Genomic DNA, 57671 nt, shown 5'->3' on the forward strand with positions numbered 1-57671 from the left:
TATTATTCCAACGCATTGTGATTATTAGAATCAATATCAAATTGAGTTGATACTAGATAATTTACTTTCTTTGTTATTTTTTTTTGCTTTACCATCACTAATTTCAAATAAGCGTGATCCAGCCTTAAGAGCTAGAGTTATAACCCTTTTACTATAATTAGCAGAATGTTCATCTGGTTTTACTGAAACATTAACATCATTAAGAGTAAGAACAGTTCCATTTAACAAATTAATAGTTTTTTAACATAATTTACCATCTTTTACCAAATTGCCTTCCTAAAAAACAAGATTTTTACTATTATACAAAAAAACAATAGAATAAGTTTGAGAAATTATTTAATTTCTCAAACTTATTCCTATTTTTAAAAGCTTATAATTTTAATAAATTTAATTATAGTTAAAAATAGTTAGAATCTAATTAATCATTTTTCAAAATAAAAGTTATATTTTTAAAATATAACTTTTTTTATTTTAACGCATCGGATTCAAAAACAAGAACTGGCAAAAATTATTCAGTCCCTTTTTATTCCTCCTTATTTTACTAATCCTAAGAAAGTTTGTGGTTCTAAACTAGCTCCCCCAACTAAAGCACCATCAATATCAGGTTGTGCTAATAATTCCTTAATATTATCTGGTTTAACACTACCACCATATTGAATTCGAATTACACTTGCTACTACCTCATCATAAAGCGCAGCAATTTTAGTACGAATTATCGCACAAACTTTTTGAGCAATTTCAGCAGTTGCTGTTTTTCCAGTTCCAATTGCTCAAATTGGTTCATAAGCAATAACAACTGTTTTTGCATCTTCCAAATCAATTCCCTGAAAAGCTTTTGCAATTTGATTTTCAACAATTTGTTGAGTTTCATTATTTTCATATTGTTGTAATGTTTCACCACAACAAATAATTGGAATCATTCCCTTTGCTAATAATTTTTTTGCTTTTAAATTAACAGTTTCATCGGTTTCATTAAACATTTGACGACGCTCAGAATGCCCAATAATAATATGTGTTATTTTTAAATCTTCTAACATATCAACTGAAATTTCACCAGTAAAGGCCCCAAAATCTTCATAATGACAGTTTTGCGCCGCAATAATTAAATTTTTGGCATGTTGTTTTGCAACAGCTAAATTAACATATGGTACTGCTACTCCTGCTTCTAATGTCAGATTAGCACAAGCAGCATCAACTTGTTTTAAAAATTCAATTGTTTCACTCGTTGTCTTATGCATTTTTCAGTTTCCAATAATAATTGGTTTTCGCATTTTTTTCCCTCGTTTCTTTTCTATAATAACATTTTAATTATATACTTAAATTTTATAGATTTCCTAGTAAAATAATAACTTTCTTAATGTTATAATATATTACAAAGAGGTGAAAAGATGTTTTTTTCAGCATTTCAAATGAAATACAATACAAAATCAATTAAAAAATTACCAAAAATTAATAATTCTGAAAAATGATTAATTATAGATGTTCGCCCAAAAGAAGAATGACTTGAAAGTCATATTACTAATAGTATTAATATTCCTCATCATTTGTTCCGTTTAATTTATTCAAAAAAAGTTATTAAAGATAAAAAAATCCTTTTTATTTCAAGTGCAGGTCATTCACATCTTGACTTATATCGTTTGCTAAAAAAACATAATTTTAAAGTTTATATTTTGATGGGCGGCTGAAAAAAAGTTCACCACACTGATGAACTTGATAAAATCTTAACTTATAACCCTATTGATTAATTTTATTAATCATTGGAGTTTTTATTTGGTATGGAACTGGAGGCGCTGTTTTGCTTAATAATAATTCATTAATTCCTCACAAAATTAAACTTCCTCCAACAATAATTATTAAACTATATAAGGTATTGTGATTACTTTTAAAAGCAACAAAACTATAAATAATATAGCAAATTGAAACTACTAACAAGAAGATCGCAAAACCAGCATAGTAATACATTCCTTTTACTTTTGTTACTTCAACCCGCTTTGTATAACGATTTACTCATACTGCAACAATTAAACTAATATAACAAATAAAAGCAACAAAACTAACAGCATTTGAAGAGATATCTAACAAATAAAGCGGATCATCTTTGACTGCTAAACTAGTTTCCATAATAATTAAGTTAAAACTAACTGTAATTGTCATTTGAATTAAACCAATTTGTTGATAACTTAGTTCTCTTTTACCAATGTAGACAAGACGTTCATCTTGAACAGTTTGTCCCAATGCTGGTGAAACAAATGTTAAACCGTTAATACTCATTAATGCGGTAATAACAATAAATCAAGTTAAAATACGAGCAATTGGTCCACTAATAATGTTATTAAATAAACTAAAAACACTTCCATCATTTGTTCCTAAAAATAATGAAATAACTTGAATCAAGTAAAAAACCGTAATAAAAACCATTGCCACAAATAATGCTTTTGGGACAACATTTTTGTTAGAAACTTCTTTTTGTAATCCGGCGGCATAAATAAAGCCATCAAAAGAAAATAACACCGGCAAAAGACCCATAAAGAAATTCCCAAATTTTAATTCTTTAAAAGTATCAAACACGTTACCACTCATTGGAATAATAAATCCAAGAATTAAACTTACCACTAGTGGAATAAATTTAACAAAAGTCCCGATTGTTTGTACTCATTTTCCAACATTTCGTAAAAAAATATTTAATAAGTAAAACAAAATTAAAAGAATACTACCCACACTAATTGCAATTGCATTTTGTGTTCCCTTCGTAATACTCGTTACTTCTAACGCATCAAACATTGCATTAATACTAAAAATTGGAAAAATTCCTAGTAAGATTGGAAAATAAAAAAATATATAAAAAATTGAAAACAAACTTCCAACCTTACGACCAATTAAGACATTGGCTCATGATGCTAATGTTCCATTACCACTCTTTGTGTTAATGGAAGCAATTTCAATAAAAACCATAATCATCGCAATTCCTAAAATTCCAACTAAAATTCATAGGGCAATTGCTAAATATGGATTTTGAGTAAAATATAAAACATGGCCCTCAGAAGTATCATTTTTTAAATAAATCCCAATTCCGATTGTAATTCCAACAGCCGTTGAAAAAACAGTTAAAAATTCAAAGAACTTAACATATTTTTTCGTTTTTCCCATAATTTTTTTCCTCCATTTTCAAATACATAACCTTCAATAAACATATCTTATAAAAAAAGATAAGTAAATTATAGCATATCTTATTTTTGGTTTTCATAATATTTTTTCTTAATTTCACGGAACAAATGATTAACTCCCGACTTTGAAATTTCTAAATTATGTTCACTTTCTAATAATAGTGAAAGGTCTTGTAATGATGCATCAGGATAAGCAACCCGTAATAATGCAACTTTTCGAGTATTATCATTTAGTTCATCAAATAAATTATGATCCAACAAATAATTAATCATAACGGCCTGTTCTTCTCCAGCTTTCATTGCCTTCTGTTGATTTGAAATCTCAACATTATTTAACCGATTAATACTGTTTACCATATCGCGCGAAATGCGGGTATTTTCAAATACTAAAACACTATTAATTGCATCAATTAATTTTAGAAAATCAGAAACTAAAATTGATTTCTTAAGATAACAAACATATTTATCATGTCGCATAATTATTTTAAAAGGAAAATGAAATTTATGTAATAATTTACGAAAAGTTTGTGCGGAAATTTCATCAATAAACTGTACCTCTAAGTGATAGTTACTTGTTTCAGGGGAATTAACACTACCACACGCAACAAAAATCCCCGCAATATAAGCACGTTGTTGACGTTCACTTCAATCAACTGGAATTGTAATAATCTTTTCGTTAGTGTCAGCGTCAAAAATATTTAAGTCTTTTAAAATTTCAGCTGCCCGTTCTTTAATCCGCAGAATAAACGTTTTATGTTTCTTTAATTTTGTTGTTTGCATAATAATAATGTCAATTTCAACGTGGTATAAGTTTTTAAGAAACATATAAATTGTTCGAATAATTGCGTTACTAATTGAACTAACTTCAAAATTAAAATAATGGTTACTAATATTTAATGTCATATTATATTTAACAAAACCACATAGAAAAGCTTTTTGACAAATTAGGTCAAATTCTTTTTTAACAATTTCCTCTTTAACTTCTAACGCAAAACTCATTTTTATCCCTCTTTTAATTCTCGTTTAATAGTACAGAAAAAACCACTAGCTTGGCATAGTGGTTTGGACAATTAACCTTTTTGTTTAAATTCGCGAACCTCTTGTTCAGAATCTTGTATTGGTTCAATTCCCCCATCCTCAACTTTTCGGATTACAACATTTGCTAATTTAATAACAACTTCATGGGCAATTGATAATTGCATATGTTCAAATAATTTTGCCGCTTCTTCAACATAAGCATGAAGCGGATTAGTTTGGGCATAACTACGTAAATAAATCCCACTTCGTAATTTACTTGCTTGATCAATGTGCTTTGTTCAATATTCATCAAACGAAGAAATAATCGCATTTCGTTCAATTTGGTTCATCACATCAACAGGAACATCTTCTGTTCGCGCCCGATAAAAGCCATTCATTTTTTCAGCAAGATATTTTGCAACTTCCTCTCGCGTCATTTTTTCCATTACTGTTTTATCTAACACATTATTTGCAACAACTTTATCATTAACACCTTTAATTAATTCATCATAATAAATAAATCACTCACCATGTGATTGATTTCCAAACATTTTTGTTAAATCATATGCTGCTGAATACTGCATCTTTTTAATAATTGGTTTTAAATCAGTAGCTGTTAAGATTTGATCACGACGAGCATACATTGCTTCACGGTGTTGTGCTAAAACATTATCATAATCTAAAATGTGTTTTCGTTGATCAAAATTCATTCCTTCAACTTTTTTTTGTGCATTTGAAATTGCTCTTGTTAACATTCGTGATTGGATAAAGTCTGATCCTAATCTTGCAAAAATGCGGCGTAGGCAATCACCACCAAAACGCATCATTAACTCATCATCCATTGCAACATAAAAACGCGAAAATCCGGGATCACCTTGTCGTCCTGAACGTCCTCGTAACTGATTATCAATCCGACGAGCTTCATTTCGTTCAACACCAAACACGGCCAAGCCACCAAGTTCTGTTACTCCTGCACCTAATTTAATGTCCGTTCCCCGACCAGCCATATTTGTTGCTAAGGTAATTACCCCCTTTTCTCCAGCTTCCGCAATAATATCCGCTTCTCGTTCATGGCTCTTAGCATTTAACATTTCAAATTTTAAATTAGCATTTCGTAAATAATGCGAAACAATTTCTGATGATTCAACCGAAGTTGTCCCAATTAGAATTGGTTGTCCTTTTTCATGTAAAGTCAGAATTTCTTTCATCATTGCTTGCATTTTTGCATCACGATTTGCAAACATATAGTCTGCTTCATCACGACGAATTAAGGGGCGATTAGTTGGAATCTGAATTACTCGCATATTATAAATTTTAACAAACTCTTCTTCTTCTGTTTTTGCCGTTCCGGTCATTCCACTTAATTTATTATATAAACAGAAAAAGTTTTGATAAGTGATTGTTGCCATTGTTACTGTTTCTTGTTCAATTTCAACATGTTCTTTTGCTTGTAATGATTGTTGTAAACCATCACTATATGCCCGTCCAGGCATTAACCGTCCAGTAAACTGGTCAATTAAAATAATTTCATTATTTTGAACAACATACTCAACTCCATTTTTAAAAACAAAGTTAGCTTTTAAAGCATTTAAAATTAAATGATATAATTCGGTATTTTTAATATCAAATAATGAATTAATTGAAAAAATCTTTTCTGCTTTTGAAATTCCCTCTGGCGTTAAATACACTTGTTTTGTTTCTAAATCAATTTCAAGATCATTTTTGCGTGCCAATGATTTTGCAAAATGATCAGTTGCTTGATATTGTGGAATTCGATTTTGGTGACCTCCCGAAATAATTAATGGTGTTCTTGATTCGTCAATTAAAATTGAATCAGCCTCATCAATAATAGCATAGTTTAATCCGTGTTGTACTTTATCACTAAAGTTTTTAACCATATTATCACGTAAATAATCAAACCCTAATTCAGCGTTAGTTGTATAAGTAATATCACAACTATAGGCTTTTCTCTTTTCATCTTTATTTCCACTACGAGTATTTAACCCTACTGTTAAACCTAAAAATGAAAACACTTGACCATTAATCTCGGAATCCCGTTTTGATAAATATTCATTAACAGTAACAACATGGACTCCTTTCCCAGTTAAACCATTTAAATATGTTGGCATTAAGGCAGTTAAGGTTTTCCCTTCCCCGGTTTTCATTTCCGCAACATCACCTTCATGTAGAACAATTCCCCCAATTAATTGAACACGATAAGCATGCAAACCTAAAATACGACGCGCTGCTTCCCGTGCCACCGCAAAGGCCTCAACTAAAATGTCATCTAATGTTGCACCTTGTGCTAATTTCTCTTTAAATTCAGCTGTTTTTGCTTTTAATGCTTCATCAGACAATGCTTGCATTGCTCCATCTAAGGCTATAATCTTATCTGCTATTTTTCCATGTTTTTTTACAATATTACGGTCGCTAACTGCCATGCAACTATCTCCTCTATTCTACACAATTATAAATAATCATTTTTATTCTATCATAAAAAATAATGTTCGCATAATTATTGCACAATGTTAATTAGCGATAATTCTTATCCTCTGGTTTTCATGAATAAGAATCTCATAAAATCTCACTTATTAAATAATACTTAACATCTAAAACACCAGGATAACTCTCTAATTCACTAATAAAATTAATCATTTCTTTTCCTGACTGAAACCAACATTGAATTGCAAAGTCTTGGTCGTGTCAATGACGTGATGAGTATGAAACATAAATTTTATTATGTAATCATTCTTGTAAAACTTTAATATCAACATCATGCTCAATTTTAAAAAAAATATCAACAAAATTAACATAACCAAAAGCATTTGGGTTAACAATACAAATAGGTTTAATAATATTTTGCCCCATTAGCTTATTAATTCGCATACGAATTGTTTTTTCAGAAATATTAATTGTTTTACTAATTTTGCGTATTGAAATGCGACTATCTTTTTGCAACTGCCCAATAATATCCCATTCTATTTCATCCAATCTAATTATACTATTACCTCTCAATTTTAATTAAAAAAACAAAATAACCTGATTTCATTCCAATAGGTCCTTATTTTAACCATTATTTTATAATTAAAATGTTAATGCTACTGATTAAAATCCTTTAATGTCCTTTTTTATGCCTTAATATTAACTTATTTCCGAAAAAAAATCCATTTTTTCCTAATTAATTATAAAATAATTGGAATCTTAATTTGTAAAATGTTGCGAGAAAAATATAATAAAAGCAAAGAAAGGAGAATTACAATGAATCAATTACGACATTTTATTGATACACAAGATTTTAGTAAGAATGAAATCTTGGATTTATTAACGCTAATGAAAAAACTAAAAACTGCTCGTTATAATGGTGCAATTCCACCCTTATTACAAAATAAAACATTAGCAATGATTTTTGAAGAACCTTCAACAAGAACAAGGGTTTCTTTTGAAGCAGCAATGACATTATTGGGCGGACATACACAATATTTAAAACCTAGAGAAATTCATCTTGGCCAAAAAGAGTCTCTTTATGACACAATTAAAGTTTTATCACATATGACTGATGGAATTTTAATTCGGGCTTGAAAACACGAAACAGTAACGGCAATTGCCAAAAATGCTGATGTTCCTGTTTTTAACGGCCTAAGTGATTATAATCATTCGACACAAGCCTTATGTGATTTATTTACGATCTTAGAACACACTGACCCAACCTTGTATTTGAATAATGACTTTAGCAAATTAAAAATTGTTTTTATTGGTGATCGAACTAATGTTTGTAGTTCGTTAATGCACATTACGACAAAAATGGGAATGAACTTTGTTTATATTGCCCCGAAAAAATATCAATCACCACCAGAGTGAATTGATATTGCCAAAGCAAACATTAAAGAAAACAATAGCGGTAGTATTTTAATTACGGAAGATTTAAATTATGTTAAAGATGCCAATATTATTTATACCGATTTATGATAATGAGTTGACCAAGAAGATGAAGCAGACGAACGTGTAAAAGCCTTTAAACCAACTTATCAAATTACTAATGCCCTAATGGCAAAATCGGGATTACAAGCAAGATTTATGCACTGTTTGCCAGCTTCACGAAACATTGAAGTTATGGATGAAGTTATTGATGGAACTCAATCAATTGTTTTTCAACAAGCTGAAAACCGTTTAACTGCCCAACTGGTCTTGTTAGTTTACTTTATCTATCCACGCCTCGATATTGCCACAGAATCTACAAAAATTTATCATAGTGGTGATATTACTAGTTGATTAGATAATATTCAGTGTCCGTGAAAACAACGTTATACTTTTAATCATCAAGAATAATCTTTATGAAAACAAAGAAATTAAAAATAACTGATATTATCCTTTTTACCTTTAGTGCCATTTTTGTCCTTGACTCATTTGCTGCTGCTGCAAAAATTGGATGATCATCAATTATTTATTGATTTTTACTCGCAATCTTTTATTTTCTTCCCTATGGTTTTATTAGTGCTGAATTAAGTTCTACCTTTGGTGCTGAAGGTGGAATGTATGTTTGAGTGAAAAAAGCGTTTGGACGAAAATGAGCTGCACGAACAAATTGGTTATATTGAATTAACGTTGGACTATGAATGTCATCTGTTTACTTAGCTTTTTCAAGTACCTTATCATTTGCCTTTTTTAATAATACGCTAAACTTTTGAATTCAAATTGGAATTGCCTTATTGCTAACTTGAATTATAATCGTATTAAATTTTATTCGATTAGAGAAACTAAAATGAATTCCAAATTTAACATCAGTCGCAAAATTAATTGTAACTGTTGCCTTAATTGTGGGTGCAATTTACTGATTAGCAAATGGGCATCCAGTTTCAACTCTAATTAATGATGCAAAATTTGGTTTTTTACCTTCCTGATCAACAGGTGTTATCTTTCTGCCAGTTATTATTTATAATTTTTCTGGCTTTGAATTACAAAGTAATGCTACTGATAAAATTGATAATCCCCAAAAAACAATTCCAAAAAGTATTTTAATTAGTGGAATTATTATCATTATTTGTTATTTAATTGGAACCGCCGCTGTTAACATTATTGTTAATGTTAACCACCTTGATGAAGCAAATGGAATTATCCAATCAATTGGTGCTGCTTTTAAAGCACCATGAATCACAATGATTGTTGCTATTTTTATCTTGTTTACTTTCTTTGGAACAATGCTTACTTGAACATCTGGCGCAAACTTAGCAATTAAAGAGGCGGCTGAAGACGGTGAATTTCCAAGCATCTTTGCTTCTAAATTAAAAAATGATACACCATTATGAGCATCAATTATTACCGGTATTATTTCAACTATTGTTATTTTAATTGGCGGAGCAATGCTATCAGCAACACCAAATGTTGCAAACCTATTTTGAACCTTATATGCTTTTTCATCGCTGATGTTTTTAGCCCCTTACTTTTTAATCTTTCCTGCCTATATTAAATTACGGCTTAGCAAGCCTAATATTGAACGGTCATTTAAAATTAAAGGACCCCTATGAGTTCAATGAATTATTGTTTTACTTCCAACCATTATTATTATTTCTGTTATTTTGTTTATTTTTGGTAGTATTATTGTTAAGAATGACACCTGAGCTTTCAATAGTGGCGGACAACACGTTACCTTTTGTATTGTTGGGAGCATTATCGTCATTATTGTTGGAGAAATCTTAATTAGTTACAACAAATGAAAACATAAAAAAGGAGGAACACAACAACATGAATAAGTTATTAAAAACAATACCGCAAGATGATGAATATTATATGCCCGGAGAATTCGAACCACACCAAGGCTGTTGAATGGTTTTCCCGGAACGAATTGATAATTGACGAAAAAATGCTGAGCCCGCACAAATTGTATATGCAAAAGTTGCTAATACAATTAATAAATATGAGCCTGTAAGAATGATTACTTCGCCACGAACAAAAGAAATTGCCAAAAAATTATTGAATCCAACCATTAAAATTTTAATCTTCGAAAACGACGATGCCTGAATGCGTGATATTGGTCCAGCCTTTTTAAAAAACAAAAGTGGTAATGTCCGTGCCGTTGATTGAGTCTTTAATGCGTGAGGAGGTTTAAATGGTGGCTTATACTTTCCATGGGATAATGATGATAAAATTGCCGCTGAAGTATGTGCTTATTTAAGCATTGATCGTTATCGTACTTCGTTTGTTTTAGAAGGAGGTAGTATTCATGTTGATGGTGAAGGAACCTTATATACGACAGAAGAATGTTTATTAAATCCTAATCGTAATCCAGATTTATCAAAAGCAGAAATTGAAGCAGCTTTAAAACAATACTTAAATATTAAAAAAGTAATTTGATTACCCTACGGAATTTTCAATGATGAAACAAGTGGCCACATTGATAATATGTGCTGTGTTGTTAAACCAGGAACCGTTCTCTTGGCCTGAACTGATGATCAAAATGATCCCCAATATGAACGTAGTCTTGCTGCCCTCAAAGTGCTAGAAACAACAACTGATGCAATGGGTCGTAAAATTAAAGTAATTAAATTGCCAATTCCAACACCAATGTATACAACAAGAGAAGATACTAGTGATATTGTTGACAAAGAACATGTTAAAGCACGATTAGAAAATACCCGCTTAGCTGGTAGTTATGTTAATTTCTACATCACTAATGGTGCAATCATTTTACCAATCTTTAATTTAGCAACCGATCAACAAACAATTGATATTATTAGTACTGCTTTCCCACATCATAAGATTGAAATAATTTATGCTTATGAAATTTTATTGGGTGGTGGAAACATTCACTGTATTACACAACAACAACTTTAACAAAGAAAAAAACGACAATGTTGTCGTTTTTTATGTCCTATTTATTTTGAACAGCTTCAATTCCCGGTAACGGTTTACCTTCCATATATTCTAGGCTTGCCCCACCACCAGTTGAAATATGGGTGAATTTATCTTTATAACCCAACTGAATTGCAGCAGCCGCTGAATCACCACCACCAATTAGGGTAAAAGCATCTTTTAATTTGGCAATTGATTCACAAACAGCTTTTGTTCCAATACTATAGTTACTAAATTCGAACACTCCCATTGGTCCGTTTCAAGCAACTGTTTTAGCACCAGCTAACTCTTTTTTAAACAACTCAATTGTTTTTGGCCCAATATCTAAGCCCATATAACCTTCATCAATCTCAACTCCGTTAGTAACTTTTGCTGGAACATCAGCAAATTCTGGTGCTTCTAACGCATCAATTGGTAAAATAATTTTCCCATTAGCTTTTGCTAAAAACTCTTTTGCAATATCAATTTTATCAGCTTCTAATAATGAATTTCCAATGTTATGACCTTGGGCGGCAAAAAAAGTATATGCCATTCCCCCACCAATTAAAATCTTATCCGCTTTTGTTAATAAATGTTCAATTACACCAATTTTATCTGAAACTTTAGCCCCACCAATAATTGCAACAAATGGTTTAACTGAATTATCAACTCCTTGTGATAACATTTTTACTTCTTTTTCAACTAGAAATCCTAAGCATGATTCCTTAATATTTGAAGCAATCCCGACATTTGAAGCATGAGCACGATGCGCTGTTCCAAAAGCATCATTAACAAAAACATCACCTAAACTCGCTCAATATTTTCCTAATGCTGTATCATTTTTACTTTCACGTTTTGCAGTTGCATTGCCATTATCATCAACACTAACTTGCCCATCTTTATCAAGAATGTCAGCAAATCTGGTATTTTGAAATAAAATAACATCTTGTTCTTGCATTTCATTAATTGCTGCTTCTAATTCTTTTCCTTCAAAAGCATCAACAAATTTAACTGGTCGTCCTAACTTTTGTTCCAAAACTTTAGCAACCGGCGCCATGTCACATTTTTCTAAATCAGCTACTGTTTTTACTTTTCCCAAATGTGAAAATAAAATAACTTTTGCCTGATGCTCTAGCAAATATTTAATTGTTGGTAATGCTGCTGTGATTCGATTATCATTTGTTACTTGCCCATCTTTCATTGGCACATTAAAATCAACTCTAACTAAAACTTTTTTCCCATTAATTTGAACATCTTTTAATTCTTTTTTATTCATAATAACTACTTTCTCACTTTCTTTTGTGCTTTATCTAATATATATCTTATCGTAAATTTTTCCTTTTAACAGCAATTATCAAGATATTCTAAGGCAAATTGCGCTGCTTTTGCCCCGTCACTAACAGCTGTTGCAATTTGACGCAATGTTGTATTCGTCACATCACCAGCTGCATATAACCCCGGCACTTTTGTTAAACATTTATTATCAACAATAAAGTATCCATTTTCATCTAAGACATCTAAATTTTTTGCAAAATCACTAATTGGAATTGCACCAATATATGGAAAGACTGCGCTAACTTCTAATTCTGTTATTTCATCAGTTTTAACATTTTTGACAACAATTGCTGTTACCCGATTTGCATCAACATCTTTAATTTCTGTTACAATGCTATCAACAATAAAATCAATTTTAGGGTTAGCCTTTGCTTTATTAACAATGTTCATATCCGCACGGAATTGGTCACGACGATGAATCAAATAAACTTTATTAACAAACCGTGCTAAATACATTGCTTCTTCAATTGCAGCATAACCACCACCAACAACAACGACATCTTTTCCTCGATATAAAGCACCATCACAAACAGCACAGTACGAAACACCACGACTATTTAATTCAATTTCCCCAGGAATTCCCAATTTTCGTTCAACAGTTCCAGTTGCCACAATTACTACTTTTGCAAATAATTTTTTACCTGATAATAAATCTAATTCAAATAAATTATCTTTTTTAGTAATATTTGTTACGCGTTCTGCTAAATAGGGAATATTTAATTTTTGGGTTTGTTCAAACATTTTTAATGCTAAATCTGGGCCTTGAATACTATCAAACCCCGGATAATTTTCAATTTCACTGGTTTTTGTTATTTTTCCTCCTGGAGCCCCTTTTTCAATCATTGCAATCTTAGCCATTGCCCGTGCCCCATAAATTGCAGCAGTTATCCCCCCTGGTCCTGCACCAATGATTAATATATCATATATTTCATTAGTATTGTTTTTCATACAATCATCCGCCTTTTCTTCATTTCATAACAGCTATTCACTGTGCAAATAATATTAAAATTAAACCAATCCCAATCATTAAACTAAGAATAACATAATCAAGGATCCGCATATTTTTAATAAATAAATCATGATCATCACGTTGTGTTTCTAAAATTATCCGAATAATATTATAACCAGCAAGGTACATTCCTGTTTGGATCCCACAACGGAAAATCTTTAATCGATGGGGATTTTCTACTTTTTCTAACTCTCGTTTATCAGCTTTTAAAATTTGTTTTAAACGTGCACCGTGATATTTAAAGTAAGTTTTCATTACTTGTTTTTTTGTCATTTTATGTTTATTTTTAAAATAAACTTTTTTTAAATTTACCTCCTGTGATAGGTTATTGACTATCATTGGGTCAGGTTTAATATCATAATATCATTTTGCTCAAATCCCTTTTCACGATAGTTTCGTAAAATCGGGTTCTTCTTTTTTAAACCGTCAATAATAACTATAACGAAATATTAATGGTAATGCAATCACAATTAAAATTCATAATAAAATATTAGCAAATGATTCATATAAAAAAATTGGTTGAAAATATTGCACATTATTAAAATCAGTTGGATCAACAGGACCACCACCAATTCCGACCGCTTGTGTTGGGTAAAAATTATTTGGGATTGGATCAGGAACATATCATTTAAACAAATTGTCGCGAATAAAACTTGGTAGTCACATTAATTGCTCTCGTGCAACAGCTGCTCCCAATAACTCATGATTAAAAAAATTACCTCAACGCCCAATTGCTTGTGCTAATAAAATATTTGGAACAATTAAATCAGCATAAACTCAAATGGAAATATTATGTTTCCGTGATTCAAATCCAAATCAAATTCACCCGGTTATTAAACCAAAAATTAAACCACCATGAATACTCATTCCTGGTTGTCAAAACGCAAATAACGTAAAAAAGAAAATTGGATTCTTAGCATCGTATTTTCCAAAAAAACTAGCTCCTAATAAAGCAATTGGTGAAATAACAAAGATTCCTAAATATAATCCTTGGGTGGGAATATGGCGTTTACGAAAATTAACTCACAACAAAATAATTGTAATTGCAAAGCCACAAAAAATTAAAAATCAATATGGTCGAAATCAATTCCCATACGTATCATGGGCAATTCATGTTCCTAAATTCACCAGCCCTACTCCTTTTTCTATTTTGAATATTTTTTAAAACGATCTTGTAATGTTTTCATTGAAGAGATACCAGCTGCTTCTAATTTTAATTTTGAAACAGCTGTTTCAACTAATTCACTAACATTTCGTCCATACGTAACGGGAATTGTTACAATTGGAACTTGTGTATCTAAAATTTTAATATATTTATATTCTGAGCCAAGACGGTCGATTGATTTATATTGCTCATCCTCAAGATGAATCAATTCAATTACTAAATCAATTGTTGTTTCATCTAATAAAACTTGTAAGCCATAAATTTTGCTTAAATCTAAAATCCCTAAACCACGAACCTCAATTAAATTTTTTAACATTTCATGTGATTGCCCATACAACTTATTATTTCGTTGTTGAATAATAATCCGATCATCACCAACAAATAAATGATTTTTTTTAACTAATTCTAATGTCATCTCAGATTTTCCGATGCCAGATTTTCCTTTTAATAAAATTCCTTTCCCAAAAATATTAATTAATGACGCATGTTCTTCCACTATTGGAGCAAAGTGTTCATCAAAAAATTCTAGGACAACTTGATACAAACGACTTGTGGTAATATTTTTTGCTAAAACAACCGGACAATCATGCTTGTCGGCAATTGTTAATAATACTTTATCCGTAAACTTTTCTGTCAAAATAATCATTGGAATGTTTTCATTTAAAATATATTCATAACGTTCTTTTTTTATCTCATCAGTTAATGTATTAACAAATAATTGCTCTTTATTTGATAATAAAACTACCCGACGGTTACTATTATTTTTTTCAAAATCAAATCCTGCTAACTCTAACCCCGGACAATTAAGACCATAAACTTTAACTTCACGGTTAAGTCCTTTTGCTCCTGCTAAAACTTCATATTCAAATCTATCAACAATATCTTTTACAATAAACTTTTCCACCCTAAGTTCCTCCTCGTAGTTTAATACTATCACAAATTTTTATTCTGCCTCAATTTCAATAATAATATCGCGTAATTCTGCTGCTCGTTCAAAGTCAAGTTTCTCACTGGCTTCATACATTTCTTTTCGCAAATCGTGAAGCAATGCTTCTTTTGTTGTTTTATATTCTTTTGATTTTTTATTTTTAATTTTTTGTAATTTATCATCCTGACGTTTAATATTAGTATAATCACGAATGCTTTTAATAATTGTCGTTGGTGTAATATGATATTTTTGATTATACTCGTCTTGAATTCGACGACGACGCGCTGTTTCTGCCATTGCTTTTTCCATTGCATCAGAAACATTATCTGCATATAAAATAACATGCCCACTAGCATTTCGTGCTGCGCGTCCAATTGTTTGAATTAAACTACGTTCATTACGTAAGAAACCTTGTTTATCAGCATCTAAAATACAAATTAGTGATACTTCTGGGATATCAATTCCTTCCCGAATCAAGTTAACACCAACAATACAATCATAAACACCCTTTCGTAAGTCTAATAAAATTTGACTCCGTTCTAATGTTTTTAATTCACTATGTAAATAAGCAACTTTAACATTTTGTTCTTGTAAATAACTTGTTAAATCTTCTGACATTCGAATTGTTAAAGTTGTAATAAATACCCGTTCATTTTTTTCACGGCGACTTTTAACTTGGGCAATAATATCATCGATTTGCCCAACTGTTCCTTTTACCTCAACAGTTGGGTCTAATAAACCAGTTGGTCGAATAATTTGTTCAACTACTTTTTGATTAACTAATGCTAATTCATAATCACTTGGTGTTGCCGAAACATAAATAACATTCTTTAATTTTTGATTAAATTCATCAAAATTTAGCGGGCGATTATCTAGCGCACTTTTTAATCGAAACCCATAATTAACTAGTGTTTCTTTCCGACTGCGATCAGTATTATACATTGCCCGAATTTGGGGTAATGACATATGTGATTCATCAATAATTGTTAAAAAATCATCACCAAAAAAATCAATTAAAGTATATGGAGCTTCCCCTTCACTTCGTAAATCTAAATGCCGTGAGTAATTTTCAATCCCAGAACAAATTCCACTTTCTCGTAACGAATCTAAATCATATTCTGTCCGTTGTTTTAATCGTTGTGTTTCAACAATTTTTCCTTCCTGTTCTAATTCTGCTAGGCGAACTTTTAATTCTGCTTCAATCCGTTTGATTGCTTCTGCTAATCGTTCTGGTGAAGTAATATAATCTTGTGCCGGGAAAATTGTTAAGGTTGATAACCGTTGTGTTACATCACCAGTTAACCCATCAATATATGCTAAGTCTTCAATCTCATCACCAAATAAATCAATCCGAATAAAAGTTTTAATATTTCATCCCGGAACAATTTTAATGACATCTCCTTTTGCACTGAAACTACCTGGAATTAATTCAATATCATTTCGGACATATCCTGAAGATACTAAAAAATTTGCTAACGCTTTTTTACTAATTTTCTGGTTACGATCAACTTGAAAAAAAGATTTTTTATATTCGTTGGGATCTTGGGCCCCATAAATTGCAGCAACCGAAGCAACAACAATTACATCCTTACGCGTTGTTAAAGCATTAAAAGCACTTAGACGCATCATATCTAATTCCATATTTTGACGAGCATCCTTGTCAACATATAAATCCTTGCTAGGAACATATGCTTCTGGTTGATAAAAGTCAAAGTTTGAAACAAAATATTCCACCCGATTTTCCGGAAACATTTCTTTTAATTCAACATATAATTGCATTGCCAATGTTTTGTTATGAGCCATTACTAATGTTGGTTTTTGATAATTTTCAATAACATTTGCCATCGTAAAGGTTTTTCCAGTCCCAGTCGCTCCCAGTAAAACTTGATGTTTTTTACTCGCAAATAAATTTGTTGTTAATTGTTCAATTGCTAATGGTTGGTCACCAGCTGGCAAATAATTAGCGATTAGTTTAAACATTATGACACTCCCCTTATACTGCTCTCTTTTTATTCTACTTTAATTATATCAATCTTCGCTTTAAATATTTTAAAAATAAAAAAAGTAAAATTAATTTTACTTTTTATCCATTCGTAATGTTGGCAACTGGAATATCAACTCCTGCTCAATAAATATCAATTGTTTCATTAGTTGTAAATTTCATAACTTGAATATTCATTTTATAAGTTCCTGTAACTTTACCACCAATTGGCGTGATTGTTACAGCATACTTTCCTTCAACTAAATTACCACCAGCACTACCACCAGCTGGTCGTGCATCAATTGTTGTATTCAAAGTAACACCATTGCAATATTCTCGTGGCATTCATTTTAAAACCGCTGCTTTAACTGCTGTTTCTAAGTCATTTTCTTTATAATTACTATTTAAAAATGATGGTGCTGGAATTTTATTTGAAAACTTTGTTAAGTCTAAGTCAACAACTGGTTTATTTAAAACTCCAACTATAATTTCTAATTTTTTATCCACTGTTGTAGCCGCGCTTTTTGCTGACACAATAACTTTATATGGTTTTACTGTTAATGCTTTTGTATCATCAGTTTCATTTTCAACAGTATATTCAATTTCGGTTTTATCAACTGCTGGAGCAACAAATGATTCAACATAATTTTTAACCGCTGCTTTTAAATCGCTAACCTTGTTACCAACAGTTAAATCAACTGAAAAATATTTTGTTGGAATTGTTTCTAAATTAAACTTAAAGTTAGCTTTATCAACAACATCAACTTTAAAATTACCTAATCCCTGAATTGTTTTAGCGTTTTTTTTGCTTCCAAAGTAAGTTCGTAAGTTCCAACCACTAATTTCCCACCGGCAGTTCCACCACTTGGTCTTGTTTTAACAACTAATTCAACTTCAGCAGGATCAATTTTAATGTTACTTTCTTTATCTAATTCAGCAATAACAACTTTTGTAATATCTGCTTCACTATCATTGGTTGTGAAAAAATCTTTTTTAAGTCACCCAAAATCAACAGCACTTAAATTAGGTAACATTGAATAACCATACTCATGAATTTTTGCTTTGCCACTAATTTGGTAGTAACCCATCAACATTTTTTTTGCAGCAGGACTAACTTTTGCTTTTTTATACATTAGACTTCTTGCGATACCCTTTTTTATTAAAATATTATTATAAAATATAATTTATGAGGACATAAAAATATGAACAATAATAAATTTAATACTCTTAATGATAGAGAATGGTTAAGATTAACAGGAATAAAAAAATCCACTTTTAATAAAATGTTAGATATTTTAAAAGTTGCTGAAATAGAAAAATTTAAAAAAGGTGGTAAAACTAATAAATTATCATTAGAAAATAGATTATTGATGACTTTATTATATTGACGAGAATATCAGACTTATTTTCATCTTGGTAAAAGTTTTGATATTAGTGAGGCTAATTGTTATCGTAATATTAAGTGAATTGAAGATATTTTAATTAAAAACTCTGATTTTCAACAACTTGCTGGTAAAAAAGCACTAATAAATGATTATTTTAATGATAAAACTATTATTATTGATGCTACCGAAACTCCAATCCAACGCCCAAAAAAAGACAAAAACAATCTTATTCTGGTAAAAAGAAAAAACACACGATCAAAACACAAGTAATTATCGAACAAGAAACCAAAAAAATTATTGCAACAAGTTTTTCGCTCGGAAAAAAACATGATTATGCTTTATTTAAAGAATCAAAAATCCCAATTTTAAAAAATACCAAATTAATAGTTGATAGTGGTTATCAAGGAATACAAAAAAATCACAATAATGTTCTAATACCTACAAAGAAAACAAAGAAAAACCCTTTAAACAAAGAACAAAAGCAATATAATAGACTAGTTTCAAAAATGAGAATTATTATTGAAAATATTTTTGCTATTCTTAAAAAATTTAAAATTATTACAGAAAAATATCGTAATCGAAGAAAAAGATTTGGTTTAAGATTTAATTTAATTGCCTCAATTTATAATTTACAATTATTATATTTAACATAAAATATTTATTTAAAATTAAATAATTTAAATAATAAATTAATTTTTCGTTGTGGAAAAATATTAAATTTTTAAATAAAAAACATAATTAATTAAAATTATATTTTTCTATTAGTATCTTTTTTACAAATATTTGCAATTTTTTAACAAGTAATGCAAGAAGTCTATTGTATCATCAATAAAATCTGATGTTGGCACCAAACTTTGTGCGGTCTGAAATAATGTTCCGTTTTTATTGGGCATAATTCTCGCAACAGTACCATTAACTCCCGAAGGTTTATCCTTACTATTTCCTAATAAAGTAACAGTATATAACACCACCGCTAGTGAATTAACGGCTGTTGTTCCTTGGTCATTGTTTATTCATGGATTTAATGAAGGATCCTCTAACGAAGGATAACGCTCTCATTGGTTCTGTAAAATATCTTGATAATTATAATAAAACTTACTGTCAGCAGCAGAAGTACCTTTAATATATAAAACATTATACATTAAAAAGTTATTAACAGCATTGATAACTGCTGGTGCCGCTGTCTTCGCAACTTGATTATTACCAGGAAAATCACCAAGATTGTTTGTCTTGCAACCAACAACATTAACTCCAACTGCTGCTGACAATGAAAAAGTTGTTAGTAATGATAATAATTTTTTCATTTATTGGTCCTCCTTAATCAATTGAATTTCGTTCCATTTTTTTAATTTGTCTTTTACTTAATTTTGTATAAGAATATTTTTCACTAATATTTGTAAACAATATTTCATTAACTTTTGCCTTGATTTCTTTTTTCTGCTCTTTTGTTAAAATCAATAACACACTTCTTTTATGAGCATACTCTGCTGTACTTTCAACTTGTGTCATTGCTTTATAAATAACACTCATTCGACGTGTTCCATAATGAGCACGCAAGAACCGAACATGTAATGTCGCTAATGTTATAACAATCATAATAATAGCCATTGCTAATAAGACTAAACAGTTTTTAATAATATCTGCTTGATAGTATCATAATTGTCCCGCCCCTGATGCAATTCCATAAAAAATATTTCCCATATTATGCATTGCATAAGTGAGTGGCATAATATTTGATAATGCATTGTAGAATGAATTTGACATAAATGCTGGGAATAAAATTCATCCACAAGCAAAATTAAACATTAGAACAACCATATTTAATACCCGTGAAGAAACTTCATCAGGAATGGATAACCATATCCCACCAACAATAAAGGTAAAGATAAACCCAACATAAAGTGAGAATAAATATAGTAACCAAAATGCTGATCCTAACTGTCAAAATCCAATTGGCAATAACATTAATAATAAAATTTAGACTTGAATAAACATATTAACTTGTAAAATTAGCATTTTAGATAAATAATGTTGATAAAATCTAGTATTAGGTGTCCGTGACCGGCGATTATAAATAATTGTTGAAGCAAAGATTCCAATGAAAGTTGCAATTAAAATAAATGCTTCTCCTAACCCAATTCCATATTGACTATATTGTTTTCCAACTAAAGTATATGGCATTTTAAAAATATTTATTAAATTAGAACCTGTTTCAGTAAAGCTTTTTGATGCTGCTGAAAATTCAGTATAATTCATTTCCTTACGATTAAATTTAACTTGATGGGTTATAAGATCAATGTCAAATGCCGAATTTGGTTTTGGATTGTTAATTTGAAATAAGTCATTAACAATTGGCATTAATGAAATTGGTTGAATTCCCGTTAAGAAGCGATAAATTTCATCAGCAATTTTTGAACTAATATAGTTTCCTGAAATTGCAACATCTAAAATATTTTTTAAAGCAATTGCTCTTTTTTGGACTGGGATATAATCACTTAATTTAACTGGGCGTCCAGCAATAACCATTGGTGGAACCAATGATGGATCAATGAATTCAAATAGAAAGCGATTAATATCAGCTTCTTGAATTGTTCGATCATTAGGATTTGTTGAATTTGGTGGATAATAACTAAACATTGTAAACAAAGTTGTAGCCATTAACTGTGGTAAAATTTGAGCACTTAATGCTTTTGTTAAATTTCCATAAAAATTACTAATCATCCCACTTGCAAAATTCTGGCGAAATGTTCCTCAAAAAGTAATTCTGTTTTGAACAAATCAACGTAATTCCTTAATAATAATACCATTTAATTCTGTTGCTGGTAAAACATGTGTTGGGTCACCGTCTTTGCAAACATTGTTACTATCAAAACCATCAGAGCAAGCATAATTTGCTTTATTCATGTTGGCAATTAATGAAGCTAAATATTGTGTAAATCCTTGTGGAATTCGGATTTGAACTCAATATTTACTATCTAATTCACTAACATTTTGCCCTGAATAGCGAACATAATCTCCTTCAACTTTTCCAACTTTTAATTCATAAGTAAAACGATTAGTGTCAGCATTGTAAAAATTTAATTTTGTTACAGCTTCATCAGAAATACTTGTATAATAACCTATTTTCCCAACCATTTTTGCTTGTGAAGTACAATCTGCTTGATTATTAACAGTATAATCAAATGAAATTCCTTCTGCATTTAATAATGAATCAGTCCCATCAGCTGATGGTGGCAAGTTTTTATCATCTTTATAAATCATACAAACATTAGCATCTTGATTAACAATTGCCATTGGTATTCTTTGCAAATTTTGATACGGATTAAAGAAGGCTCAAATATAGAAAAATCCATAAATAAAGGTCATAAAACAACCAACAATTGCGATTACTTTATTAAATGGCTTTTCAACAAAAAAGGCACGTAATTCGTTTTTTAAAATATCACTGAATTTTGGTTTAATATCCGTGTTATTCTTTTTATTTATTTTGTACTCGTCGTTTTTCATCACTAAGCCTCCTAATCTATTCCTTCGCGGTTATCATCATAAACATAATTTGTTTTTAATTTAACTAATTCCGCATTATATTTTGCAAATTTAAATTTATTAGTAATTTTATCTTTTTGCTGTTCAATAATTGAACGTAATTCATCTTCTAGATTTTCAATTTGGTGATTAATATCTTCAATCTTAGTATTAATCTTATGAATTCTAATATTAGACTTCTTGCATTACTTGTTAAAAAATTGCAAATATTTGTAAAAAAGATACTAATAGAAAAATATAATTTTAATTAATTATGTTTTTTATTTAAAAATTTAATATTTTTCCACAACGAAAAATTAATTTATTATTTAAATTATTTAATTTTAAATAAATATTTTATGTTAAATATAATAATTGTAAATTATAAATTGAGGCAATTAAATTAAATCTTAAACCAAATCTTTTTCTTCGATTACGATATTTTTCTGTAATAATTTTAAATTTTTTAAGAATAGCAAAAATATTTTCAATAATAATTCTCATTTTTGAAACTAGTCTATTATATTGCTTTTGTTCTTTGTTTAAAGGGTTTTTCTTTGTTTTCTTTGTAGGTATTAGAACATTATTGTGATTTTTTTGTATTCCTTGATAACCACTATCAACTATTAATTTGGTATTTTTTAAAATTGGGATTTTTGATTCTTTAAATAAAGCATAATCATGTTTTTTTCCGAGCGAAAAACTTGTTGCAATAATTTTTTTGGTTTCTTGTTCGATAATTACTTGTGTTTTGATCGTGTGTTTTTTCTTTTTACCAGAATAAGATTGTTTTTGTCTTTTTTTGGGCGTTGGATTGGAGTTTCGGTAGCATCAATAATAATAGTTTTATCATTAAAATAATCATTTATTAGTGCTTTTTTACCAGCAAGTTGTTGAAAATCAGAGTTTTTAATTAAAATATCTTCAATTCACTTAATATTACGATAACAATTAGCCTCACTAATATCAAAACTTTTACCAAGATGAAAATAAGTCTGATATTCTCGTCAATATAATAAAGTCATCAATAATCTATTTTCTAATGATAATTTATTAGTTTTACCACCTTTTTTAAATTTTTCTATTTCAGCAACTTTTAAAATATCTAACATTTTATTAAAAGTGGATTTTTTTATTCCTGTTAATCTTAACCATTCTCTATCATTAAGAGTATTAAATTTATTATTGTTCATATTTTTATGTCCTCATAAATTATATTTTATAATAATATTTTAATAAAAAAGGGTATCGCAAGAAGTCTAATATAATCTAGAAAAAGAACATTTAAATCATTTAAAACAAACAAAACCAGAATCAAGAATAGTTGCAATTTGCCAAGAAAAATTATTAATATTGGCAAATGATATTAAAGATTTAGAGGCAAATAAAACCCAAGTTAATCATCATATTGAAGACCGTATTGCTAAATTAAAACGTCAATTAGAAGAATTAAATGCTGAAAAAGATAAAAATTATAAGTTATCGAAAATTACAAAAGATGAAATATACAATAGACTTCTTGCGATACCCTTTTTTATTAAAATATTATTATAAAATATAATTTATGAGGACATAAAAATATGAACAATAATAAATTTAATACTCTTAATGATAGAGAATGGTTAAGATTAACAGGAATAAAAAAATCCACTTTTAATAAAATGTTAGATATTTTAAAAGTTGCTGAAATAGAAAAATTTAAAAAAGGTGGTAAAACTAATAAATTATCATTAGAAAATAGATTATTGATGACTTTATTATATTGACGAGAATATCAGACTTATTTTCATCTTGGTAAAAGTTTTGATATTAGTGAGGCTAATTGTTATCGTAATATTAAGTGAATTGAAGATATTTTAATTAAAAACTCTGATTTTCAACAACTTGCTGGTAAAAAAGCACTAATAAATGATTATTTTAATGATAAAACTATTATTATTGATGCTACCGAAACTCCAATCCAACGCCCAAAAAAAGACAAAAACAATCTTATTCTGGTAAAAAGAAAAAACACACGATCAAAACACAAGTAATTATCGAACAAGAAACCAAAAAAATTATTGCAACAAGTTTTTCGCTCGGAAAAAACATGATTATGCTTTATTTAAAGAATCAAAAATCCCAATTTTAAAAAATACCAAATTAATAGTTGATAGTGGTTATCAAGGAATACAAAAAAATCACAATAATGTTCTAATACCTACAAAGAAAACAAAGAAAAACCCTTTAAACAAAGAACAAAAGCAATATAATAGACTAGTTTCAAAAATGAGAATTATTATTGAAAATATTTTTGCTATTCTTAAAAAATTTAAAATTATTACAGAAAAATATCGTAATCGAAGAAAAAGATTTGGTTTAAGATTTAATTTAATTGCCTCAATTTATAATTTACAATTATTATATTTAACATAAAATATTTATTTAAAATTAAATAATTTAAATAATAAATTAATTTTTCGTTGTGGAAAAATATTAAATTTTTAAATAAAAAACATAATTAATTAAAATTATATTTTTCTATTAGTATCTTTTTTACAAATATTTGCAATTTTTTAACAAGTAATGCAAGAAGTCTATTGAANAATTAATTTATTATTTTTTTTATCACGTGGGTTATCAAAAACTGTTTTCTTTGTATTACTGTTTAACTCATCAATTTTATTTTGAATATATGTTAATTGTTGTCGTAAAGTATATACTTTTCGTAATTTTAGCTTTGAACTATTGTCATTAATTGTTCGTGTTGCAAAATTATATTCGTCTTTTAAATTATCAAATTGTTCACGTAATTTTAGAATACGTTCATAATTTGGATTAGTTTTCAGCATTTCAATTTCTTTTCGTGCTGCCTTAATTTTTTCGCCTAAAGTTTCTAATTTTTCTTTTAATCTTTGTGATTTACGAATATCATAACTATCATTTGTAATTTCAGCTTTTTGAACTAAAATAACATATTTTTGCTTAATTATTTCAAAACGGTTTCGATACATTTCAATCATTGCTTCTAATTTTTTAATTCGAACAACAACAGGATCTTTATACAATGAATTAATTTTATCTTCTAAATCTTTAATTTTTTGTTCACGATGTTTTTCATCAATATATTTTTTAATTAATAAAGCATATTCAACACTTAAATTGTTAATAACACGACGACTTCTAACAAATTCTTTTGTTGCATCAATATTATCCATTGTTTCATAAATTTCTTTTAAGCTAAATGTTCCAAACATTTCAATTCGACGATAAATATATGCCGTTCCTAAACCAATTCCTAAAAAGACTGCTAGAAAAATTAGTAATGCTCCAAAACACCCTAAAATTTCATTGTTATACATGCTAATAATTCCCTCGTTAGATGCAATTCCATAGACAATATTACTCATTCCAAAAATCGTATATTTAAATGGCACAATATAACTAATTGCTTGGAAAAAGCCATTTTGTAAAATAACTGGGAAACTTCCTCCCCCGGCCGTTAAATTAAAGACAGTATAGATAATAGATAAGAATCGTCCGACATTATCATCTGGCATTGAGTACCAGAGCGCCTGGGTTATTGTTGTTAAGACGGTCGCGGTGACAATCATCCACATCAGCATATAAACAATTGGTGATCCTAATTTTCCATAACCAACAGCTAATAATCCTAAGAATAACAATAGCGTTTGGGCATAGGAAGTTATCAACATTGTAAATCATTTTGAAAAATAGTGTTGATATCATTTTGCATTAGGCGTATAACTTTTTTACGATAAATAAATGTTTGCGTAATAGCTCCAATTCACAATGAAATTGAAATAAAATATAATCCTAATCCATATCCATAAGTTCCAAATTCATAACCTTGGATATGTTTATTAACACTAGTTGATTTTGATACATTATTTAAAAAATATTGAGTTACAGATAATAATTTTGTTTTATAATCTGAAAAGTAAACACGTTGTTCTCATCTTGGGTCATTATCTTTTGGGCTTCCTAAATCAGGAAACATAATTTGAAAAGCAAGCGGTAAAATATCCGCCATTTTTAATTCAATAATCCCACCAACAGAAATCATAACATCGTTTTTAATATGACCAAACATTTTGTTAACGGATTCATATAATTTAGGGTTATTTTGTTTTAGATGTTGTAACGCTTTATATAAGTTTGATGGCTCATTTGGTTTTGGTCCCTGACATACTTTCCCATCACAATCATATGTGCTAATGTTTTGAACAACAGCCATGATAAAATTATACATATTTTTGGGGATAATATAATACTCACCAAAATGAGAGCTCCCACCACCATTTGAACTTTCACCATGATCTTGTCGTGATGCTAATCAAAACATTGTTTCTGGTGCTAATGTTGCTAGAATACTACTAGCTAAACTTCCAAAACCCGCTTGTAACATATTCATCATATTACCAATCATAAAACTATGTTCATATGTCGCTCAAAATTTCATTTTATTAGCACTGAAATAATCCATTGTTTTAAAGAAATCGTTTTCATCATCATCAGTAAAATTTGGTTCACCAATTTGAGCTAATCCACGCATTAATTTATAAGTATTTAAAGAATAATCAGTTGGAATTTTTAGTTGCACTCAGTATTTACTATTTGGAGTAAAACTAGTTTCTGTCTCTTTTAAATATTTAATTGTTGTTGCAATATCACCAATTGATGTTGTTAAAGTTTTTGAATTTTCATCATATTTGTTATTATTAGTAATAACACTATCAACCAATGAAGAATAACGATAATTAAGTTCATACTTATTTGGATCAAATCCTTCACTTTGGTATCATTTGCTTGCTTGCCCATTACATTCTTCTGAGCTTTTTGCTTCTAAATAACCAACTTTAACTGCATTGTCAATAAATTCAGTTCCACCTTTACTATTAACATAAGCAACACAAGTTGCATCATCACGGTTTACAATTGCCATTGGTACTTTTGAAATATTAGCAACTGGATCTCAAACTCCAGTAATACAAATAATTCCATACAAAAAAGACATAAAACAAATTAATAAAAATCGCAGCAAATGTTTTTTATCACGGGCAATAGAATTATATAATTCTGTTTTAAAAATTCCCCCAAATGTTGCACGTCCATATTTAATGTTATCCGTAGTTTGTTTTTTCTCAGATTTAGGATTAACAATTTCATTTTGATCAGGCGAAGCGTTTGGATCAATATCTTCACTAAGATCTTTTTCAGTATCTTTATTCATGTTAAAATAACCCCTCTTAAATAATTACACTCATTTATTAATATTAACATAAAAGGAGGTATTAATCAATATAAAAAATTGACTAAAATAATACACGATGTAAAAATAAATTGCAAGAAATTTTTCTTTTATTTTTTAAAATTTGTAAATAAATTTTAATTTTTTGGCATTGTTAAATGTAACAACATTTAAAAAACAATTTTAAAAAATTCTTATAAAGCATACCAGATTGTTAAAAAATATGGTATCGTAAAAATATATGTAAAAAATGAGGAACAAAATGAGTACAAACAAATTAACAACAACTTCAACCCTATCACAACAAAAAAAATATACTGTAGAAAATCAAAAGATTTTAAATGAACTATTAGCAATGCGCTTAAATGCACCAACGATTGAAAGATTATTACGTTTTAAAAAAGGACTAACACAAGATCAAAAACAACTCCTTTTATCAATTACAAAAAATTTAACTCCCGGTCAAACTTTGGAATTGCCAAAAACACCAAAACAAATTACAATCAAAAAAACTAATAATAAAAAAGAAGGAAAAATTGTTGCAATTAAACCACAGCAAGTTAAACCGCCTTCACAATTAGAGTATATTAATGAACAGAAACATAAACGAATTACACAAAAAATTAAAAAAACTAACTATGCCGGTCGTACAATTTCAAAGCAAGAAAGTATTCATCAAGCACCAACTAAAAAGGAAGCAAAACAACCAAACAAAACAGAAACTAACAAAGCAAAAAGCATTAATTTGAAAAAGAAGGAAGTAAAAATAAAACAACCAAACAATAGTAAAAAATATCAAATCACAAATAATGGCCCCTTCTTTGATTATGATCCAGGTTATGTGCGACAATATAGTCGTACAACATTATCATTTTTAGTTAGAGCAAATTACAAAACTTGAAATAAAGTAAAATAACAAAATATAGTAGGTTTTAGAAAACTACTATATTAAAATTAAAAAGTTTAAGGTCTATTTTTTAATTAACCTTAAACTTTTTTAATAACTATTTTAGTATCTTATTTTTATTTAATATATTAAATGACTGTTATTTTATTCCTTTAATTTTTTCTACTAATTTTTTAATTTTTTCATTACATTGTAGATAAACATCAGATAAACTACGTTTTTCAATCATTGCTTTAATCATTTGTGAAATTAAGCTAGCAATTGAAATAACTTCTAACCCATCAAAGAGACGGTCACTATTAATATCAATTGTATTCGTAACAATAACTTTTTTGACAGTTCCATTATTGATGATTTCAGTTAATCGTTCTTTTGCTGGTGGTGAAAAAACACCATGACAAGCTAATAAGTATACTTCTTTTGCACAATTTTCTTTTAAAGCTTTAGCGGCATTGCAAATTGTTCCTGCTGTATCAATCATATCATCAACAATAAAACAAATTCGATCTTTAACATCTCCCAACACAAATTGAACTTCACTAACATTTGGTTTTGGGCGACGTTTATCAATTACCGCAATATTCCCGGCCAAACTCCCTAACCGATTAGCAACGTCACGAGCACGAACTAATCCACCATGGTCTGGTGAAACAATTGTTACTTCTTCAGTAATATGATCTTCTTCGAATTTACGAATAATTGTTGTTGCTAATTCTTGTGTTGAACGTAAATCGTCAACAGGAACATCAAAAAATCCCATTGATTGTGGTGAATGTAAATCAACAGTCATCACTCTTGTTGCCCCTGCTGTTGTTAACATATTAGCAACTAACTTACAAGTAATTGGTTGACGGCCACGCGCTTTACGGTCTTGTCGCGCATAACCAAAATAAGGAATAATCACATTAATGCTTTGTGCACTTCCGCGTTTTAAAGCATCAATTGCAATTAATAACTCCATCAAATTTTCATTAACTGGCCATGATGTTGATTGAATAATGTAAACATCTTTGCCACGAACTGAATTCATTGCTCGTACTAGAATTTCTCCATCAGCAAAACGAATAGTTTCCATTTCTTCTCTTTTAACACCTAACATATTACAAATTTCATCTGCTAACTTAACTCCAGCAGACAGGCCATATATACTAAAACTCTTTTCTTCCATTAGTCCTCCTATAAAATTTTGGTATGAGATAAAAATTCAAATTGAATCCTTACTTAATTATATACTTATCCATAATAAATTAAACAATCTTTTATTAGAAAATAATAATGATATAATAAATAATGAAGGTGATAAAATGACACAAACAAGTCAAGCAAAAGATATTATCGATAATCTTCGCCCCTATATTAACCAAGATGGTGGGGACATTGAATTTGTCGAAGTTAAAGATAATGTTGTTTATGTTCGAATAGCTGGGGCATGTGTTGGCTGCGAATTAATTGATTCAACAATTAAAGATGGCGTTGAACAAATTGTTAAACAAGAAATGCCTGACATTAAAGCAGTGGAAGTTATTATGTAACTTCTTTTTTTGTTTGTAAATATTCTTGTAAGACAATTTTTTGATCAACCCGTTCTGGAACAACCATTCCTACTAATTCCGCTAATTTTACTTCCACTTGTTTTGGATAATAATACTCACCACTAATAAATTTAGCAGTAAAATAAACAAGAATAATTAATCCAAAACAACTAAGGGCACATCCTAAATATAAAAATAAAATAACAGTTTTTAGTGTTTTTAAAAATGCATCGTTTTCAACAAATGGTAAATTTCAATTTATCGCTAAATTATTAAAAATACCAAAATGATTGTCAGCAAAAACACGAATTAAAAACTGAACTAAAAAAGTCATCAAAGAATTTAGTGCCGAAAAACAACCAGTTACCGGTCGGTTTCGAATCCGATAATTCCACATAATTGCTAAGGAAAACAAAACCCCAAATAATACTCCTAAAGCAAAACCATTTAAAACTTGCAATCCCAACAAAACTTCTGGCACTGAAATTGTTGCGGCTAAAATGAAATATACTCCTCAAATAGCAAATGCTAATATTAGTGAATTTTTAATTCCAACCTTTTTAACAAAAAAAATGATATATTAATGCGGCACCAACAATTTGTGCAATTCACCAAATTTCTTGCACAGAATGAAGATATTGTTCGACAATTATTTTGTTATGGTACTTAACCCAAGCTTCTTGAGCTAATAATAAGTTTAAAAAATCACCTTGACTTAGTTCTCTTAATATTGCGACAAAAAATAACAAAACAAAAATAATAACAACTTTTCATTATGAAAACGGCGGAAGTTGTTTTAATACTGGTGGCTGAAATGCACCAATATTACTCTTAATTTCTGGCAAATAAAAACAAAAGATCATCGCAAATATTAACAAACCAAAAATAGTTCCAAAAATAACATAATGTAATGTTAAAGGATTTTGATTAAAATTTTTTACAAACATTAAAAAATTTGCTCCTGCCATATTAGCTAAAAATACAACTGGTAAGTTTAAAGCAATTGTTAAAAACGGATTAGTTTGATATAAATAAACTTCATTAAAACTTAAATATCATATTGAATTGGTTGAAACACCAAATCCAAACGCAATGGTACAAATAATCATTGCCCCTCAATTATGTGGCAAAATTAAAACTAATAAAATTCCAAAAAGCATTAACCCATATGAAATCCACAATCACAGTTTCCGGCTACGAACCAAAGCAGTAATTCATGCTCCTGGAATAAAAAAGATGGCAGCATAAAACGAAGTACTAACGGCAAATAAAATTGCAATTGAAGTAATGTTTTTTGCAAAATCAAAAATAATAAAATTATAGTTTAAAGTTAATGTACATGATAATGCTAATCAAAAACAAAAATGCTGAACAATAAAAACTCATTGCCAAAAAGATTTTGCTCCTTTTTTAACCAAACCAATAACATAAGCAATCATTACTAATATTGTTAAAAAAGGATACAAAATTAAACTATCTCAATTATTCATAACAATAATTACAGTTTATTAAGTTTATCAATACGTAACGCATGACGTCCCGCATCAAAACTAGTATTTAAAAATGTTTCAACAATTCAAATTGCATTTTGAATAGCAATAACACGGGCCCCTAATGCCAAAACATTTGCATTATTGTGTTCACGTGCTAATTTAGCTAAATTTGTTTCATTGCACAACGTTGCTCTTACTCCTTTTACTTTGTTGGCTGCAATTGAAATTCCAATTCCCGTTCCACAAATGACAATGCCAAGACTATCTTTTTCTTGCATCACTTTTTCACCAACTGCTTGACCCAAGTCTGGATAATCCACTGCCGCATCACTATTTGTCCCTAAATTAATAACTTGATGTTTTTGATCTGTTAAATATTTAACAATTGCGTTTTTCATCTCAACACCAGTATGATCGTTCCCTATAATCACTTTCATAGTTTCTTTTCTCCTTTGCCTATATTTTAACTATAACACATCTTCCTCATGAAAACACTTAGACCCTAATTTTGGGTAATTACATCAAGTAATTTTTTTGGACTTATTTGTGTTACAGTCACAATTAAACGCTGTTGTTTTTCAACAACAACATATAAATTACCCTCTAAATCATCTAATTTAATATATAAATTACTCCTTGTTTCAATCCGATCAGAAGAGTTGTCAATCATTTTAATAATTTTATCTTTAATGATTCAATCATTTTCATTCTTAAAAAGTGGAATTCGTTCCCGAATCCGTTGTAAACCATGAAAAGAAAATCCTAACTTATGTTGATAATAATAACTCATGCCCGTAGCTCCTATTACCTTTATTATACATATAATCAAGAAAAAAGTTATAAATTATCGAGAAAAAGTACTACTTTTCTTTACACCTTTTTATCTATTTGCTATAATTCCTTTGTGTCTTAAAAAATGAAAGGAGACCTAACATGGCTAATATTAAATCACAAATTAAAAGAGTTGCAACAAATGCAAAAGCTAATTTAGCAAATAAATCTTTTAAATCTTCAATAAAAACTGCAATTAAAAAAGCAGAATTTGCAATCAATGCAAATGATGCAAATGCAACAGAACTAGTTAGCACAGCAATTAGTTTAGTGGATAAAGCAGTTACTAAAGGAATTTATCATGCTAATAAAGCTGCTCGTGTTAAAAGTAAATTAATGCTTAAAGCAAATTAATTACGCATCCTTTTTCAAAATAGACAACAGTATTAAAATAAAAAGTTTTCATAATTAATTTATGAAAACTTTTTATTTTAATTATCTTTCTTACGATCTGAGTCATCTTTTTCAAAAACATTGTCATCTTTAAATTCATCATCAAACAGCGTTGGGTCCATTTCGTATTTTTGACCACTCATCATTGCTGTCACTGCTTTTTGATATTCTGTATTAGCACGAATCAATTTATTGCGATCTACTTTAGGTGCTAAAACAGCTAAAATAACAACCATAATTCCAGCAATTAGACCAATAATCATTGAAATAATTGTAAAAATTCGTAAAACTTGATAAGTTGTATTATTATATACTTCATTTATTAAACTTTTAATTGTTTCAGCCAAATCAGAATCTGGCAATAATAACCCACCAGTAATGTCTAATCCGGGGTCGTTTTTAATAATTACTCCATTGTTAGGAACTGAGCTTTTATTAAAATATTTCTCAACCATATTTGGTAGTAAAACTTGAATTAATGATAACGCAGAATATAATAAAATCACAATTGACAACACAACTGGTCAAAAACGAACAACATAGTTATCTCGTTTAAAACGTTTTTTCCCTAATAACTCATAGCTCAAGAAAATTCCCGGTAAGATTGATAGAATCCCAGAAAATGTTTGTAAACCAGCGGACAACATTAATGAGAAGTTATACTGCGAACCAAAAGCAAATGCTTCTTTACTAAAATTATTATTCCCATTATGTAAGGCAGAATCTGCTCCTCCACCAACAATAATCGATAATTTTGTTTCCGGAATTGTATAAACAATTACTTTTGTATCTAAGCGGATATTTAAATAAGAAGTTAAAAATCATAGAATTACTAATAAAACCGACGCCAGAATTACAATACCAGCAACAATTTTTTTCAAAAGCGGCATATATTTTGGTTTTGAAGTATAAAAGTAAAAACGAGGATCCAATCGCGGTGGAACTGGCATATTAGCCATTTGTTGCATCATCTGCGACATATCAAAATTATTTGGATCAGGAAAGTTAGGTCCCATCCCGCCCATAGCAGCACCCGCACTAGCAATTGTTGGTCCTGTTTGGTCCCGTAATTCATCTAATTCTTTTTCGTTAGTTTTAATTTTTAATTTATCTTGTGCATTTTCAACTGCTTTTTTATCAGTAAAATCAGCTGTTGCATCAATTAATTCATTTGTAATCACATTTTCTCTCGTAATATAACTTTTTTCAACTTCAAAATTTTGAACAATATATTGTACAAATTCAACATATTCTTCATCTAACGAGTTAAAAGTAGCCCCATCAACTTTTTCAATTGTTTCTGATTCATTGGTAATATCGGCTAAGACTTGTGCAAATGAAAGAGTAAACTTATTATCATTTAAATTTGCATTAAATTCTTTTTCTAATGTCAATAGGTTACAAATTTGCTGAATTACTAATTTTTTAAACTCTGGATTAACGATTACTTGTGCCTTTATATTGTCATCATTAAATGTATTGTATAATGTATAAACTATATGAGCATATAATTTATTTTCTTTCATTTGTTTCCCTCGTCTTTCTTTGCTATAGTTTAATTTATATCAAATAATTTAATTAAATACAAATCACTACTAATTTCTTTCCTTATTATACCCTTTTTTATATTATAATCAATTCAAAATAATTCCTTAATAATATTATTTGCTTTTTTGATACTAAAATTATGCATATGTTCAGCAATTTTTTTAACCCGAAAAGGATGAATTTGTAGAATTTCAGCAATTTGGGATGGTGTTTTCTTTAAAGCAGATAATACAATAATATCTCTTGTAAAAATAACACTATTAGTAATTAAAGCTAACAAAGCAATACTACTTAATCCCCGTTCTTGCAAATAATGATAATTAATTAGAAAATTATTTAAATCATTTTTTAATAGGTCATCAACCAATTTAAAAATATCCGTATCCAAATATTTTGTCATATTATTTTCAATTAAATCATCGGTTATCACTTTATCAATTAAAAGTAATTTTTTTAGTTCATTTTTAATAATATATAAATTATTTGGTAAATATTCAACAATTTTATTAATTAAATTTTGCTTAATTGTTCCATTATTTTTAACAATATAATTATCAATAAATTTTGTTAATTCATTGTATGATAAATTAGTTGCTTTTAAAACACTAGTTAATTCCAACATTTTTTTTGTTATTTTTAAACGATTACTAATATTATTTACTGGGCAAATAAAAATAATGAAAGTACTTGGATTGGGAGTTAACAAATATTCCATTAAATGGGTTAAATATTCTTTATTATCAACTTTTGTTTTAATTTTTTCTTCGGTAATAAAGTAACTATCATTAATAATGATAATTCTTTTTTCAGAAAATAATGGTATCGTATTAGCATCATTTAAAATTGTTAAAAGAGAATCTTCTAAATAACTATACTCTTGCAAATCATATTCATTATCTGGATTAATTTTCTTTAGAATTTTATTTTTTTGCATTTTAATTAAAAAAGCATCTTCCCCATATATTAAAAACATCTTTTAAAACTCCTTTAAACTGTGCTAAAAACTATGTTAAAGTAATCTTATCATAAAAGCAAATAATTAAAATGTTAACTTAAAATAATTTGAGAACTGTTTTTTTATCAATAATATGAAACTGAAGATTTCTTTTACCACCAGTAAAATAAATTTGGCAATTAACAGCTTGCAAATTTTGTAAAACTGTTGCAGCAGGATACTTTTGTTGTTTTGTTTTTTCACCAGAAATAAAACAAAACATTGGTTTTATTCTTTGCAAAAAAAGTAGATTAGAACTTGTCACCGAGCCATGATGAGCAACTTGCAATAAAGTAGCTGTTGTCAAATCTTGTTCTAATAAATTAAGTTCAATTTTTTGAGTAATATCTCCTGTTAATAAAATTTTAGTATTATTAATTTCAACTAAAACAACTAAACTATTATTATTTTCATCAGAGTCATTAATCCACCGATGTAAAACCGTAAATTTCATTCCTCCAAATCTAATTCTTGTTAACTTAGTATTATTATAAATAATTTGTTTAACTAAAAAATAATTTTGCACTCCTAATAAATTATTATAATGATCATCATGTTGATGTGAAATAAAAACAGCATCAACTCAATTAACTCCTGCTCATCGTAAATAATTACTTACTAATTGTTTTGACCGACCCCTATCCACACCAGCATCATACAGAACAGTTCTTAAAGTTCGGTTATCTTGAAAAACAATTGTTTGACCATTACCAACATTTAGCATTGTCATAGAATAATTAGCATTAAACAAAGTATTTTGAAAACTACTACAAAGTAAAAAAGTATTAACCCAAAAGCAAGGATCTTTTTTCATAACCCAATACTATTAATAACACTTAATAAAATAAGATAATAGACTTCTTGCATTACTTGTTAAAAAATTGCAAATATTTGTAAAAAAGATACTAATAGAAAAATATAATTTTAATTAATTATGTTTTTTATTTAAAAATTTAATATTTTTCCACAACGAAAAATTAATTTATTATTTAAATTATTTAATTTTAAATAAATATTTTATGTTAAATATAATAATTGTAAATTATAAATTGAGGCAATTAAATTAAATCTTAAACCAAATCTTTTTCTTCGATTACGATATTTTTCTGTAATAATTTTAAATTTTTTAAGAATAGCAAAAATATTTTCAATAATAATTCTCATTTTTGAAACTAGTCTATTATATTGCTTTTGTTCTTTGTTTAAAGGGTTTTTCTTTGTTTTCTTTGTAGGTATTAGAACATTATTGTGATTTTTTTGTATTCCTTGATAACCACTATCAACTATTAATTTGGTATTTTTTAAAATTGGGATTTTTGATTCTTTAAATAAAGCATAATCATGTTTTTTTCCGAGCGAAAAACTTGTTGCAATAATTTTTTTGGTTTCTTGTTCGATAATTACTTGTGTTTTGATCGTGTGTTTTTTCTTTTTACCAGAATAAGATTGTTTTTGTCTTTTTTTGGGCGTTGGATTGGAGTTTCGGTAGCATCAATAATAATAGTTTTATCATTAAAATAATCATTTATTAGTGCTTTTTTACCAGCAAGTTGTTGAAAATCAGAGTTTTTAATTAAAATATCTTCAATTCACTTAATATTACGATAACAATTAGCCTCACTAATATCAAAACTTTTACCAAGATGAAAATAAGTCTGATATTCTCGTCAATATAATAAAGTCATCAATAATCTATTTTCTAATGATAATTTATTAGTTTTACCACCTTTTTTAAATTTTTCTATTTCAGCAACTTTTAAAATATCTAACATTTTATTAAAAGTGGATTTTTTTATTCCTGTTAATCTTAACCATTCTCTATCATTAAGAGTATTAAATTTATTATTGTTCATATTTTTATGTCCTCATAAATTATATTTTATAATAATATTTTAATAAAAAAGGGTATCGCAAGAAGTCTAATATAAAACAATATAACCAATATTAACAGCACCAATATTTCATACTAAATTAATTTTTGTACAAAGAATAACATAGTTCCTTAATAACAAATAAAAATATTGGTAAACAAAATAACAAGGTGGTAAGCAAATAATTAGAAATGAAAGGAAATAAATTAACACTAAAATTGGTGTTAATAACAAATTAAACAACATACTAGAAAAATTTAAATGATAATTAAAATACATTGTCCAACCAAGTAATACAACAAAAATCATAAAATTATAATAAAATAATTTTTGATAAAAAGTAAAGTGCTTTGTCCTTGTTTGAAAAGTAAAAATAAATAATGTTACTGTAAAACTATACCAGAAACTACTTGATAAAAAACTATACGGAAAAAATAATAATACTAAGAAAACATTTAATCCTCATATTTTGTGCAACGATAATTTTTTTTGTAAAAAATGAGTGTTAAACAATGAAAGGGTTAATAAAATAACAGCTTTAACGCTTGCAAAAGAGTAGTTTAAAAGATATAAATAAAAAAGTAAGAAACCATAAATGAAATAATAATAAATTTTTTTTCGAAAAATTTGCTGAAATAATTTATCTAAAAAACAAAATAAAATATTAATATGATATCCCGAAACAATTAATAAATGAATGACCCCTATTTTGACAAAATCGTTATACAAATTAAGTGTTGTTTTTGCTTTCTGACCAAACAAAATAAAATAAATTGTATCCTTTGTTAAATCATCATAATTATTAAAGAAATTTGTTATTTTGGCAAGAATACTAGTTCCTGTTTTAACTTCTATTATTTTTGTTAAGTTAAATTGATAAAAAAATATTGTTCGCATTTAATCAAGCGTGGCGATTTAATTCATAAATATTAGATGATGAGATAATTGCCGAATAATATCCTTGTAAACGAACTTGATTATGCACCTCAAAATTAAGCGTTGTTTTCAAAAAATATTGTTTTCAACCAATTTGCAAATAATAATAACCTACCCCCTTCTTTTGAATCTGCCCAGTAACAATTTGATTGTGATAAAAATTTGGTTGCTTTAAATAATAAGATAAAATTGCTAACACAATAATCGCTAAAATTAATATTCATAAATGAATTCTTCGTTGTTGTCAAATTAAAACAAAACCTAAAATAAAAATAACTAAAATAGCATAATAACTATTTATCAAAAGTAAATAATTAAAAAGAATTATTCCTCCAAGTAAAATAAAATCTGCTTTTTTAAAAAAACAATACATCTGTTTTAGATTAAAAAACACAAAACAACCTAATAATATTAAAATATTTTAAATAACTACCACTTAAATATTGTTGTAATTTAGTAATGATAATCTTAGAAGAATTTACTTTATCTTGCAAAATTTTGATAACTTTTGATTGCAGAAAATTTGGAATTAAAACTTGTTTTAAAAGTTGTTTTGTTAATAATTGCCGTGGATATCATTTAATATATTGTGCTGTTGGAATTAGTCCAATTGTTGATATTTGCTGATATTTTTTTTGCAAAATATTTTTATGAATTGGAGCAAAAACATTAAAATCAAACTGATAATTTAATAAAATTGTTTCAATTGTTCAACCAACCATTTCCGCAGAAATTCAAACAGGAGTTGGAATTACTTTTGGTTGTGCTAATGGTAAATTATATTTATTTGTAAAAATTATTTTGTAATCATATTTTCGGAGGTCTTTTTCTACAAAATTATTAACATTTATTCGTCAAGAAAATAAAAAATAAATTAAAGTAACTAAAATACCAAATAATATTGTAAAAATAAAATATCCCTTCTTTTTAACAAAAACCACCCGCTTTCAACTTATGATATAATCATTGTCTTTTCATTTTCCTTGCAAGAAAAAAGAGATGATACATCTCTAATTCTTCCCAGCAATTAAAATATTATATTTATCTAAAAGATAAGTATCTAAGTCAGTCAACATAAATGGACCGTCGGAAATTTGTGGTTTAGCAATATACTGTTGAAGCGTCTCATCAAATCTTGCCACCGGTACATAATCACGACGATAGTTAACCATTGTTCCTGATTCGGGATCATGAACATTACTATAATAGTTGTAATTATTTTCATAATCCATAACTTGTTGATAAGGTGAAGTATAATTTGCTTCTTCTGTTAGTGCTGTTGCATTTTGAACAACATAATTCATAAACTTATAAGCTAAATCTTTGTGTTTAGCATCTTTTGCTAATACCATATTATCACTTCAAATATTAGTTCCTTCAGTTGTTTGTGATGTTCACTGGGTTGTTGCACGGGGACGAGTAATAATTAATTTTGTACCGCTGGCTTCTTTTCTACTATTTGCAAATAATGTGTCAGCATAAATCGCATCACCATTATACATAAATGCAAAATCAAAGTTTCCATCACCAACAGCATTAAGTAATTCATCATTCATCAAAGCAACATTATTGTTTTTTAATAATGTTGTTAATTGATTATAATCAACATCAACTTGGCTTTGTGTTTTTGGAATTAGTCTAAAATAATTTTTTTCATTTGCTAGCATAAATAAATTTCGTGGATCATTATTTACTAAAACTCGTTTTTTAGCTGCTGCTTGCCAAAGAATATCTCATGAAATACCATTTGAATAAATATTATTGTGAGTTACTTCATTAATAGCAATTTGATCACGATTTGTTGCAGGATCTCATTGTTCACGTTTATAACCAAATTTTCCTTTTGCTGGTGCTGGTAAGTTAGTATTTGCTTTAGCAAAAATATCTTGTAAAAAATCTAAGTTACTTTTTGTTGGATTAATAACTAATGAAACTTCTCCTCAAAAGTATGGTAAACTATAATTTACAATTGTTTTAACATCAGCATTAGGTTGCCCTGCCAACTTATCAGTCCCTTTAATTTTATTTTCATTTAAGATATTTAACAAACCATTATTTAATGATGCCGCATATGTTTTATCAAAACACTTTGATTGTGTTGGGTCAATAGTTGAAACAACACAGTTTTGATAAAAATCTGGATTAATTTCTTTTACTGCAGTAATATCAATATTTAAATCATTAAAATACTGATTACCAATTGTTCATTTACCTGAATTATTTTCATTATATGTTGGATTAGGTTTAATAATATTAAAACTTTTATCAACATCATTTAGTTTTTGATAATCAATTTCTTCTAAGCGCCCTTCTTGGGCTAATTTATTGACCATATAATCACTTGGAACCATAACATCATAATGCGTTGTATATAATTTATTGTACAATGTTTCATTGCTATCATAAACACTATATTTAACTTTAACATTATATTTTTTCTCAAAATTACTAATTAAATCAGAAGTAATATAACCACCTCAATTGGCAACGGCCAAATCATAAATGTTATTACTAATATAAACCCCCGTTAATAATCCAACGGAACCAACTGAAATGACTGCTAATAATAATGGTTTTCAACTCCGTAAAAATCAACGAAATTTTTTTCGTGACATTTTGTTAATGTTCTCTTTAGTTTCTTGGCGTTCAATAAAAGTTTGTTTTTTATTTTTAATTCATACTAAGGTTTTTTCATATTTTTTTTCTAATTTAATAATTTTTCAACGTAAACGTTCTTTTTGGTTTTCACTTTGGAATTTTTTAGTATTAAGTTGATGATAAAGCAATGCTAATTTCATTTCATAACGCATAATGTCTTTATCTTTATATGTTCCTTTTAACATTTCGCGGCGTAAACGATTGTAATTAATTTTATAAATATTTCAGCCATTTCAACCAATAATAACAAAAGCAATAATTGCAATACAAATTGTTCCAAATGCATTAATGAATGGTTTGATTCGTTTCATTGTGTAAATAAATGTTGCAACGTTAACATCATCACCCCCGGTGAAATATGAAATAATGAAATCATCGAAACTCATTGCAAAAGCAATTGCAGCAGCAGCGATAATTGCTGGTTTTAAAATTGGTAAAATAATTTTACGTAAGGTTTGTGATGGTTTTGCTCCTAAATCTAATGATGCTTCAAGTAATTTTGGATCAACTTTTCGTAACCTTGGTAAAACAGTAATAATTACATAAGGTACATCAAACGAAATATGGGCCAGTACTAAGGTAAGCATTCCAAAGTTAGCTCCCAGGGCAATAAATAACATCATTAACGAAACCGCCGTAATAATATCGGCATTAATTAACGGAATATTAGTAATTGATAATGTCATTTTTTGTGTAATCTTACGGGCACGACTTAAACCAATCGCTGCTAATGTTCCAATTATAACCGAAATAACTGTTGCAATAAGGGCGGTAAAAACAGAAACAATAATACTTTGTAGAAATGGTTGTTCATTAGCAAGTTGTTTATATCAACGATCAGAAAAGTCATTAAAGATACTCATACTCTCCCCACTGTTAAATGAGAACAAAATTAGAATCATAATTGGAACATAAATAAACAACATGATTAATGCCATGTAAGATGATTTAAGAAATCTTTTCATTACGACGCCCCTTTCTTGTTTCAAAATATCTTGATAATAAGTTTGATAATACAATAATCAGAAAGACAATAATTGCTAAAATAACTGAGATTGCTGCTCCAATTCCAAAGTTTTCGCCTTTAAAGAAATATGATTCAATTACATCAACAATTAAATTAATGCGACCATTCCCCATAAACTTAACAATAATTAAAGAAGTTGCTGCTTGAACTAACAATAAAGTTCCTCCAGCAATAATTCCTGGAATTGATTGACGAAAAACAACTTTTCAAAATGTTTTAAAACCATTTGCACCCAAATCTTTTGAAGCTTCAATTAATGATTTATCAATTTTATCTAAACTATTATAAATTGGTAAAATCACAAATGGTAAAAAAGCATATACCATCCCAATTACAACTGAAATTGGGGTCCCCAATAATCCTGGCGCAATAATATTAAATAAGGTTTGTAATCCAATAATTTTTAATAACATATTAATTCAAATCGGTAAAGTTACAAGAATTCAAATATTTTTTGATAATAGTTTTGACTTACAAAAGGCCATTACATAAGCAACTGGATATGCAATTACAATTGCAATTAAAGCCGCAATAAATGAATAACCTAGTGCTAAGAGCAATGCAATTACAAATTTTCGTTCTGATAAAAAAGTTACAAAATTTTTAAAATTAATTTCAAAAACTAAACTATTTCCGGTTGGTTGAATAAATGAATATAATAAAATAATTAGTAACGGAACAACAATTAATAAAATCATAATAATAATGTATGGTCATAAAATTGGATTTAACCCTCGTTTAAATCATTTACTTTGTTTTGCCTGATAAGAAATGTTGAGATATTTTGTTCGACATCAAGCAGCAAAATGTTGTCTACGTGATTTAGCACGACTAGTTTGTTTTTTAAATCAAGTTTTAACTTTCCCTGGTGGTTTTTCTTTGTTTGCCATTATACCCTCCTCTTAATCATCAATCTCTTTTCACATAACATGAATATCTTCAACATGTCATGAAATATCAACTGTGTCATGTTCTTCAACTTTATCAGTTGAATGAATTAAGTATTTGCGATCTTTACATTTAACAATAATTTCTCAATGAACACCTTTAAAATTAACACTAGTTACTACACCGGTAAAAAATCCTTTTCCGACTGGAACAATATCAATATCTTCGGGGCGAATCATAATATCAATTTGATCCTCTTTTTCACCAAAACCACGATCAAGACATTCAAATTTCTTTCCATCAAATTGAACACAATTATCTTTTAAGAAAATAGCATTTGAAATAATATTTGAATCACCAATAAATTGTGCGGTTCAAATATTTTCTGGTTCATTATAAATTTCAGTTGGGGTTCCAACTTGCTGGATTGCACCATCATTCATTACAATAATTCGATCAGACATTGTTAGTGCTTCTTCTTGGTCGTGCGTTACTAAAATAAACGTAATACCAATCTCCCCTTGTAAAGCTTTTAGTTCAGCTTGCATTTTTTTCCGTAATTTTACATCTAACGCCGCCATTGGTTCATCTAATAATAAAACCTTTGGTTTATTAATTAAGGCACGCGCTAAAGCTACGCGCTGACGTTGCCCCCCTGATAATAATTCAACTGACTTATCTTCAAAACCTTCTAGTCCGACTAAAAAAAGAAATTTTTTAACTTCTGCTTCCAAAACATCATATTTAATTCGTTTAATTTTCAAACCATAAGCAATGTTATCAAAAACAGTTAGATGGGGAAATAAAGCATAGTTTTGAAAAACAGTATTAACCTCTCGTTTATGAACCGGAATTTTAAGATAATCTTTTCCTAAAAATAATAATTCACCACTATTTGGTTGCTCAAAACCAGCAATAATTCTTAATGTTGTTGTTTTTCCACATCCAGATGGACCTAATAATGTAACAAATTCTCCTTCTTTAATGTTTAAGTTAATCCCTTTTAAAACAACTTTCCCATCATATTGTTTTGAAATGTTACGTAACTCTAAAATATTTTTTTCCAATTTTTTTCCTTTCTAACAACTTAAAATGTTGGTGGCGTTGATATTCATAATACTTCAACGATGTCAGCTGTTTCATTTTTTAAATAATGTTGATTGTTCCCATATAAATAAAAACTATCTTTTGCTTGTGCTTTTTGTGCTTTTGGTCCAGAATAAACCATTACTGTCCCCTTTAAAACATATCCAAAAATTTCACCTTCAAATGGTAAAATCCGTTCGGATTCACAATGTGGTTTAATCTGAATTAAAATTGGTTCTAATTCGTTTGCTTGTGCATTCGGAACTAATCACTCAATGCGATAATTATCTTGTTTAACTTCATAATGATCATCTGCTTGATAAACAAACTTTTTATTTTTTTCTTGTTTAAAAAAATCTGCTAAGTTGGTGCCTAACACTTCTAAAATATTTTGAAGTGTTACAATACTAGGCGAAGAAATATCTCGTTCAAGTTGACTAATAAAACCTTTTGTTAATTCACAGCGATTAGCTAATTCTTCAATTGTTAAATTGCTTTTTTGACGTAACAACTTAATCTTCTCACCCAGTAACATATGCACCCCTCCTTTTTGTAATTGTGTTTAGTTATACTAAACTTTTTGTTTTCAAATTACAACCACATTAATTATAGGGAAAACAAAAAAAATATCAATACTTTTTTGATATTTTTTACTTTTTAAAATACTTATCAATTGCTTTAGCAACTCCGGAACGACGATAATGGGCTGTTGTATCATCAGAAATACCCTTGATATCATCTGTTGCATTTCCCATTGCAATTCCAACACCTGCTCATTTTAACATTGCATAATCATTTGAACCATCACCCATGGCAATAACTTCCGCAGGCTGAATATTATATATCTTTGTCAAATACTCTAAAGCATCTTTTTTATCACTATTTTTTGGACTAATTTCTAAATTTAAACTCTGATTTGTTAAATATGATGAATCAAAAACATTAAACTCGTATTTCACTAAAATTTTTGCTTTAAATTTTAAAACAGCTTCCTTTTTACCACTAACAACAAACTTATATGCTTGGTCGTGCAAAGTATTACTATTTTTAACTAAAATTCTTTTTCGTTTTGTATGAATACTCATTCATTTCACCATAAAACCATGGTTAGTATTAACATAGGCTAAATGATCATTAGCAACAGAATAAGCTCATAATTGAATACGATATTCATTAGCAATATTAAAAACAGTAATTAATTCTTCATTTGTAAAAGCATTTTGTTGAATAATCTTTTCCTTAGCAAAATCATAAATAATTCCACCATTAAAACCAATCACTGGAATTTGTTTTTCAATAATTCCTAATTTTTTTGTCACTTTTCGAATTGCTCCAATACTACGCCCAGTGGCAATAATTACTTTAATATCATTTGCTAACGCTCATTTAATTGCAGCAATGTTTTGTTTTGAAATTTGATTTCGATGAGCTGTTGTTCCATCCAAATCAAGCGCAATTAACTTATATTCCATTAGTTCTTTCTCCTTATTTCCTTTCTTTTAATTATATCTAAAATTTAAGAAACCAACAGATATTTGACTAAACTTTGGACTTTATCTAATTTCTCTCATGGTAATTCACTATGATAACGACCAAAATGACCATAAGTTGCTGTTTGTTGATAAATTGGTTTTTGTAATTCTAATTTTGCAATCATTGCTTGTGGTTGAAAATCAAAGTTCTCTTTAATAGCCGTTAAAATTACATCATTAGAAACCAGATTTGTTCCAAAGGTTTCAACAAAAATTGAAATTGGTTCTGCAACACCAATTGCATAAGATAATTGAATCTCACAACGTTCAGTTAATCCTGCTGCAACAATATTTTTGGCAACATAGCGTGTCATATAAGCCGCCGAACGATCAACTTTTGTTCCATCCTTACCAGAAAAAGCACCCCCGCCATGGCGAGCATAACCACCATATGTATCAACAATAATTTTCCGGCCAGTTAATCCAGCATCTCCCTTTGGTCCTCCAATTACAAAACGTCCAGTTGGATTAATCAATACTTTAAAATCTAAATTCATTTTAAATTCTTTCACAACTGGTTCCATAATTTCGGTAATAACGAATCCTTTAAATTTCTTTTCATCAATATCTTCATCATGTTGAATTGACATTAAAATTGTATCAATAAAAATATTTTTAGAATTTGTTAAATCTAATGTCACTTGTGATTTCATATCCGGACGAGCTCCGTGAAAAATTCCTTCTTTTCGTAAAATACTTGCTCTTTTAACTAATGCATGGGCTAACGAAATGGCTAATGGCATATAATTATCTGATTCGTTTGTCGCATAACCAAACATAATCCCTTGATCACCAGCGCCAAAATTATCAACCCCTTGGGAAATATCTGGTGATTGTGTTTTAATTAAAACTTCAATCTCGCAAGTTTCTCAGTCAATTCCTCATTCAGCATTATTATAACCAATTTCTTTTAACACTTTTCGCGCTACTGCTGCATAGTCAATGTTTGTTTTTGTTGTAATTTCACCGCCAATAATAACACGGTTCGTTGTAACAAAACACTCACAAGCAACTCGTGAAAACGGGTCTTCTCGTAAACAAGCATCTAAAACAGCATCAGAAATTTGATCACAAATTTTATCAGGATGTCCCTCTGAAACTGATTCAGAAGTAAATAAAATTTTCTCTTTCTTCATACCTTTTCTCCTTAATCATAAATAAAACCACATCATAATAATGTGGCATTAATAATAATATGTTTACACTTAAATTAATAGTTAACTTTATTCAATAACTAATAAATCTTATTGGTAGCATATCATCTTGCCCTGCTAAAAGCACCTTCTAATTAAATATAGGGTTGCTAGTGGATCATTGTTTAGCGTACTAACCACTTCAAAATAAGTTTTATGTTGTTACTTGACAACATATTTATTATAACTTAAAAATTAATTAATTTTGTTTTAAATTAATAATTTCTGTAAAAATTTTATGATCAATATTTTTATCAGTAAAAAGATAATGCTTTGCTACTGAAACTTTGACAATGTTAATCATTTTATTGTTAATTAAGTTTACTTTTTTATTATTATAAAATTTATCATTTTCTGCTTGAACAATTAAAGTGGTTAGTTTTATTTTATTAAGTTGTTTAAGAAGTTTTTTATTTAAATAATTAAATTGTAAAATTTGATTTAAAAAATACGTCTGTTCTTTTTGCAACATTAATTGACTATAACTTTCATTTTGACTTAAAACTTGATAATCAATGTGGATTTTAAGTAACTTATCTAAGTTAAAAATAAAACCAATACCAATACCAATTTTACTAGTAATTGAAAAACGAATTCCTTTATGATTAGTAACTGGATTAACTAAAATAACCTTTTCAACTAATGGTTGCTTTTTTAACAATAAACCAATTAAACTAATCGAAAAACCTTCTAATAACAAAATAATCTTTTGCTGTTCGTATTTATTTTTTAATGCCGTAATGACATCAAAAATGTCGTTAACTAAAACCCCAACATTTTTGATGCGCGCTGAAACATTATCCTTGACATTTCGTTGGTTAAAAGTAATAACACTTATTTTGTTTTTTAATAGCTCATCATTATTAACTAATCCCATAAAATTCTCTTTCGCTCCATATAAGTCATGCACTGCCAAAAGAATATATTCACTATCCTTATTAACTGTTCCCAATGTTGTTAATTCATACTGATCAGTAGTAAGAAAATGTTTATTTTCAATATATTCTGGTAGTTGAATTTGTCCTGGTTTGGCTTTTTTATTAAAAAGACGGTAAAATCGAAAAAGCAAATAACAGCAAAGAAAAATCCCTACGATGGCACAAATAACAATAATAAGATCTGTTTTAATAAAACTAGTCATTTAACTTCTCCTTCTTTTATTCCAAAAAGTCTGCTTCATTTTCCGGGCGAATTAAAATTCGTTCAATTTTAACTGCTTTATTTGTCTTATCATCAACTTCTAATAACGCAGCAGAAAAAATTAATTGATCATCATTTTCTGCTGGTTCAAATCGTAATGGTAACCCCATTTTTTCTTTAATAATAATTTCAGTGGGATTAGCCCCAATGATTGAATTATAACTTCCACACATTCCAACATCAGTAATATATCCTGTTCCTCGTGGTAATAACCGGTTATCTGCTGTTTGCACATGCGTATGTGTTCCAAAAAAACCAGTAATTATGCCATCATAATTTCAAGCAAATGCTAATTTTTCAGCACTAGCTTCTGCATGAAAATCAACAAAATGTAAATCACTATCATCATTTACCAGAATTTCTTCAAAAACAGCATAGGGATTATCAACTGGGTCCATAAAACTGCGTCCCATTAAATTAGTTATCCGGATTTTCTTATTATTAATTTTAATTTTAACAGTACCGTTCCCCGGCGTAAATGAATTCATATTTGCTGGCTTCAATAAGTCATTAATTTCCTCAATATAATTTAATACTTCAGGATTACGAAAAATATGATTACCAGAAGTAATAATATTAATACCATATGATTTTAATTCATTGTAATGGTGCTTTGAAATAGATTTCCCATGGGTTGTATTTTCACCATTAGCAATAACTAAATGTAGGTTGTATTTTTTTACTAGTAAAGGTAAATACTTATTAACTGCTATCCGACCAGTCTTAGCATAAATATCACCAATCATTAAAATATTCATTCGAGCCTCTCCTTAATCATTATCAATTTCTTTTAATTTTTTTATTAATGGAACACATTCATCAATTTTATCAAACTGTTGACAAACAACTTCACGTTGTTGTTGTTTATAACTTAATTGTAGGTTATTTTCAAATTTGTGCAATGCGTTTGTAATTTTTAATAATGAATCATAAACTGCATTACGAGAAACGTTTTTTTGCCCAGCGATTTCACTTAAAGAATAATCATCAAAAAAATATAATTCAAAATACTTAACTTGCTTAGGTGTTAATAACGAATTATATAAATCATATAAAATAATTAATTCATTTGATTTTTCTAAATCTTTCATTATGCTTCATCCACTTCATCATGATTAAATAAATCTTTTGTCAAATTATAAATATATTGTTCTATATCAAACTCTTGTAAATCTTCTGGTTGTTCACCAAGACCAATTAATTTAACTGGAATATTTAACTGATCTTTAATTGATAAAACAACACCACCCTTAGCAGTTCCATCCATTTTCGTTAAGACAATCCCGGTCACATTTGTCACTTCTGAAAAATTCTTTGCTTGTGAAATCCCATTTTGACCAGTCACCCCATCAATTACTAATAATGTTTCATGCGGAGCATCAAAAATTTCTCGTTTAATAATGCGATTAATTTTATCTAATTCATTCATTAAATTGACTTTATTTTGTAAACGCCCTGCCGTATCAATTATAACGACATCAACTTGTTCGTTTTTTGCTTTTATTAAACCATCATAAATTACACTGGCGGGGTCTTGTCCTTCTTTAACTGGTTTGACAATATTAACTTTTAATCGCATTGCTCATTGGTTTAATTGCTCAACAGCTCCAGCTCGGAACGTATCGCCCGCAACCAATAAAACAGTTTTCCCTTGGTCAAGAAATTGTTTAGCTAATTTGGCAAGTGTTGTTGTCTTTCCAGCCCCATTAACACCAACCATTAAAATAACATTTAAACGGTTATCTTTTAAATTTAATTGGTTTTGTTTACTTTTGGGATCATTATATAAATCCATAATTACTTCGACCAAATAATCATTAGTATCATCAATGCTTCATCCTTTTTGCACTTTTTTTCGAATTTGATCGGTAATTTGCAAAACCATGTTCATTCCCATATCACTAGCAATCAAAATTGCTTCTAAATCTTCTAAATATTCATCATCATATTCTTTATATTTATTTGCTAATTTTTTAATATCATTTGAAAAAGTTAATCTTGTTTTACGTAATGCTTTTTCTAATTTAACTTGTTTTTTTTCTTCTCGCTTTGCTTTTAATCTTTGGAAAAAACCCATTTTTAACTTCACCCTATTCTATTTCGTACTATAATTTCACCACAACTTTAAATATATCTTTGTCCATAAAAGCTTCATAAGCTTGTAAGACTTGATTTTTATTAAAAGCTTTTGTTACTAACTGCATTGGTGAAATTTCCTTTGCTTCAATTTTTGTAACTAATTCATCAAGAGTATAAACATTTAAGATCCCAGTGTGAACAGTAATATTTTGGTATCATAATTGTTGTAAATTAAAAACAACAGATTTATTAAAAACACCGATTGTAATAATTGTACCATTAAAATTAACCATTTGTTGAGCTTGTTCAAAGGTTCCCCGATCATGCCCAACACATTCAATTACTAAATCGTATTTAATATTAAGACTAGTTTTAGTACTATCATATCCCTTATGTGCTCCAAGTTTTTCAAAATAATCTAATTTTCGACTATGATGACCATAGACATCAACTTCTTTATGATATTTATTTATTAACAAAAGAACTGCAAGGCCGATTGGACCATCACCAATAATTGCAATATTATTAATATTTTGAAAATCAACTTTTTTAATAACATTCTCATAAGCCGTTGGTAAAACATCACTAAGCATTAATGCATCAGCTAACTTTATTGTAGAAGAGATTTTGATTACACTATTGTCACCATATGGGATGCGAACATATTCAGCATGTGTTCCATTAATTTTTGTTCCCAAAATAAAACCACCATTAACACATTTTGCAAAAGCTTTTCGAAGACACCACTGGCAAATGTTGCAATGCGTAATACAACCAATTGCGACACGATCACCAACCCTAAGATTAATAACACTGCCACCAACAGCAGTCACAATACCAACCCCTTCGTGTCCCATAATTGTATTTAGAGCAACACTATCGTCTTGGCCCAAATAAGGACGATAATCGGCATGTGAAAAAGTAAACCCTTCAATTTTTACAATAATATCTGTCGGTTCGACAATAACTGGTTCCGTCGTTTCTGTTCATTCAATTTTATTTTTTCCTTTAAAAATTAATGCTTTCATATTTTTGCCCTCTTTTCCTTCTACCTATGATTATACCCAAATAATAACAATATCAAATAAAAAAGAATAAGCTAGAACAACTTTAAATAACATTGTTTTAACTTATTCTGAAACTTGTAATGTTCCCTGTTCAATTTCTAGTCCAATCTTAGGATCAACTAAATCAGTAAATAATCGTTGGTGTGGCATTTTAGTATTAAAATATTGGCGAGAATTTTTTCGAATTAATTCCTGATTCTCATCATTTAAATTCACAAAAACTCATGCATCAATACAAACTGGTAAGTTATTAAAAATAATAACTTCTGCTGCATACATCTCTGCTAACTGGACACTATCTTTTGTGCCATCATCAAAGGGAACTAAAAAACTATCTTCTAAATCATAAATTTTTTCTTCGGAAGGATCATTTGCAATTCCAATTCCAACTTTTACTTCTTTTACCGTTTGATATTTTTCATATAACGTATAGTCAATAATTTTAACAGTTGTATTAATATAATTAGCAATTTCAATTAAATAATCTAAATCACCATCATCTTCATATAATGCTAAATAAATATCTTCATGACGATGAATACCAACAATATTTTCTGCCATTTTTAGTGAATTTAAAATTGTTTCTTCTAAACTTGTCACAATTCATTGATAAGTTTCCTTATCATATGTTTTTTTAATTTCTTTTTCATTAATGAAGCGCACAACAACTGATGACATTGACTGATTATTATTTTCTTTGACATAAAAAGGTGGCAATTGTAAATTTGATAAGGTAACTCGATTACGATATTCATCAATTCGATTTTTACTATAAACATATTCCTTTAATATTTCAATCGTTTGCTGTGGATCTCATTTCATATTATTTACCCCTTTTAGTTAAAAAAAATTATCATATTAATTATACTACAAACCGCAATAAAAAGGAAGGCACTAGCTCCCGCAAACCCTAACCTTCCCAACTTTTTATTTTATTTATTAACGCTTTTGACGTAAACGTTCATTATCACGTTGCTTAATTAGTTCTCGTTTATCATAATTCTTCTTCCCACGAACTAGAGCAATTTCCAATTTAGCATAATTATTTTTTAAATACAACTTTAATGGAACCATTGTTAGTCGTTCTAATTTAATTCGTTGCAAAATCTTTTTAATTTCAGATTTATGTAAAAGTAGTTTTCTGGTACGATCAGCATCAGGAACATAAGCTGTTGAAAATTTATATTGTGCAATCACCATATTAATAATAAATGCTTCCTTTTTACGAATAATAACAAATGCTTCATTAATTGAAACATCATTATTTCGAATTGATTTAATTTCACTTCCTGTTAAAGCAAGGCCCGCTTCATAAGTTTCAATAATTTCATAATTATACCGTGCACGCTTATTAATTGTAATTATTAACATTATGATCAACTCCTTGCTTAATTAACTAATTCAAAATCAATTTGTCGTAATTTCTTGCTTGCTTTTTTAACTCTTATCCGAACTTTTTTTCCTAAAAAATATTCTTTTCGTTTTCGTTCTCCAACTAATTTTAAACTTTTTTCATCAAAAAGATAATAGTCATCATTTAAATCAGTAATGTGAACCAATCCTTCAATCGTATTTGGTAACTCAACAAAAATTCCAAATGCTGTTACACCAGCCACAATTCCATCATATTGATAACCAATTTTGCTTTCCATATACTCTGCTTCTTTCATCTTATCAACTTCTCGTTCACATTCCATTGCTCGTAACTCTGCTAATGATGATTGCTGACTGGCATGGCCAACCAAAGCGCGTGTTTGTTCCAAATCAGTAACTTTAACTTTTGCCTGAAACAAATATTCTTTTAATAATCGATGAACAATTAAATCGGGATAACGCCGAATTGGAGAAGTAAAATGCGTGTAACACCACGACGCTAATCCAAAGTGGCCATCATTAATTGGACTATACTTAGCTTTTTCCATACTGCGTAAAACTAATGCTGAAATAACTTTAAAGTTTTCTTTGTCTTTTAATTTATTTAAAATTTGTTGTAAATCTTTAGAATGAATATTTTCCATTTTACCTTTAATATTTAATCCTAAATAAGACAACTGGGTATACAAATCAAATAATTTTTTTGGTTTTGGTTTATTATGGATACGATAAACAAATGGTAAATCCATTCAGTGAATTGTTTCAGCAACAGTTTCGTTTGCACGAATCATAAAACTTTCAATTAACTTTTCAGCATCCGCACGTTCACGAGTAATGATATCTTTAATTTTACCATTTTTATCAACAATAAATTTCGGTTCATCTAAATCAAAATCAACAACACCATCTTGTTGTTTTTTTCTTGCTAAAATTTGGTACAACTGATGGGCCAAAGAAAGCATCTCTATTAACGCAAGAGGAATTTGGTTTTTTTCATTTTGAAAAAATTTATTAACCTCATCATAAGTTAACCGTGCTTTTGAAATTATAACAGATTCATAAATACTTGAAGTAACAACATGCCCTTGTCCATCAATTTCCATTTCACAAGTTAATGTTAAACGTGGTTCAAACGGATTTAACGAACAAATACCGTTACTTAATTTTTCTGGTAACATTGGCACAACCCGATCAATTAGATAAATTGAACACCCCCGGTCAAAGGCTTCTTTATCAAGGGCACTATTCGAGGGAACATAGTGTGCAACATCAGCAATTGCAACTGATAGTAAGTAATTCCCGTTCGCATTTTTCTTAACTAAAATTGCATCATCGAAGTCTTTTGAATCATTACCGTCAATTGTTACAAACATTTCATTTTGTAAATCACGACGTAATTTATTTTTTAATGCTTCTGTTACATCAAGCTCTTGTTTAATTTGGTTGGCCTCACGTAAGACTTGCTCATTAAATTTAGTGGGAATATTGAATTCATGTAAGACTGCTAAAACATCAACACCAACTTGATTAGCATTGCCAATAATTTCAGCAATCTTAACTTGCATTAAATTGGTCTTACTATTAATATTGACAATGCTCCCTTTAATAATTGTATTTTCAATTGCTTCTTTAAAATCAATAATTTCAGCACGATACTGTGTTAATTTATTATTTAAAATTTCTAGATACTTTTGATTATTACGATTTTTTTTAACAACTCCAACAACATATTCATTATTTCGTTTAACAACTTTAATAACTTGTGCTTCAATTTTTCTGGCATTATTATTAGGTTTATGTTTTTTTAAAACAAATAAAACAGAATCTTGATCTAATGCATTATTTAAATCATCTTGCGTAATAAAATACTCTTCTTGGCCTTCGCCAATTTTAACAAAACCAAATCCTTTTTTATTAACACTTACAACTCCTTGTAAATAAACTTTTGGATCTAAATAGTAAAAACGATTATGGTTTGCAACCGCAATAATATTATCATTTTCTAGTTCAACTAAAGTTTTTAACATCATCTTATTATCATCAATATTATTAATTGCCAATAGTTGTGCTAATTCAATTGTATCAAGCGGCTTTGCTTGTTTTTTTAAAATCGCAATGATTTGATCATACATACAACTTCCCCCCTAAATGAAAAAAGAGACATTTTTAAATCTCTTTAAAATTAATGCCATTATTAGTAATCTACTTTTTTAAAATAACACTTTGGTCAATAAACTTATCAACAATGTAACAATTAATAATGTTGATCCAAAGCTTAACATAAAAATTGATAATGTACGGTCTAATCCTCTTTCTTTACTATTAGCAAATAATTCATCATTACCACCGTTCAAAGCGCTTAAACCAGTTTGGGCTTTTTTGTTTTGCAGCAACCCAATGATAATCATAATAATTGAAACAATTAATGCCACAATTTCAAAAACATAGATAACCGTATTAGCTGTTTGTGAATCAATTGCTAAAAGCATCATACTTGATAGGCTCATTAAAACCGTCCTCTCTAACTTAATTTATGTCCTTATTAATCATACTATAATATCAAGAAAATTATAGCATTTTAACGGTAATTTTTAATTATTTTGTTCAAGTTTATTTAAATAATGATAAATTCCACCGGCATTATTACTACCAGCAACATCAAAAGCTAGTTTTAATACTTCCGTTGGGGCATGTTCCATTGCAATAGCATAGGGCAAAACTTCAAAAGCAGAACGGTCATTATAATTATCACCAAAGTATAAAACATTTTCAATTTTAATATTTGTCTTTTGGGTCTGGTTTAAAATATCAACTAAATGCAAAATTGCTTCACCTTTGTTTGATTGAACATGAACAATATCACAACCATAATCTGATAATTGCTCAACATTAATATTTTGCATTTGCTTCAACACCTGAAACATTTCGTGAAAAACTGTTCGCGACAGATGTTTTGCAACAATTTTATTTGCGCGTTTAATTTCATCAAACTGAAATGGTTTTGCTATTTTCATTCCATCTAAAAAAGCGTCTGGCTCGGACTTCGCTTTTAAAAGGACTTCACCAGCACAATACAAAGTATTATCATTTTCATATGAAATAGTAAACTCACACTGGTATTCTAATAAAATTGTAACAACAGCACGAACATCATCAACAGTCAATAAATTACTATAAACAATTTTGTTATTTTTCGCATTGTAAACTAATGATCCATTTGCTCCAATGACATATTGTGAATAATCCTTAATTTTTAATGCTGTTGTATAATTATCAAATCCCAACGGCATTCGTCCTGAAGCAATTGAAACATAAACCCCTTGTTCTTGCAAAACAATTAATTTATTTTGAACAAGAACGGGTAACTCTTGGTGATCGGTAATTAATGTTCCATCAACATCAGTTACAATTAACTTAATTTCGTGATCATTAATTTTTAACATTTGGACCTCATTTTCTATTTTAAAATAGTTTGATAAAGGTAATCTGCAATTCCTGCCGCATTATTATCTTTACTCGTAACAGCTGTTGCAACTTCTTTTAATTGTTGTGTCGCATTAGCTAACGCGATGCCATATTTTGCATTTTTAATCATTTCATAATCATTCATTTGGTCACCAAAACACATAATTTCATCTCAGTCAATGTGAATATTTGCATTATCTTTCAACGCCGCCGTTAATCGCAAGATTCCTTGCCATTTATTAACATTCTTTGGAATAATTTCAATAAAACCATAGCCAGTAACCTCCGTACGTAACGTGGCACTAACAGCAACTTGTTGACGTAATCAATTTTGTTTTTCTTCATCATGACAAGAAATAACAACTTTGCACATTTGCGGAATGTTATTTCAATCAAGTAGTTCTGGTTTTATATCACTGTTACGAAATAAAAAAGTATCTTCTGTGATAACATTTTTCCGTGAAACAAAAGCCTTTTGTTCATCAAGAGGAGCTAAATAAAAATCATAACCAAATTTTTTGACAATTGCCATTGCTCATAACGTATCTTCATATGAAATTATTTCATCATAAACATACTCATTAGTTTTTAAATTTAAAACAGCACCACCATTACTACCAACAACATACTGACAATTATCAATAATCCCCAGCGTCATAGCATAATCATAGAGACTACTTGGTACTCGTCCTGATGCAATTGTTACTAAAATCCCGGCGGCTTGGGCCTTTTTTAATGCTTCAATATTAGCTAATGGAATCACTTTTTCTTTATCTGTCACTAATGTCCCATCAATATCACAAACAATCATTTTTACTGCCATAGGAATTCCCACTTTCTACTACCTATTACTTATTACTTATTACTTATTACTTATTATCTTATCGTGTTTTTACTATAATTAACATAAAAAATCTCAAAAAGAGATTTTATTTTTTCTTATTTAATTAATAACTTCAACTTCATCAGTTAGAATTTTAACAAATTCTTGTTCAACTTGTAAAATTCCTCCCCCAATGTTTAACTTGTGCTCTTGATTATTAATTTTATATGACATTTCTGATGGAGTAAGCGTTGAAACAAGCGGAATATGACCATACAAAATTCCCATATAACCAGTAATTGTTCTTACTGTCACAATATCAACTGGATTATCAACAATTACCCCTTGTGGAGTAATAATTTTTAAAGCAATTTGATTAGCCATTTTAATTATGTTTTAAAGCAGTTGCTGCTTTAATAACCTCATCAATTGTTCCAACATATAAAAACGGTTGCTCTGGTAAATCATCATATTTTCCCGCTAAAATTTCTTTAAAAGCACGAATTGTTTCAACAACAGGAACATACTTTCCTTGTTTTCCTGAAAATTTCTCAGCAACAAAGAACGGTTGTGATAAAAAGTTTCGAATTTTTCTTGCACGGGCAACAGCTAACTTATCTTCATCTGATAACTCATCCATTCCTAAAATGGCAATAATTGATTGTAACTCTTTAAATTTTTGTAGAATCTCTTGGACACCCTGTGCAACTTCGTAATGTTCTTCACCAACTATTAATGGATCTAACAATCGTGATGAACTTCCTAGTGGATCAACCGCCGGATAAATTCCTAATGCCGCAATTTCACGATCTAAAACAACTTTAGCATCTAAGTGAGCAAACGTTGTTGCTGGTGCGGGATCAGTTAAATCATCCGCTGGAACATAAACGGCTTGAACGGAAGTAATACTTCCTTTTTTAGTGGAAGTAATTCGTTCTTGCAATGCTCCCATTTCTGTTGCTAATGTTGGTTGATAACCAACTGCTGAAGGCATACGACCTAATAAGGCTGAAACTTCAGAACCAGCTTGCGTAAAACGGAAAATATTATCAATAAATAATAAAACATCTTGGTTTTTATCATCACGGAAATATTCCGCAATTGTTAATCCCGTTAAAGCAACCCGCATACGAGCACCTGGTGTTTCATTCATTTGTCCAAACACTAATGCTGTTTTGTCAATAACACC

57 protein-coding genes and 2 pseudogenes (1 of these 59 running past the window's edge) are annotated in these 57671 nt (G+C 28.7%); 10 read left to right on the forward strand and 49 right to left on the reverse strand.

The features are described from left to right. Window positions 1-24: 24 nt before the first annotated feature. Both TS70_RS00450 and tpiA read right to left on the reverse strand, forming a co-directional pair. Window positions 25-228 carry a hypothetical protein gene (locus TS70_RS00450; RefSeq protein ID WP_198049083.1) on the reverse strand — a complete coding sequence of 68 codons (204 nt, stop codon included), beginning with the start codon at window positions 226-228 and terminating at the stop codon, window positions 25-27. Window positions 229-533: 305 nt separating this feature from the next. Beyond that, complete coding sequence (gene tpiA, locus TS70_RS00455) at window positions 534-1271, reverse strand: triose-phosphate isomerase (RefSeq protein ID WP_198049084.1); 738 nt, start codon at window positions 1269-1271, stop codon at window positions 534-536. A 117-nt stretch (window positions 1272-1388) separates the two neighbouring features. Between tpiA and TS70_RS08230 the strand changes: the two genes are divergently transcribed. Beyond that, the gene (locus tag TS70_RS08230; protein WP_040092780.1) at window positions 1389-1745 is read left to right on the forward strand and encodes a rhodanese-like domain-containing protein; all 357 of its coding nucleotides are present in this window, start codon (window positions 1389-1391) and stop codon (window positions 1743-1745) included. Here the strand turns inward: TS70_RS08230 and TS70_RS00465 are convergent. From TS70_RS00465 to TS70_RS00480, 4 genes are all read right to left on the reverse strand, one after another. Next, window positions 1735-3147: an APC family permease gene (locus tag TS70_RS00465; RefSeq protein ID WP_198049085.1), complete on the reverse strand. Its 1413-nt coding sequence runs from the start codon at window positions 3145-3147 to the stop codon at window positions 1735-1737. The genes TS70_RS08230 and TS70_RS00465 overlap by 11 nt on opposite strands. A gap of 80 nt (window positions 3148-3227) precedes the next feature. Beyond that, window positions 3228-4163: a DNA-binding protein WhiA gene (gene whiA, locus TS70_RS00470; protein ID WP_127092338.1), complete on the reverse strand. Its 936-nt coding sequence runs from the start codon at window positions 4161-4163 to the stop codon at window positions 3228-3230. 71 nt (window positions 4164-4234) lie between these two features. After that, a complete protein-coding gene (gene secA, locus TS70_RS00475) occupies window positions 4235-6622 on the reverse strand; it encodes a preprotein translocase subunit SecA (protein WP_198049086.1) in 2388 nt (795 codons plus the stop codon). Window positions 6623-6713: 91 nt separating this feature from the next. Beyond that, window positions 6714-7172, reverse strand: a complete 459-nt coding sequence (locus TS70_RS00480) for an Lrp/AsnC family transcriptional regulator (protein ID WP_198049087.1) — start codon at window positions 7170-7172, stop codon at window positions 6714-6716. A gap of 267 nt (window positions 7173-7439) precedes the next feature. On the opposite strand from TS70_RS00480, the pseudogene argF reads away from it, so the two are divergent. The 3 genes and pseudogenes from argF (at window position 7440) to aguA (ending at window position 11009) form a co-directional block, all read left to right on the forward strand. Beyond that, window positions 7440-8507: pseudogene (argF, locus tag TS70_RS00485) on the forward strand (ornithine carbamoyltransferase). Window positions 8508-8512: 5 nt separating this feature from the next. Next, entirely contained in the window at window positions 8513-9928 is a 1416-nt protein-coding gene (locus TS70_RS00495) for an APC family permease (protein WP_198049089.1), read from the forward strand. Further along, complete coding sequence (gene aguA, locus TS70_RS00500; protein WP_198049090.1) at window positions 9921-11009, forward strand: agmatine deiminase; 1089 nt, start codon at window positions 9921-9923, stop codon at window positions 11007-11009. The genes TS70_RS00495 and aguA overlap by 8 nt, the downstream gene beginning before the upstream one ends. A 37-nt stretch (window positions 11010-11046) precedes the next feature. On the opposite strand, the gene TS70_RS00505 is transcribed toward aguA, so the two are convergent. The 7 genes from TS70_RS00505 to TS70_RS00535 form a co-directional block, all read right to left on the reverse strand. Then, the gene (locus TS70_RS00505; RefSeq protein WP_198049091.1) at window positions 11047-12282 is read right to left on the reverse strand and encodes a phosphoglycerate kinase; all 1236 of its coding nucleotides are present in this window, start codon (window positions 12280-12282) and stop codon (window positions 11047-11049) included. A gap of 65 nt (window positions 12283-12347) precedes the next feature. Beyond that, complete coding sequence (gene trxB, locus TS70_RS00510) at window positions 12348-13289, reverse strand: thioredoxin-disulfide reductase (RefSeq protein WP_040094230.1); 942 nt, start codon at window positions 13287-13289, stop codon at window positions 12348-12350. Further along, on the reverse strand, window positions 13273-14478 hold the full coding sequence (locus tag TS70_RS08235; protein WP_198049092.1) for a prolipoprotein diacylglyceryl transferase family protein: 1206 nt from the start codon (window positions 14476-14478) through the stop codon (window positions 13273-13275). The genes trxB and TS70_RS08235 overlap by 17 nt, the downstream gene beginning before the upstream one ends. Before the next feature lie 17 nt (window positions 14479-14495). Next, complete coding sequence (gene hprK, locus TS70_RS00520; protein ID WP_198049093.1) at window positions 14496-15419, reverse strand: HPr(Ser) kinase/phosphatase; 924 nt, start codon at window positions 15417-15419, stop codon at window positions 14496-14498. Window positions 15420-15458: 39 nt separating this feature from the next. Further along, window positions 15459-17423 carry an excinuclease ABC subunit UvrB gene (gene uvrB / locus TS70_RS00525; RefSeq protein WP_198049094.1) on the reverse strand — a complete coding sequence of 655 codons (1965 nt, stop codon included), beginning with the start codon at window positions 17421-17423 and terminating at the stop codon, window positions 15459-15461. A gap of 103 nt (window positions 17424-17526) precedes the next feature. After that, window positions 17527-17931, reverse strand: a complete 405-nt coding sequence (locus tag TS70_RS00530) for a hypothetical protein (protein ID WP_198049095.1) — start codon at window positions 17929-17931, stop codon at window positions 17527-17529. 269 nt (window positions 17932-18200) lie between these two features. After that, window positions 18201-18557, reverse strand: coding sequence for a hypothetical protein (locus tag TS70_RS00535; RefSeq protein WP_198049096.1), 357 nt, complete (start codon window positions 18555-18557; stop codon window positions 18201-18203). Between the two features lie 69 nt (window positions 18558-18626). Between TS70_RS00535 and TS70_RS00540 the strand changes: the two genes are divergently transcribed. Beyond that, window positions 18627-19462, forward strand: a protein-coding gene (locus TS70_RS00540) for an IS5 family transposase (protein ID WP_105628856.1) whose coding sequence is annotated in 2 segments (ribosomal slippage) — window positions 18627-19023 and window positions 19023-19462 — 837 coding nt in all. Because the reading frame shifts where the segments join, the coding sequence is not laid out codon by codon here. Window positions 19463-19582: 120 nt separating this feature from the next. Here the strand turns inward: TS70_RS00540 and TS70_RS08240 are convergent. From TS70_RS08240 to TS70_RS00555, 4 genes are all read right to left on the reverse strand, one after another. Next, window positions 19583-20113: a lipoprotein gene (locus tag TS70_RS08240; RefSeq protein ID WP_198049097.1), complete on the reverse strand. Its 531-nt coding sequence runs from the start codon at window positions 20111-20113 to the stop codon at window positions 19583-19585. A gap of 13 nt (window positions 20114-20126) precedes the next feature. Then, the gene (locus TS70_RS06930; protein ID WP_232332192.1) at window positions 20127-20774 is read right to left on the reverse strand and encodes a hypothetical protein; all 648 of its coding nucleotides are present in this window, start codon (window positions 20772-20774) and stop codon (window positions 20127-20129) included. Window positions 20775-20786: 12 nt separating this feature from the next. Beyond that, complete coding sequence (locus tag TS70_RS00550; RefSeq protein WP_232332193.1) at window positions 20787-22316, reverse strand: hypothetical protein; 1530 nt, start codon at window positions 22314-22316, stop codon at window positions 20787-20789. Window positions 22317-22691: 375 nt separating this feature from the next. Then, a protein-coding gene (locus TS70_RS00555) for an IS5 family transposase (protein ID WP_105628856.1) occupies window positions 22692-23527 on the reverse strand; the annotation gives its coding sequence in 2 pieces (ribosomal slippage) (window positions 22692-23131 and window positions 23131-23527; 837 coding nt in all). A 160-nt stretch (window positions 23528-23687) separates the two neighbouring features. Here TS70_RS00555 and TS70_RS06935 point away from each other — a divergent pair. Continuing rightward, window positions 23688-23888, forward strand: a complete 201-nt coding sequence (locus TS70_RS06935; protein WP_232332194.1) for a hypothetical protein — start codon at window positions 23688-23690, stop codon at window positions 23886-23888. Between the two features lie 26 nt (window positions 23889-23914). Beyond that, window positions 23915-24749: pseudogene (locus TS70_RS00565) on the forward strand (IS5 family transposase). 1270 nt (window positions 24750-26019) lie between these two features. On the opposite strand, the gene TS70_RS06940 reads toward TS70_RS00565, so the two are convergent. Next, entirely contained in the window at window positions 26020-27567 is a 1548-nt protein-coding gene (locus tag TS70_RS06940) for a hypothetical protein (protein WP_232332196.1), read from the reverse strand. 280 nt (window positions 27568-27847) lie between these two features. Here TS70_RS06940 and TS70_RS00575 point away from each other — a divergent pair, with 280 nt between their 5' ends. Further along, window positions 27848-28501, forward strand: a complete 654-nt coding sequence (locus TS70_RS00575) for a hypothetical protein (protein WP_198049098.1) — start codon at window positions 27848-27850, stop codon at window positions 28499-28501. A 130-nt stretch (window positions 28502-28631) separates the two neighbouring features. Here TS70_RS00575 and TS70_RS00580 read toward each other — a convergent pair whose 3' ends face one another. Continuing rightward, on the reverse strand, window positions 28632-29660 hold the full coding sequence (locus TS70_RS00580; protein WP_198049099.1) for a ribose-phosphate diphosphokinase: 1029 nt from the start codon (window positions 29658-29660) through the stop codon (window positions 28632-28634). A 136-nt stretch (window positions 29661-29796) separates the two neighbouring features. On the opposite strand from TS70_RS00580, the gene TS70_RS00585 reads away from it, so the two are divergent. Then, window positions 29797-30024 (forward strand): NifU family protein, encoded by a 228-nt coding sequence (locus tag TS70_RS00585; protein ID WP_040094267.1) that lies wholly within the window; start codon window positions 29797-29799, stop codon window positions 30022-30024. On the opposite strand, the gene TS70_RS06945 is transcribed toward TS70_RS00585, so the two are convergent. From TS70_RS06945 to TS70_RS00600, 4 genes are all read right to left on the reverse strand, one after another. After that, window positions 30017-30505, reverse strand: a complete 489-nt coding sequence (locus TS70_RS06945) for a hypothetical protein (RefSeq protein ID WP_232332197.1) — start codon at window positions 30503-30505, stop codon at window positions 30017-30019. The genes TS70_RS00585 and TS70_RS06945 overlap by 8 nt on opposite strands. A gap of 292 nt (window positions 30506-30797) precedes the next feature. Further along, the gene (locus tag TS70_RS06950) at window positions 30798-31514 is read right to left on the reverse strand and encodes a hypothetical protein (protein WP_232332198.1); all 717 of its coding nucleotides are present in this window, start codon (window positions 31512-31514) and stop codon (window positions 30798-30800) included. Window positions 31515-31522: 8 nt separating this feature from the next. After that, window positions 31523-31954, reverse strand: coding sequence for a ribose 5-phosphate isomerase B (gene rpiB, locus TS70_RS00595; protein ID WP_198049100.1), 432 nt, complete (start codon window positions 31952-31954; stop codon window positions 31523-31525). 65 nt (window positions 31955-32019) lie between these two features. Further along, a complete protein-coding gene (locus TS70_RS00600; RefSeq protein ID WP_198049101.1) occupies window positions 32020-32307 on the reverse strand; it encodes a hypothetical protein in 288 nt (95 codons plus the stop codon). A 143-nt stretch (window positions 32308-32450) separates the two neighbouring features. Here TS70_RS00600 and rpsT point away from each other — a divergent pair, with 143 nt between their 5' ends. Continuing rightward, window positions 32451-32702, forward strand: a complete 252-nt coding sequence (gene rpsT / locus TS70_RS00605) for a 30S ribosomal protein S20 (protein WP_127092353.1) — start codon at window positions 32451-32453, stop codon at window positions 32700-32702. Window positions 32703-32779: 77 nt separating this feature from the next. On the opposite strand, the gene TS70_RS00610 is transcribed toward rpsT, so the two are convergent. The 26 genes from TS70_RS00610 to atpD form a co-directional block, all read right to left on the reverse strand. Then, a complete protein-coding gene (locus TS70_RS00610; protein ID WP_198049102.1) occupies window positions 32780-34267 on the reverse strand; it encodes a hypothetical protein in 1488 nt (495 codons plus the stop codon). 29 nt (window positions 34268-34296) lie between these two features. Next, entirely contained in the window at window positions 34297-35262 is a 966-nt protein-coding gene (gene holA / locus TS70_RS00615; RefSeq protein WP_040094278.1) for a DNA polymerase III subunit delta, read from the reverse strand. Window positions 35263-35341: 79 nt separating this feature from the next. Continuing rightward, the gene (locus TS70_RS00620) at window positions 35342-36097 is read right to left on the reverse strand and encodes a ComEC/Rec2 family competence protein (protein ID WP_105629020.1); all 756 of its coding nucleotides are present in this window, start codon (window positions 36095-36097) and stop codon (window positions 35342-35344) included. 203 nt (window positions 36098-36300) lie between these two features. Continuing rightward, a protein-coding gene (locus TS70_RS00625) for an IS5 family transposase (protein WP_105628856.1) occupies window positions 36301-37136 on the reverse strand; the annotation gives its coding sequence in 2 pieces (ribosomal slippage) (window positions 36301-36740 and window positions 36740-37136; 837 coding nt in all). A gap of 66 nt (window positions 37137-37202) precedes the next feature. Further along, window positions 37203-38051, reverse strand: coding sequence for a ComEC/Rec2 family competence protein (locus tag TS70_RS06955; RefSeq protein ID WP_052443552.1), 849 nt, complete (start codon window positions 38049-38051; stop codon window positions 37203-37205). Continuing rightward, on the reverse strand, window positions 38023-38463 hold the full coding sequence (locus TS70_RS06960) for a hypothetical protein (protein ID WP_232332200.1): 441 nt from the start codon (window positions 38461-38463) through the stop codon (window positions 38023-38025). Before TS70_RS06960 ends, TS70_RS06955 begins: the two co-directional genes overlap by 29 nt. 10 nt (window positions 38464-38473) lie before the next feature. Next, window positions 38474-39031 carry a hypothetical protein gene (locus tag TS70_RS00635; RefSeq protein ID WP_232332201.1) on the reverse strand — a complete coding sequence of 186 codons (558 nt, stop codon included), beginning with the start codon at window positions 39029-39031 and terminating at the stop codon, window positions 38474-38476. A 69-nt stretch (window positions 39032-39100) separates the two neighbouring features. Beyond that, on the reverse strand, window positions 39101-41611 hold the full coding sequence (locus TS70_RS08245) for an ABC transporter permease subunit (RefSeq protein WP_241460070.1): 2511 nt from the start codon (window positions 41609-41611) through the stop codon (window positions 39101-39103). Window positions 41612-41696: 85 nt separating this feature from the next. Further along, complete coding sequence (potB, locus tag TS70_RS08250; protein ID WP_198049104.1) at window positions 41697-42665, reverse strand: spermidine/putrescine ABC transporter permease; 969 nt, start codon at window positions 42663-42665, stop codon at window positions 41697-41699. Between the two features lie 12 nt (window positions 42666-42677). Beyond that, on the reverse strand, window positions 42678-43730 hold the full coding sequence (gene potA / locus TS70_RS00650) for a spermidine/putrescine ABC transporter ATP-binding protein (RefSeq protein ID WP_127092534.1): 1053 nt from the start codon (window positions 43728-43730) through the stop codon (window positions 42678-42680). Between the two features lie 20 nt (window positions 43731-43750). Further along, window positions 43751-44284, reverse strand: a complete 534-nt coding sequence (locus tag TS70_RS08255) for a helix-turn-helix domain-containing protein (RefSeq protein WP_040094289.1) — start codon at window positions 44282-44284, stop codon at window positions 43751-43753. 115 nt (window positions 44285-44399) lie between these two features. Further along, on the reverse strand, window positions 44400-45221 hold the full coding sequence (locus TS70_RS00660; RefSeq protein WP_040094290.1) for a Cof-type HAD-IIB family hydrolase: 822 nt from the start codon (window positions 45219-45221) through the stop codon (window positions 44400-44402). Between the two features lie 44 nt (window positions 45222-45265). After that, window positions 45266-46417, reverse strand: coding sequence for a methionine adenosyltransferase (gene metK / locus TS70_RS00665; protein WP_198049105.1), 1152 nt, complete (start codon window positions 46415-46417; stop codon window positions 45266-45268). A 256-nt stretch (window positions 46418-46673) separates the two neighbouring features. Beyond that, entirely contained in the window at window positions 46674-47615 is a 942-nt protein-coding gene (locus TS70_RS00670; RefSeq protein ID WP_040094294.1) for a hypothetical protein, read from the reverse strand. 16 nt (window positions 47616-47631) lie between these two features. Then, a complete protein-coding gene (locus TS70_RS00675; RefSeq protein WP_040094297.1) occupies window positions 47632-48432 on the reverse strand; it encodes a TIGR00282 family metallophosphoesterase in 801 nt (266 codons plus the stop codon). A 12-nt stretch (window positions 48433-48444) separates the two neighbouring features. Next, window positions 48445-48765, reverse strand: a complete 321-nt coding sequence (gene ylxM / locus TS70_RS00680) for a YlxM family DNA-binding protein (protein ID WP_040094300.1) — start codon at window positions 48763-48765, stop codon at window positions 48445-48447. Beyond that, window positions 48765-49751, reverse strand: a complete 987-nt coding sequence (gene ftsY, locus TS70_RS00685) for a signal recognition particle-docking protein FtsY (RefSeq protein WP_040094302.1) — start codon at window positions 49749-49751, stop codon at window positions 48765-48767. The genes ylxM and ftsY overlap by 1 nt, the downstream gene beginning before the upstream one ends. A gap of 28 nt (window positions 49752-49779) precedes the next feature. Next, entirely contained in the window at window positions 49780-50781 is a 1002-nt protein-coding gene (locus tag TS70_RS00690; protein ID WP_198049106.1) for an alcohol dehydrogenase catalytic domain-containing protein, read from the reverse strand. A 102-nt stretch (window positions 50782-50883) separates the two neighbouring features. Then, window positions 50884-51642: a hypothetical protein gene (locus tag TS70_RS00695; protein ID WP_198049107.1), complete on the reverse strand. Its 759-nt coding sequence runs from the start codon at window positions 51640-51642 to the stop codon at window positions 50884-50886. A gap of 117 nt (window positions 51643-51759) precedes the next feature. Continuing rightward, the gene (smpB, locus tag TS70_RS00700) at window positions 51760-52212 is read right to left on the reverse strand and encodes an SsrA-binding protein SmpB (RefSeq protein ID WP_416375053.1); all 453 of its coding nucleotides are present in this window, start codon (window positions 52210-52212) and stop codon (window positions 51760-51762) included. Beyond that, window positions 52209-54326, reverse strand: a complete 2118-nt coding sequence (gene rnr, locus TS70_RS00705) for a ribonuclease R (RefSeq protein ID WP_198049108.1) — start codon at window positions 54324-54326, stop codon at window positions 52209-52211. Before rnr ends, smpB begins: the two co-directional genes overlap by 4 nt. A gap of 78 nt (window positions 54327-54404) precedes the next feature. Continuing rightward, window positions 54405-54701: a preprotein translocase subunit SecG gene (gene secG, locus TS70_RS00710; protein WP_040094313.1), complete on the reverse strand. Its 297-nt coding sequence runs from the start codon at window positions 54699-54701 to the stop codon at window positions 54405-54407. Window positions 54702-54785: 84 nt separating this feature from the next. Continuing rightward, entirely contained in the window at window positions 54786-55637 is an 852-nt protein-coding gene (locus TS70_RS00715) for an HAD-IIB family hydrolase (RefSeq protein ID WP_198049109.1), read from the reverse strand. Between the two features lie 14 nt (window positions 55638-55651). Further along, window positions 55652-56482, reverse strand: coding sequence for a Cof-type HAD-IIB family hydrolase (locus tag TS70_RS00720; RefSeq protein ID WP_040094314.1), 831 nt, complete (start codon window positions 56480-56482; stop codon window positions 55652-55654). 120 nt (window positions 56483-56602) lie between these two features. Continuing rightward, window positions 56603-56866: a FoF1 ATP synthase subunit delta/epsilon gene (locus tag TS70_RS00725; RefSeq protein WP_127092524.1), complete on the reverse strand. Its 264-nt coding sequence runs from the start codon at window positions 56864-56866 to the stop codon at window positions 56603-56605. A 1-nt stretch (window position 56867) separates the two neighbouring features. Beyond that, window positions 56868-57671, reverse strand: the 3' portion of a protein-coding gene (gene atpD / locus TS70_RS00730) for a F0F1 ATP synthase subunit beta (RefSeq protein WP_040094317.1). Its footprint extends 594 nt past the window's final position; 804 of the gene's 1398 nt are visible here — the last part of the coding sequence; its start codon lies off the right edge, out of view; the stop codon is at window positions 56868-56870.

This window comes from Spiroplasma sp. hyd1 (assembly GCF_016082235.1).
Classification (GTDB): Bacteria; Bacillota_I; Bacilli_A; order Mycoplasmatales; family Mycoplasmataceae; genus Spiroplasma; species Spiroplasma poulsonii.